The sequence below is a fragment of the Streptomyces sp. NPDC007164 genome, assembly GCF_040634135.1.
Taxonomy (GTDB): Bacteria; Actinomycetota; Actinomycetes; order Streptomycetales; family Streptomycetaceae; genus Streptomyces; species Streptomyces sanglieri.
The window spans coordinates 1-57,671 of record NZ_JBEYFB010000035.1 but is presented as its reverse complement, the minus strand read 5'-3'; the positions used below and the strand labels follow the sequence as shown (position 1 = coordinate 57,671).

Below are 57,671 nucleotides of genomic sequence, written 5' to 3'. Positions count from 1 at the left end.
TGCACAGGAAGGATCTTGGCCGCCTTGGCCTTGGCCATCCATCGCTCCAGCTCCGCGATGGTCGATGGTGCGCCGGAGAGCCCCAGCTGCTTGGCGTACTTCTGGTTCACGTAGATACCCGTGACGCTGTAGCCCAGGCCCATCTGGTACAGGGAGCCCTCGCCCCTGACTCCCTCGGCGCTCATCCGGGACGCGGCCAGCTGGCCGGCTGAGAACTTGTCCCACCCGTAGCCCTTGAAATACGGGTCGAGGTTGGTCAGGAGCCCGTCCTTGACGGTGTCCCCCATGGTGGGAAGCCGGATGAGGTCGGGCGCGTCGGCGCTGGCCAGGAGGCGTGGCGCGTTCGCGGTGAGGTTGGCGAAGCTGTCCCGGACGACCTTGAAGGTGACGTTCGGGTGCTGCTTGGTGAATTCGTCGGCCAGGTTGTCGGTGACGGGGAAGCCCGCTTCGTCCTGGATCTTGATCGTGATCTTGTCGGACGGGAGCTTCAGGCTCACCCTGCCCGATGCGGTCGGGCTCGCTTCCGGGGATCCCGGCGCACACCCGGCCAGGACGAGCCCGCTCACAGCGATCGCGGCCGTGACGGCCGGCCTCCAGCTCCTGAGCGATGCGGCTCTGCGTCCCTCACCGGGGCGGTTCGACTTGTGTGCCATGTAAAAGACTCCGTTGTCTGAGCGTGCTCCGTGGAAGATGCTCCTGCGCACCACAAGCGGGTGCCGCCGATGGCGGGGTTCGAGACCCCCGACAAACGGGCTAAACTGTCTGCTAAAAGCATTTAGCGCTGCTTATATTGGGACGCCGGATGTCCCCTGTCAAGGAGTCAGGGGTCAGGGCGTTGTGATTGTCTTGGGGGCGGCACGCACGCCGCCCCGTCGCGCCGCACGAGAGGAAGTCATGCCGCCCAAGCGCGTCACGCTCGCCGATGTCGCCCGCCGTGCCGGGCTGTCCCCGACCGCCGCGTCGATGATCCTCAACGGCAGGCCCGACTCCCGGCTCTCCGCCGACGCGCATGCCCGGGTCCACGAGGCGGCCACCGAACTCGGATACCGGCCGAACGTCGCGGCGCGCAGCCTGCGAACCGACAAGACCCTCACCATCGGGTTCATCTCCGACGTCGTCGCCACCACCCGCTTCGCGAGCGGCCTGATCCGAGGAGCACTGGACGCCGCGCAGCGGGCAGGGCATGTCATGCTCGTACTGGAGACCGGTGGCGACCCAGCACGTGAGTCGGAGGCGATTGGCGCTGTACTTGACCGTCAGGTGGACGGAATCATCTTCGCCGTCATGCGCGCCCGGGAACTGTTCGTGCCCGAGATCCCGTCGACCACGCGCGTCGTCATGCTCAACGCCACGAACAAGAAGCACCCCGTTTCCGTACTTCCCGACGAACTCGCCGGAGGTGCCTCAGCAGTCAGACTTCTCGCTGCCGCCGGCCACCGTGAAGGTATTGCCCTCATAGGGCACAACGCGGAAGCCGAGACGGGACTCTTCCGGTCCACCACCGTCGAACAGCGGATTTCCGGCATCCGAGCGGAGATGGCCAGACAAGGCCTGCAGTTCGCCACCGAGGAGTCGTGCTGGGACTGGGAGCCGCACCACGGCTACGACGTCACCCACGCCCTCCTCGAACGCCGGCGCGACATCCGAGCCCTGCTGTGCATGAACGACCGCCTCGCGTTCGGCGCGTACCAGGCCCTGGCCGATCACGGTCTGACCGTCCCGAAAGACATCTCCGTGGTCTCATTCGACAACGACGAACTCGCCTCCTACCTCCGGCCCGGCCTCACGACCGTCGGACTGCCACACGAGGCCATGGGCCGTGTCTCCGTCGAAATCCTCCTCTCCCCCAGCGCACCGTCCGGCAGCCGCCTGATTCCCATGCCGGTGATCGAGCGGACATCGGTCCGGCCCCATCCGCTCGATCATGCAACTGCCTGAGAGCCAGCTCGTTTTCGGAAGTCTGGGTGGCGGACGATCGGTGCGTCGATGGGGGTCTCGTCCAGTCCGGGCAGTTCGGCGGTGAACCGTAAGGGTGCTGGACGTCGACCGTGGGCAGCCGCACTCCGGTCGCCGGCGCGCGGGCAGGCGTCAGTCGGTGACGAGGTCGTCCGGGGCGGACCGAGCGAGTTCGGCCAGTGTGACCAGCGCCTGGGAGAGAACGTCGGTCTCCGGAGCGGCAAGCCCCAGCCGGATCGCGTTGGGAGCGTGGCTGTTGCCGACGGTGAACGCGGCGGCCGGCACCACTCCGATGCCGTGCCGGGCGGCGGCGGCGACGAAGGTGTCCGCGCGCCACGGGCGGGGCAGTTGCCACCAGCAGTGGTACGAGCGCGGGTCGCTCCGTACAGCGAAGCCGCCGAGGTACCGGGCCGCGATCTCCTGTCGTACGACGGCTTCCCGCTGCTTGGCCTGTACCAGCGCCTTCACGATGCCGTCCTGCTGCCAGTGGTAGGCCGCCTCCAGTGCGAAGCGCATGGGGGTCCAACCCCCCGAGCGCAGCGACGTGGCGATCTCGCCCACCAGGAAGCCGGGCGCCACCACGAACCCGAGGGTCAGGCCAGGGGCTACGCGCTTGGACAGGCTGTCGACGAGGACGGTCTGCTCGGGGGCCAGAGAGGCGAGCGGCGGCACTTCGTCGTGGAGGAAGGCCCAGATGGCGTCCTCGATCGCGGGGATCCCCAACCTCAACAGGACATCGGACAGATGCTCCACCCGTTCCCGCGGCATGGTGATCGACAGCGGGTTGTGCAGAGTCGGCTGCACGTACACGGCGTGCAGCGGGCCGCTGCGGTGGGCTTCCTCGACGGCCTCCGGGATCAGCCCTGCTGCATCCATGGCCAGGGGCACAAGGGTGATGCCGAGCCGCGTGGCGATGGCCTTGATCACGGGGTAGGTCAGTTCCTCGACGCCGAGCCGAGCGCCCGGCGGCACCAGAGCGGTGACAACGGCCGAGATCGCCTGCCTCCCGTTCCCCGCGAAGAGCACCTGCGCCGGGTCGGGGCGCCAGCCGCCACGCGCGAGCAGATCGGCGGCGGACTCGCGGACGGCCGGAACGCCGACCGCTCCGACAGGCCGCAGCGCATACCCGAGGACATCGGGACGCAACAGCCCGCCGAGCCCGTTGGCCAGAAGCGCGGCCTGCTCGGACACCACCGGATAGTTGAGCTCCAGGTCAATCCGGCTGCCTGCGGGTTCGGTGAGCGCGGGCGCGGATGCACGGGGGACCGCGCGGACGAAGGTGCCGCGGCCCACTTCGCCCAGAGTGAGACCCCGTCGGGCGAGCTCCTGGTAGACACGGGTGGCGGTGGAGCTGGCGATGCCGTGCTGCTGGGCGAACTTGCGCTGCGGGGGAAGTCTGTCGCCCGGCCGGAGGATGCCGGCTCTGATCTCCTCGGCCACCGTGTCGGCGACGCTCTGATAGTCCTTCACGGCGCTCTCCTCTCACCCACGGGCTTCCGCCATCCAACCACAACATTGCACCGAGTGCAATGGCGCATATTGCATCGAGCCATTGAAGGGCAATATGCTCGCAGCATTGCTCCGGGCCTAGCCCGTGCGCTGGCCGGGGAAACCCCCTGTTGGATGCACCACGAGAGCGCGCGACTGCCGGAAAGGAGTCCTGCCAGCAGTGAACACAACCGCACGGCCTCGGTCTCCGCTCGGCCGGACTCCCCTGCTGCTGCCCGACTGTGACCGGTGCGGATTCACCTCCAGCCGGGTAAGGCACGACACGGTCGTCGGCCTGCTGCGGAAGTACGCGGCGGAATGGCAGTGGGTCCTGACGAGGCCAGGGCTCGATGGCCGGCGCGTGGGAGTGCCTCACTGGTCACCACTGGAACACGGCTGCCACGTCCGTGACATGTGTCTCCTGTTCCACAAGAGGCTCGATGCAATTTTCGGAACCACACCGATTGCGCCGGATCACCGCACCACGCCGGATGTCGGACCGGTCACAGAAAGCCCGGACAGCGTCCGGCGCTACCGCGACGAGGCACCACGTCAGGTGGCGGAGGAACTGGGGTGGGCCGCCGAGGCGCTGGCCCGCCGCCTGGCCACGCTCGCCGACGACGACGACTGGGACCGCGACGGCACGTGCCTGGCCGACTCGCGACTCACCGTCGATTTCTTCACCCGTCATCTCCTCCACGACATCGCTCACGACCTCGCCGAGGTACGGCGCGGTGATCGTTCCGACAGGGCGCGTCCGGAGACGGCGGCAAGTCATAACAGCGAATGAGGGAGTTTCATGGTTGAACTGAGCGGGGTCCTCGGTGTGATGCTGGTGGCTCTAGGAATGGTGCTCACCCCGGGCCCGAACATGGTCTATCTCGTCTCACGCAGCATCACCCAGGGCAGGCGCGCCGGGATCATCTCCCTCGGCGGTGTGGCCCTGGGCTTCATCGTGTATCTACTTGCCGCAAACCTCGGACTGTCGGTCGTCTTCATCGCCGTGCCCGAGCTGTACTTCGCAGTGAAGCTGGCCGGCGCGGCATACCTTGCCTACCTCGCCTGGAACGCGCTGAAGCCGGGCGGCATCTCCGTCTTCACCCCGCAGGATGTCCCGTACGACTCGCCGCGCAAGCTATTCATGATGGGACTGATGACGAACCTGCTCAACCCGAAGATCGCCGTCATGTACCTCTCGCTCATCCCGCAGTTCATAGACCTGGAGAAAAGCCACGTACTCCTCCAGGGCATCGCGCTCGGCTCGATCCAGATCGTGGTCAGCGTCGCAGTCAACCTCACCATCGTCCTGGCAGCCGGAACCATCGCCGTCTTCCTCTCACGCCGCCCCTCCTGGCTCAAGGTGCAGCGCTACGCCATGGGCACGGCGCTCGGCGCGCTCGCCATCTCGCTGGCCCTCGACACCTCAGGTCCGGCCAAGTCGAGCTGACGGCACGGCACATGAGGGCGGTCCGGTGGCCGACCTGGGCTTTACTGCCCCAGGGACAGGAATTCCGCGTGTTCCCCGAGAGGGATGTTTCGCGGTTTCATCCGGTTCGTGATGTGGCTCGGGCGAGGCTGTGTTGTCAGGCCCTTCGGGTCACGTTACGGGCGGGCCTGGGCGAACAGGCCGGTCTCGGTCGCGGTCTCGGTCTCGGTCTCGGTCTCGGTCTCGGTCTCGGTCTCGGTCAGGATGCGTCCGAGTTCCGGGGCAGGATCAACGGTGCGTAGGTCACATCGTCGAGCCGGCAGTGCTCGCCCTATCTCGGCCTCGGCACGGACTTTCCAGTTGTCACCGGAAGCCGGCAGAACCCCGGGGTCGGAGTGGAGCAGCAGGACGACGTCTTCTCCAGCGCGGCGGCAGTCCGGTCCCGGGCCACTCGGTCGGTGCTGAGCCTCATCGGGTGTGTGCCTTCGGCGCCGTTGTCTCTGGAACGACCAGCCGGAAGGTGCAACCTTCGCCCGCTCCGGTGTCGAGTTCGAGTCGCCCGCCGTGCGCTTCGGCGATGGTGGAGGCGATCGCCAGATTCCAGCGAGCGGCGAGATCGGTGATTCAGTACGGGGTGCGCTCGTCGACCTTGATCTCCATCACCGACATGTGCGGCGGGATGGTGAACCGGTTCTGCGGGGTGGGCCTGCTCGACCGGGACGAGATACTTCAGCTCGAACCGGTTGAACGCGTGCAGCCTGCTGGCAACCTGCAGCGGCTGCTTGCCCTCCTGAGCCGAATCCCCTTGGACCGGTTGGACCGGGGCCTTCCACGATGCGGCCACCTCGGTTTCGCACCATGCGCCTCCTTCGTCGTACGAGCCGGACCGGCTGACATCGATACGCAACCAACGACGCTTGAGTAGCGCCTGAGAATGCCGGGTCAATTGAAGGAGGATGTGAAGTGACAACGAAATGAACACTGACCACACCGGCTTCTTGTCGACCGGTCATCGAGGGTCGTCACGGACTCCATCTCCAGATGATGGAACGCAACGAGCCGCAGTCCCTGTACTTCACGGCCGCACCAGATGCGGCGCGGCCTCGCGGGGCAGTTCTTCCGAGGATCGGTGGTGTCGGGGACTCTGACCGAAGAGGTCGGCAGACTCACCGGGCTCAGCGTCAATCTGCTGGGATGAAACCGTTCTGTACGTGTGGGTCTGAGCCCGCTTCGGGCACGTGTACCCGACGCTGAGAACCTGGCCTTACAGCTGACCCAGAGTCCTGGCTGTGCGGACTGGCAAGACCGACGCGCCGCTCGGCGCTGCCGGCGGACGCCACGGCCTGATCATCTGCTTCGTGACCGTCAAGGGTGTCATCGGCGTCTGAGGCATTTATGGCCGGGAGCACCCGCCGGCAAGACGTTGGGACATGTAGCCGAGACGGAAGGCTATTCTGCGGCTCATTCGATCTCTCTAGGGTTGAGGGCATCAAGCAGGATGCCGAGCCGGACATCAACCGGTCGAACCAGGGAGAGTTACCGTGCGCGCAGTGTTCCAGAAGTCTTTCGGTGGCCCCGAGGTCCTTGAGGTCGTGGAGACCGAGCGGCCGAAGCCGCTGCCCGGCGAGGTTCTCGTCAGGGTTCACGCCAGTGGGGTCAACCCTGTGGACGTGTTCGTCAGGTCCGGCGCCTTCCCACTGATCGGTGAGCCGCCGTTCGGCGTGGGCTGGGACATTTCCGGGGTGGTCGCGGAGGCCGGCCCCGGCGCCAGGTTCGAGGTGGGTGACGAGGTGTACGGGATGCCCTTCTTCCCCCGCGCCGCCACCGGGTACGCCGAGTACGTCGCCGCACCGTCCCGCCAGGTGGCTCGCAAGCCCGCCTCGCTCGACCATGTGCACGCCGCCGCCGTCCCCCTCGCGGCACTCACGGCCTGGCAGGGCCTGGTACAGGCGGCAGGCGTCAAGGAGGGCGACCGGGTACTGATCCACCGGGCAGCCGGTGGTGTCGGCCACTTCGCGGTGCAGATCGCGAAGGCACACGGCGCCCATGTGATCGCCATGGCCAGTCCGGCCCGGCACGACTTCGTCCGCGGTCTCGGCGCGAACGAGGTCATCGACTACCGGACCACCGACTTCACCGAGGCCGTCAAGGACGCCGACGTGGTCTTTGACTCCACGGCCCAGGGCGATCTCTCGCTCGGTGTGCTGCGCCCCGGCGGCGTACTCATCAGTATCGTGGAACACGCCGACCCGGACCTCGCCGTACGCGTCGAGGCCGCTGGGCGGCGCTTCGCCGGCATTTCGGTCGAGCCGGACTACGCCGCGCTCGAAGCGATCGCCGACCTGGTCGACGCGGGCCTGATCCGCCCGCACGTTGAGGAGACTTTCCCGCTGGAGGAGGCTGGTAAGGCACATGAGCTGGTCGCCTCGGGACACGTACAGGGCAAGATTGTCCTGACGGTCTGACGCCGACGGGCCGAACCAGGGAGAGCAAGGCGGAATGGATATCCTCACCGAGGCGCTGGCCTCGATGCGCACCGGGCACCCGGCATCCGTACGGACAAACGGCCGCGCCCCCTGGGGCGTACGGCTGCCGCCAGTCGCAGGCGCCGGGTTCCATGTGGTGCTGTACGGGACCTGCTGGCTGGTCCCCCTCAATGACACACCACCGCATCTGAAGCCGATCCCGCTGAGCCCCGGTGATGTGATCTTCCTGCGCAGCGGGCGGGGCCATATCCTCGCCGATCACCCCTCCACCCCGGCCGTGGAGGCCACGGCGGAGCAGATCCAACAGGGATCACCGATCGGCTCGCTCACGCTCGGTGGCAGGGGCCCCGAGACCAGCCTCCTGTGCGGCGACTACCGCCTGGACCAAAGCCGCCCGCACCCCCTCGTGCGCCACCTGCCCGAAGTGATCCATCTACCGACGCGGCACGGCCGCCATCCGGAGTTGAGCGCCGCCGTCCAACTCCTCGGATCCGAGCTGGAAAACCCACGCATCGGCTCGGACGGCATCGTGCCCAGCCTGATCGACTCGCTGCTCCTCTACATCCTGCGGGCCTGGCTGGACGATCAGCCCACGACCGCCGCCCGGGGGTGGGCCGCGGCCCTGGGCGACTCGGCGGTGGCGCCTGCCCTGTCGGCCATTCACGACGACCCCTCGCTCCAGTGGACGGTCGAATCACTGGCCGAGCGGGCAGGGCTGTCCCGCGCCGCCTTCGCCCGGCGGTTCGCCTCACTGGTGGGCGAACCGCCGATGGCCTATCTGACCCGCTGGCGCATGACGACCGCCGCCCGTCTGCTGCGCGAGTCCAACGCCTCACTGACGACGGTCGCCGCCCGCACCGGATACGGCTCGGAGTTCTCCTTCGCCAAAGCATTCAAGCGGGAGTACGGCCTGGCCCCGGGCGGCTACCGGCGCCAGACCAAGGCTGCCTAGCGTCCTGCGCGAGTAGTTGAGCGTCGATTGTCACGTGGCTTCTTGAACCGCCCCGGGTTCGGTAGAGACCTCAGATTGTGGTTCAACTCGGTTTCGTAGAGGCCGATCGCGCTCTCCATCAGGGCATTGTCGTAGGCATCGCCGACCGAGCCGATGGAGGCGGCGATGCCGGCGGCGTCCAGATGCTCGGCGAGCCTGAAACTCGTGTACTGCGACCCGGCGTCCGTGTGATGGATCAACTCGCCCGGCTGTATGGGGTTTTGGTCGCGGTCGCGTTGCCTTTCCGCCAGGTCCATCTGGAGGACATGGGCCGGGTCCACACCCGCAAGGTCTGCTCGATCGACGACGAGTTCGTGCCGCAGGAGGAGATCGGCAAGGGCTACGAGCTCACGAAGGACGATCTCGTCGCGGTCACCGATGAAGAACTCGACGAGATGCCCCTGCCCGCCGCGAAGGCCATCGAGATCGTAGCGTTCGTCGACGCCGACAGCATTGACCCGATCCGGATCAGCGACAGCGTACGGCTGGGGCTGCTCCGGGTACGCGACGACGCGATCGTGCTGCACGCGATGCGGAGGCCCGGCGGGATCCGCAGCCCCGAATCCCTCAAACCGAAGGACGTCGACCTGGACGAAGAGGAGATCGAGCGGGCCGCGGCCGGCTCACCGGCCTGTCCGGCGCTGATGCCCAACGCGGTTCGGCGATGTCCGCCGTCGGAGGCCTGCGTGGCTCCGAGGGTTCCGGCTCGTTGAGCAGCTGGAAGCGACCACAACGTCGTCCAAGCCGCTGGCCGCGCCTTGGGCCCGGTGGCGGGCGCTGACTGTCGAAGCAACGCGGATGAGGACCGATACCGAAGAGGGAAACCATCTACGCCACCAAACCGGAGCTGATGCGCCCCGCATCGGTACGGGCCGTCGCCGTACGTCCTACAGCCGCCGCAGGCCCGCGTACTGGAGCACGCCCATCGCCGCCACCACCAGGGCCTGGAACACGATCCAGACATTTCCCGCGCCCGTGGCGGTCAGCGCGTCCACGGCCACCACACCGGCCACCGCCCACGCCGCGTTCAGAGCGATGACGACGCCGACCGCCCTGCGGCTGATGTCCTCCCGGCGGGAGACGGCCAGCACCCACAGGGCGTACACCGTGAGGAACACCCCGACCGGGTAGAGCACCGAGCGAGGCACGCCGAGGAACGGGTCCAGCACCGTGGCGAGCACGAGGTAGCCGATGCCGTTCGCCCCGGTGAGGATCACGTCCGCGACGAGGGCAAACCGGAGCAGACGGTCGGAGCGGGCGGTGTCCGCTGGCCGGACCGCACTCGCGTTCTGGGACGACATCATAAGGTCTTCCTTCCGTTGTCATGCGGTCGCGAAGGAGAACGCATGCCTGTCCGGGAACGGTAGGGGCGGTCACGGTGCCCGCTCAATTACCTCTGGGGTAATCGTCGGCCACGGAAAGGAGGGAGGGGGAGCCGCGACCGGCTCCCCCTCCGGCCCCTTCTGCCGGCCCGTCAGCGCGCAGTGTCCGCCACCTTCAACGTGATCTAACGAGCTGGTGCACGCTGATGATCCTGGGACGCCACCAGCAGCCCACCGCACGGCCTCACTGATCGTCACCGGGCCGGCAGCAGCCGGGAAGACCACCGCGCTGCTCCACGTGGGGCGCGCCTGTCACCTCGCCCACACCCAGCAGCACCCGCCGGCCGCCACCACGCATGCACCGGTGCCGGTCGCCTACGTCCTGGTCCCGCCCGCGGCGAGCGCGAAAACACTCGCGACGGAGTTCGCCCGCTACCTGGGCGTCCCTGTCACCACCCGCATGACGCAGGCCCAGATCACCGACGCCGTCTGCCACACCTACAACCGTGCCGGCGTGCGCCTGGTCCTCATCGACGAGATCCACCGGCTCAACCCCCGCACCACGACCTGCACGGAAACCACCGACCTGCTCAAAGACCTCACCCAACGCATCAGGGCGACGTTCGTGTACGCGGGCATCGACGTCACCAGCACAGCGTTGTTCGGCGGGTACGCGGGGCACAACTCGCCGGGCGGGCCTCCCTCGTGGCATGCGGGGCGTTCCCGGCACAGCTCGGGACACGCGAACCGTTCCGCGAACTGATCGCGGGGGTCGAGGCAGCACTCGATCTCCGCGCGCACCGGGCAGGGACACTTGCCCGCCACGCCTCATACCTCCATCAGCGGACCGCAGGCCGGATCGGGAGCCCCACCCGGCTGATCCGTCAAGCCGCGATCACCAGCGTCCTCGACGTCACTGAACGCATCACCAAAACATCTCTGGAAGCCATCCGTCTGGACCACCTCGCCGAAACTCATCACCACACCGCACGAGGCCGTTCACCCAACCCCCCTTGACCAGGCAAAACGCCCCTGACCAGCAAAAACACAGACACTGCCATTACGAGTTGGGGCGTGATAGTAGGCGGGGCGTGTCTCGCCTGGCCGTGGCCTGTTCTCAGGCGTTGTTGGTGCGGTCGGATCCACGGCTGCGGCGACTTCTGGTCCGTCCGCACGGCCGCTGAGGTGCTACTCGGTATCGGGGCATGGCCGGGCCCGGCCGGCTCTCCGGGGCGAGTTCGGTGGGTGCTGTGGTGGGATTGACGGCGTGGCTCCCTCACGCACCATTGCTGGTGGTGCGTGGGGGCCACGTGGCGGTGGAGGCGCCTCACGGTGGGAGCTGAAGGTCCGGTGTTGCTGCCGGGCACGATGCGTCCGGCCTACTGAACAGACTGGGAGGTCGTGGCCGATCGGCTGCAGTACTACGGGCTCAGCCGGGTCTCCGCCCTGACCGGTCTCGACGTGATCGAGTTGCCGTTGTGGACGGCGATGCTGGCCGCCTCGGGGACGCTGTGCACGGCCCAGGTCACCGGAGAGCATCACCGCGCTGGGCCACAACGGCCCTCATGGGCGGCTGCGTCGGCCGTATGACCCGTTCCAGGTCTTGTTCCAGGCGCTGAGCGACCCCCCGAACGTTGGAAGGAACATCGCCCCTTTCTTGGACAAGTCGGTCGTAGATCGGGGTCTCGCGAGACATTGAATTTCTGCCTTCTCGTTCTGGTCTGCGGGAGGGGGAGGTTGTCGTTGTACTCCCCGCACCCGCAGCATCGCCTTGACTCAAGCTATGGATGCAGGCTCCAGCCGGTCCAGGGGCGCCCCCCGTCGCTTCCCGGCCGCGAGGGCCGCACTCACTTGCGGGCGACGAAGCCCCACTGATCGACAGGTTCAATGCCTTCGTCGCCTCGGGTCGGACGCCACAGGGAAATGGACCCGAATCCCGGGGCGACCAGTTCCATCCCGTCCGCGCTCGCGAGGATCTCCTCGGGCTGGCGCACCAGGTAGGGCGGGGTGTCCCCCTCTGCGTATGCCTTCTGGGCGGCCAGCGTCTGTGGTGTGGCGATCGTGTCGCAGAGCACCAGATAGCTGCCTGCTGCGGTACCGGCCATGTATCGGCGCATGAGGTCGATGCCGGCCTGGGGATCGACGTGCCCCAGGGTGGAAAGGACCATGACGGCTACCGGTTGAGTCATGTCCAGGGTCTGTGCGGCTTCGTGGAGTACCTGTTCGGCGTCGAGCATGTCGGCGTGGATGTAGTTCGTCATGCCGTCCGGGGCGCTCTTCAGGAGGGCTCGGGCGTGGGCCAGGACCAGAGGGTCGTTGTCGACGTAGACGATGCGTGCCTTGGGCTGGACGGTCTGCGCGACCTCGTGGGTGCTGTTCTGGACAGGGAGCCCGGTCCCGATGTCGAGGAACTGGGTGATTCCCGCTTCGCCTGCCAGGTATCGGACTGCTCGGGTCTGGAAGGCGCGTGAGGCCAGGGCGAGATCCCGTGTCTGGGGGTAGCTCGCGATGACCTGGTCCCCCAGTGCCTGGTCCACCGGATAGTGGTCCTTGCCGCCGATCCAGTAGTTCCAGACTCGGGCCGAGTGGGGTACGCCGCTTTGGAACTGGCCTTCGAGTTCAGGGTTGTTCACGTGCGTGCTCATTTCTTGTCACAGGTGTGGCGGTGGGACTGGCTTCAGCTTGCAGACCAGAGGGTTCGCGAGTCGCTCCGTTGCAGAGTGCCGATGCGAAAGCTGAGTTCCTGCGTGGCCCGAGAGTCGTCTCGGTCGGCGCGGCGGATGAACGAGCCCAAGGTGTGAAGGTCGCGCATCCTGATCAGCACGGGGAGCCCGGGCCAGTCCGTGAGATCGTAGCCGTACTGGTCGGTGAAGTCGTGTCTCCGTTCGGGGGTTGCGGCCGTACCCGACGCCCTGGAGCGTTTTTGCGAGGCCGAGTTCGCGGGGCCCGGTCGCGGCTTCGTCCCAGTCGCCGGATGCGCGAGCGGTTCAACGGCCGGGAATCCCCGAGAGTTGAGTCATTGCAGAAGCACCGAGCGGAGAGCGCGTCTCCGAGACATGCCCTCACCTGGGGTAACAACGGGTCGTGCCCGGCAGGGGAGCAGCCAACAAGTCAGCGGGTGGGACGGGTCATCACAGTGAGCACCGGCGACGCCGGCGACGGCTGGCTCTGCCCGAGGTCGCGGTATCCCCACGACTCGTACAGTCGGTGGACCGCCCCGTCGCCGGCCGCCTTGTTGACCATGAGGGTGACAAACGATTTGTCGTCGCGGATGGTGAGCAGGTCGTCGTGCCGACCGCCTGGCAGCTGCAGCAGACCTCCACCCCGGCCGAGGCGTTGGGAGTGCTGGACCAACGGCTCACGGCCAGCACCTTGTACGTGCTGGTGGCCCAACACGCGGTCGCCGAGGCAGGCGTCATCCGCCACCAGCCGGAGCACTGCCCGACGCTGGAGCGAGCCGACCTCCACGAAGCGATCCCGCTGGCCAAGCACCTCGTCCCGAATCTGTCGGACTGCAAACTCGACACGCTGCCGGCGCAGTTCGGTATCCGACAACCGCCGGACCGGCACCGCGCATATGCCAACGTCGATGTCACCGCTCAGGAATTTCACCGGCTCATCAGCGCCGCCGTCAAGAACCCGCAGCTCGGTGGTTGCGGCTCTGGTGAAGACCGCGGGGCGTACCACCGTGACCAGCAGGCCCGTCCAGGAGGGCTGTTCAATGCCTGACTGCCCGGCACACGAGGTATCCGTTCGACTGGGCCGAGACAGGACGGTGCGCATCGTTGATGAAGAAAGGCAGGAGTTCGCCAAGTCACCCTTCTGGTTGGACCCGTTGTGTCCGTGTGCGTGGATCACTTCGCGCTGGCTTCTGGAAGTCGAGAAGGTTCAGCTGGTGTGCGTCCCGGGCACGCGGCCCTGAAACGACCGCTGGTCGGGTCAGCAGGCCTGAGCCGGTGTGCTGATCGCTTGCGCGATGCGGTGTCCGACAAGCCCCTCGGCCAGATCCAGCGGGTACCAGTCGGCGCCGCGGCCCGGGAGGCGATCCTGATGATGCCGCTCCCATCGAGTACCGCTCGGGTTCCGTCCTCCCTCTCACCGACAGCCGCTTCGTCAAGATCGTCACCATGTTCGCGCCCGAACCGACCCAGGACCCGATCCATTTCGACGGCGGGCCCCTGCCCGCCCTCGAATCGGCGCCTTGGGAACCCCTCCTCACCGTCAAGGGGGTCAGGACTGCGGCTGGGTGGAGGGGATGGGTGGAAGCCACGCGGAGGTGTTATGGCGGAAGCTGTACCCGGCAGGGACGATCTCGGAGCCGCCGTCCAGCGCCGAAACGCAGATCCCGAGGTACTCCTCACCGTCGGCCGCCGCGCCGAGCGGCGTGCTGCACACGGGGCAGGACCAGCGCTCCATCGTGGGCCAGGACCGGTACGAGCGAGGTGTCCCGGGCCCGGTCCAGCTGAAGTCGGTCCGGCGGAACCCGACCCAGGCCATGAACGGGCCGCCGGACAGGCGGGAGCAGTGGGGACAGGCACACAGATGAGGGTCGTAGGGCTCTCCGGTCGCTTCGAAGCAGATATGGCCGCAAAGGCAGCCACCAGTGGAAAGCCCTTGGGCGGGTGTGAGGTTCGGCATGGGGTTCCTCGCTTTCGGGTCAGGGGAGACGGGGGTGCCGGCCCTCCGCTACGGGCCGGGCCGGCGGTCGGGGCTTCGGGGCGGCTGAAGCGCCACGGGGTGGGCAGCCTGGCACGCCTGTCCGGTGGCTGTGGTGCGACCGCGCGGAATCGGGCCATTGCCGTCCCCGTGCTCCTCCCAGGCGCCCGCAGTTGTCGAGCAGTTGCTGCCGGGATCGGCCAGGTCTTCAGGTTGGCCGGAACCCTTCGGGGCACGCGGCCGAACGGGCGACCATCCATCGAACGAGGGCGTTTCAAATGCCCCGCGCCGCACGCCCGGCGCGAACAGCGGTATTCGCACAGACATCCAGGATTCCCCTCGCCGTCACCCGTTACGGCGAGCCGGGAGCCCCGTTTCTAGAGCACACGTGCCACATCGATGCCCAGACGGAGGACGCCATGTACCCCAGCCCCGCCCCCACGAATCAGCCTCCCGGAATCGAACGTCGCGGCGCGATCACGCTCGACGTGGACAGCGTCCGAACTTCAGCAGGCCCGTATGCGGGGTGGGAAGCATGAGCGAGCCCACAGATGCGTCAGCCCGCAAGGTGCCAGGACCGCGCACCACCGATCACGGGAACGCCGCAGCCACGACAACCGGTCGGCCAGAAGGTGATAGGGGCTTCGCGTCCCCCGGGACCGGGCCCGCATCCGACGACGGCTCCGCCCCACAGATGCGGTACGTCGACCTGACCGGCAGCCGTGAAGCGGCCGGGCGTTCCATCCGGATGCGCGACATGGCCCGACGTCTGCCCCAACTGGTGCGCCGCTCCCTGGCCCTGGCTTGGCAGGTCGACCGGCGGGCCACCATCGGCCTCCTGCTGTGCCAGGCCGTCGCCGGTGCGATGCAGGCCCTGGGCCTGGTCGCCATCGCCGGCGCCCTGACCGCGCTGCTGAGCAGCGGAGACGTCTACCACCGGCTTCTTCAGGCGTGGCCGTCGGTGGCCCTGCTGGCGGGTGCCTCCGGTGTGCGTGCGCTCCTGGGTATCACTGTCAGCTGGCTGTCCTCCCGGCTGGGCCCGCTGATGTCGCGCGAGGCCGAGCAGATGCTGCTCACCGGCTGCGCCGGAGTGGAACTGTGTGCCTACGACGAGCCCGACTTCAACCGCGACCGCGAGGCCGCCGACCGGGGGGCTCAGGTCACCGGGGATCTGATCGACGAGGGCCAGGACCTGATCGCGTCGAGTGCCGGTTTCCTCGCCGGGGCCGTCGTGCTGGCCGGTGTGCACTGGGTCCTCCTCCCGCTCCTGGTGGCGGCCAGTCTTCCGCAGGCCCTGGCTCAGGTCAGTGCCGCCCGGGTGCGGTACCTGGCGAACCTGCGCAGCAACGGTGACAACCGGATGCTGTCGGTGCTGCGGTGGCACATCTTCACGAGGGAGGCGGCCGACCAGATCCGTGCCGGCACCATGGCCGGTTTCCTGTCCGGCCGGTACCGGCAGACGGTCGCCCGGATCAACCGCGAGGACCGGGCCGCGGCCGACACCGGTGCCCGTATGTCCCTGGTCGGTGCGCTGTGCGGAGGCGTGGGCTCGGCGGTGGTGTGGTCGGCGGTCGTGTGGCTGCTGGCCAACGGCCGCATCAGTGTCGGGCACGCGGGGACGGCCGTCTTCGCTCTTCAGACGGTCGGACAGTCGGTCCGGGGGCTGGTGGCCGTCGGGGCGCGCGCCGTGCGTACGGGCCTGTACATGGATGACTGGAGCGGTTTCCTGGACAAGGCCGGCGGGTTCCGCCTGCGCCGGGGTTCGCACCGTCCGGAGGCGCCGCAGGAGATCGTGATCAGGTCGGCAACCCACCGTTACTCGGGCAAGGACGGCAACGCGCTGTCCGACGTGTCGCTGACCTTGCGCCGCGGTGAGGTCACCGCCCTGGTCGGATTCAACGGGTCGGGGAAGTCCACACTGTCGAAACTGGTCAGCGGTCTGTACCTGCCCAGCGACGGGCAGGTGCTGTGGGACGGCGTACCTACCGGCGACGCCGACCCCCAGGCGCTGTGGGAACAGGTGGCCCTGGTGCCGCAGGACTACGCCCACTGGCCACTGACCGTGCGCGAGAACGTGACCCTGGGGCAGCCCGCGGCTCGCGGTGACGTGGCAGTGCGTGAGGCGTGCGAGGCTTCCGGCGCCGATGAGGTCGTCGACAAGCTGGGCGCCGGCCTGGACACGCTCCTGGCCCGTGAATGGCTCAATGGGGAGGAGCTCAGCGGAGGTCAGTGGCAGCGCATCGCCCTGGCAAGGGCGTTCTTCCGGGAGGCCGGGCTGCTGGTCCTTGACGAGCCGACCGCGAATCTCGATCCCCGCGCGGAGTACCGGATCTTCCAGCGGCTGCGGGACCTGGCCCGGGACCGGGTGGTGCTGCTGGTGACCCATCGCATCACCAACGTCGCCGTGGCCGACCGGATCGTCGTGCTCGATGAAGGCAGGGTCGTTCAGGAGGGCACATACCAGCAGCTCGCCCAGCAGCCCGGACTGTTCCAGCAGTTGCTGTCCTACCAGGTCTCGTCCGAGCCGGACGGCGAGAAGGATCTAGGATCCGCGAGCTCGTGAGCATTTCCGTGTGACCATGAGCAGGGTCCGAGCAGATTCGGGCGATGGTGAGCACTGGTGACGTTCAGAAGCGATCACTTGTCGGCCTTCTGTGGTCTTTCGGCTGAGGTGGGGTGGCTTCCTTCATACGGTCCAGTGCATGGCGGTAAGGAGTTCGGGCAAGGAACGGAGTCGGGACCGGGTTCCCATGGTGTCGGTCCGGTACGTGGACGGGTCGACGTGCGACATCCCGTTCGCGCGGCTGCGGGCGGCGGACTTCGCGGAGTCTCAGCCGTGGCGTCGGGTACGGTCCGTTCACGGCATGCTGCACCACTCGGGAGATTACGCGTCGGCGACGACCGGTCAGCAGGTCGTCCATGAGAGCCGGTTGGAGCTGGCCCGGCTGCTGCTGGCGGACTTTGACCCGGACGTGGCGGATATCTTCGCGCAGCCGTGCCGCGTGGTGGCCCCTGTTGACGGTCGTGTGCGCAGCCATGTGGCGGACTTCTTGCTGATCACGCGGTCGGGGACGGTGCGCGTGGTCAACGTCAAACCGGCGGAGCGCGCTCAGGATCCGAAGATCGCAGAGGCGCTGGCGTGGCCGGGGCGGCTGGTCGAGCGGCACGGCTGGAAATACGAGGTCTGGACCGGCGCGGATTCGGTGCTGCTGGAGAACGTGCGGTTCCTGGCAGGCTATCGGCATCCCGGCATCGTGCCCGCCGAGGAGATCGAGCGGGCCTGGCGTGAGGTCTTTGACGGCGAGGAGTTGGCCGTCGCTGAGCGGCACCTGGCGGGCGGCGGCCCGAGGGAAGCGGCGCGGCCGCCATTGATGGCCCTTTGTGGTCTGGGCGGCTGACTACGGACCTGACCAGGCCGCTGTCCGGCGAGTCCGTCCTGCGGAGGTGTGGATGAACGAGTGGACTACGTCGCTGCGGACGGGGCTACCGATCGCCTACGACGGCGAGCAGTTCACCGTGGCGGAGATCGAGGGCCGTCGGATCCTGTTGCAGCAGACCGGGGTGGTCGGGGCGCCGAAGCTGCGGCAGGTGGATATCTCGGCGCTGCTGGCACACCCCAGCACGGAGATCCTTGTGCCGGCCCCGGCAGCGGAAGCAGCAACGGCGGCGGCTGTCCTGGGTGGCCTGACCGACGACGAGGACGAGGAGCTGACGCAGAAGGTCCGGCACGTGCAGGAGGTGCTGACCGGATACCGCCTTGGCGACGCCGTCCTCGCCCTGGACGGGGAACCGCGGGAGGACTACGCGCCGGGGACCCCGATGCTGCATCGCTATGCCGCCAAAGCCGCGGAGCTCGGGGTCGGGGAGAGCACGATTCGCCGCTGGATTGCCGCGTTTCGCACGGCTGGTCCGGCTGGGCTGGTGTACGACCGCCCTGCGCGCAGTGTCGTGGAGCGGGCCGATGCACGCTGGGTGGAGATGGTCCGGTCGGTGCTGGACAAACGCGTCAAGGCTAGCCGGCCGGTACGCGACCTGATCCTGGCCGAGATCGCGGAACGCCTGGTGAAGGAGTACGGGAAAGGCACGGTCCCGCTGCCGGGCCGCACCACTGGCTATGAGTTACTGAAGCAGCTTTCCAAGGGGACGAACGCGTTCGAGGGCAGCACGAAGGGCAAACGGTCGATCGCCAACGCTCCGCAGGGCCCCTACGGGCGGCTGCGGGCGACCCGTCCGGGCGAGTACGTGGTGCTGGACACCACCCCGCTGGATGTGTTCGCGATGGAGCCGGTCACCTGCCGCTGGGTGCGCTGTGAACTCACCGTCGCCATGGATCTGTGCAGCCGCTGCATCGTTGGCCTGCGGCTGACCCCGGTGTCCACGAAATCGGTGGATGTCGCCGGGGTGCTGTTCGAGACGGTGCGGCCGCGCGAGGGCTCCAAGGCCGGTCCGTTGCCGTACTGCGGAGTGCCGTCATCGAGGGCGTGCGCTACAACGGCGACGCCCTCAACGACTACCGCAACCAGCCCAGCCCGTATCGCCGGGTCGACGCCGGGAAGTGGCCCATCGCCGTCGACCCCGGCGACATCACCAAGGTGTACTTCCAGGACCCGCAGAGCCGAAAGTGGCATGCGCTCGCCTGGGAGCACGCCCCGGCCGTGAACGGACCGGTCAGCCGCGAGGCATTGGCCTACGCGCGCAAGCTCGCCAAGCGCACCCATCGGTTCCCGGACACCCAGCGGGCGCTGATCGAGCTGCTGGACCGGTGGGGCGTGGGGCTGACGAGCGACAACACCGAGCGCCGTATGGCGCTGCGGCTCTCCCAGCAGCGGCTGCGCCTGATCGGCGAAGACGACGCACCCGCCGACGAGGACGTGGTCGCCGCGCTCCCGTCCCTGCGGCGGCTGGCGGAAGCCGGGGGCCGGGAGCCCCTCCCGCGGAAGCAGGTCCGTCCTTGCACGTCGTCGACGACGACGCCGTGCCGCCCGGCGGAGATGACGACGAAAGCGACGAGATCGACGCCGCTTTCCCCGGGGAGGAAATCGAGGTCGTACCGGGCGAGGACGACTATTACGCCGATGTGTGGGAGACCCGTTGACCGCGCCGGGGGAGGACGCCGACGGCGAGCCGTTCGAGGGCGATGACCGCCAGTACAGCCCGACCCGGCTGTCCGGCTGGCTGGTGGAGGTCTTCGCCCCGGACCGCGTCCAGCCCGATCAGCTGACCCGGGCCCAGCTCGGCGAGCTGTCGTCGCGGGCGCTGTTGGAGCACAACGACCGGCGCGAGGTGTGGCACGCCAACATCGGCCCGATCGACACGCCGCAGCTGCTGGCACTGCTTGCGGACCTTGCCGAGATCGTGGAAGCCAATCGCCAGGACGGCGACAAGACCAAGCCAGCCGCCCTCGTGGACGCCTATCCAGGGCTCGGCAAGAGCACGGCGGTACGCGCCTACGGCCGCGCTCTGTACCGCAAGCAGGTCGCGCTGCGCGGCGAGACCACAGCGGCCGGGGACCGCCGCGTTCCGGTCATCTACATCGCCCTGACCGGGAACACCTCCGTCCGCGGCCTGAACGCCTCCATCTGCCGCTTCTACGGGTTGCCGACGTCCGGGAACGCGGACATGCTCGCCGAGCGGGCCGTGGACGCGGTGCTCAGCATGAACACCATCGCGATCGTCATCGACGACGTGCACTTCATGTCCGGCTCGAACAGTAACGCGGTCCGGATGGCCAACCAGCTGAAATACCTGGCTAACGTCTTCCCCGTCACCCTGCTCTACATCGGCGTCGGGGTGCGGCAGCGCGGTCTGCCGCGTGAGGGACTGTCCCCGCAGCAGGCGCTGCTGGCGCAGTTCGGACGCCGTACCACCCCGCTGACGCTGCTGCCGTTCCAGGTGGAGGACACCGCCGGTCGCCGCCAGTGGCGCACGTTGTTGAAGACGATCGAGAAGCAGCTGGTGCTGGCGGACAAGTACCCGGGCATGCTCGCGAGGGACCTCTCCGACTATCTCTACTCACGCTCCACAGGGCACTTCGCCTCCCTGATGACGTTGATCAACCGCGGCTGCCTACGCGCCATCCGCTCCGGGCACGAGCGGCTGGACTTGAACCTGATGGACCAGGTCAAGAACGACGCCGCCGCCGAAGACGCCCGGCAAGAACTCCAGGCGGCGATCGAGGCCGGACTGCTGACCACCCGCCCGGACGACGGCGAGCAGCCCCGGAAGTCGGCATGAGCATTTGGACCCCGGGCAGGATCCCGATCGCCCTGATGCCGATGCCCGGCGAGGCCCTGGACAGCTGGATCAGCAGCTACGCGCGCCGACTGCGCACGACGGACCGGGGCCTTTTGCACCACATCGGGCTGTCCGCCGCCCGCGTCGACCACATGCTGCTACGGCTGACCGAGCCAGAGACCCACGCGCTGCACAAGAGCACAGGCATTCCCGCCGAGGTGCTGCGGGCCATGACGCTCGACTCCTACAACAGGTTCGCGGTCAACATTCCGCCGGGCCGCCGCCAGCTCGAGCGGCCGCCGGCCTGGGCCTTCCGCAGCAGCCGCACCCGCTACTGCCCCGCCTGCCTGCGCGAGAACGACGGCCGCGGGCCGCTGCTGTGGCGACTGCCGTGGGCCTTCGCCTGCACCCAGCACCAGCTACTCCTGGCCGACTTCTGCCCCGACTGCGGCCGCCCGCCCCACCCGTGGAAGATCAGCTTCACGGGACCCCGCGACATCGGCGCCTGCACACGCGACCGACTCGACCACGCAGTCAAGGGCCGCAGGCGCCCTTGTGCCACCGACCTGTTCCACGCCCCGGCGAACGCCCTTCCCCCCGACGGTCTGGTACTCCGCGCACAGCACCGTGTGGCCGGACTGCTGGCGGCCGCGCCGGACCAGAGGCCACAAGCCCTGATCGAACTCAAACAGCTCTACGCCCTGGCCTGGCGGGTGCTGCGCGGCCTGCGGACCAACCTCGACCAGGCGCCCCACCTCGTCCACACCGTCATTGACGAATGCGGCGGCACGTTCCCATCTTCCTTCCCGGACGGCAGCGGACAGTCGGCCTACCACCTGTCCGGCAACAGCAGCAGCCGCCGAAGTGAGGATGCTGCCAGCCTTCAGACCCACCACGTCGCCGCAGGTACGGCCCTGGCCCAGGTGGCGCTCCGTGGCGGACACCCCGAGCATCAGCGGCTCTTCGAATGGATCGTGCAATCGGACCACCCGTCGGCCGCGCGCGACCTCAACCTCGGTGAACTGGCCCTCCGTTGGCGCGACAGTGGCCCGGACCTGTTCGCCCGCGTGATGTCCTACCAGGATCCGCACACGCTCCTGCATAATCGGCTGCGCTACGCCAGCGCCACCCCCATCCCCCGACGGCCCGACCGCAGCAGAGCGGACATCCACCGCCGCGCCAGCATGATCCCCGCGATGCTCTGGCCTGGATGGGCCCTGCGCCTGCTGCCTGTCGACCTTCTGCGATCACAAGGCCGCGTCTTCCGTGTCGACGCGTTCCGCCATGGCTGCTCCAGCCTCCTCCTCGTCCCGGGCGGGCCGTCCGACCTGCCATACGTACGCGCCGCGCCGCTGCTGGGCAACGTACGCGCCGCCCGCGACCGCGAAAGCGTCGAGCAGCGCGTTTACCGCGACCAGGACCTCGCCCCGCTGGCCTCCACGCTCGCCCAGCTCGCCCGCGCGCTCGACGAACACGGCTCACCCATCGACTACGCCCGCCGCCGCACCACTTTCACCGAGACCACCGTTGAGCTGAACCCCGACGCCTACCGGCGCCTGATCCTCCAGCACGGCTGGCTGGCTGGCGGCGAGCACCGCCAACAGGTGATGCGCTGGTACCTGCTGCTGTTGCTGACCGGGCACAGCCCGCCCGCGCCGCAGGGAGCCGCCACCCGCTTCGCCTGGAGCCGCACCAAATTCCGCTTCCGCGCCCCGCTGCCGCTGCGCGCCTTCCTGCATGAGCAGGCGGAACAGAACCTGGCGGCACACGGCATCGACGAACCGGTGACCTGGGAGCCTCCCGCCCACTGGGTCCGCGACGTCGACTGGCCGGGCATCGCACCCGAGCGGGTCAATTCCGCCAGGCTCAGTGCCGCCCTCGACGGCAACGACACGATCGCCCCGGTCACCGAGGCCACCGGGATGACCGCAGAGCACCTCCGCCTCTACTTCGAAATCGACGACACCGTCACCGGCCCGCCGGACCAGCTCCTGGGCAAGATCCGCGCACCAGACCCCGCCACCCGAGCCGCGGTACTCGCGCCCCGCCGGCTGCGTGAGCTGTACGTCACCGAACGGAAGACCACTGTGGAGATTGCCAGCATGGCCAAGTGCGCGGCCACCACCGTCCGCGACCTCCTCGCCCTCGACAACATCCCGCTGCGTACGGCCGCCCCGCCCGAGTCCTTTCGCGCCTGGTTTCGGCGTGAGCACGTCGAAAAGCGGCGGCCCATGAGGGAACTGGCACGCGAAGCTGGCATGAGCACCGGGAGCCTGTCGCGGAAGGCACGCCGGTGCCGCATCGCCATCCACCCCCGGGCGGCTACAACGGTCTCGGCCACCTCGGCCTTCCTCCGCAGCTCTCACCGGCGATGCAAGCCGTCATCGACGGCCGCGAAGCCCTGGACCGGCTGCGCACCATCGCCCGGGTCGCAGGCCACAACAGCATTCCTGCGGCCGCCGACAGCTTCTACGGCGGCAGGCACACCACCCTCGCCGCCCGCATCCGCGCAATCGAGCACAGGGCCGGCTTCCGCATCATCGACCGGGACACCCGCCCCCTCGCACCCACACCCCGCGGACGCGACTTCCTGCGAGAAGCACAACAGATCCTGCGTATCGCAGACGACGCCGAACTACCCCGGCACGATCCGCCGTGACGCAGAGCCGGGTGCCGCAGTTGGTGTCGCGAAGGAACTGGACCTGACCATCCAACAGCTGCGCCTGCTGCTGGAAGCCGCGCTCTGAGCGCTCCGGCGCCGAAACCGAAAGGAGGCTGCGTCCAAGCCCGGTGATGGCACACTCGGTATGCGTACTCTCAGAGGTTGATCATGTGGCCGGTAAGGCCGTGGAACGCTTCCTGCAGTGCTTCACCGAGGGTGGGGTGGGTGTGGACGTTGCGGGCGAGTTCGGCGGCGGTCAGGTCCCACTTCTGCGCGAGGGTGAGCTCGGGCAGCAGCTCGGCAACGTCCGCACCGATCATGTGTCCGCCGAGGAGTTCGCCGTGCTCGGCATCGGCGACGAGCTTGACGAAGCCGGTCGGTTCGCCGAGGCCGTGGGCCTTGCCGTTGGCGGTGAAGGGGAACTTGGCGACGAGTACGTCGTGGCCTTCGTCGCGGGCCTGCTGCTCGGTGAGCCCGAACGAGGCGACCTGGGGCTGGCTGAAGGTCGCGCGCGGCATCATCCGGTAGTCGCCGAGCGGCATCGTCTCGGCTCCGGCGAGGGTTTCGGCGGCGACGACGCCCTGCGCCTCGGCGACGTGGGCGAGTTGGAGCTTGGCGGTGACGTCGCCGATCGCGTACAGGTGCGGAACCGAGGTCCGCATGTGCTCGTCGATCGCGATGGCGCCCCGGTCGGTGAGGGTGACGCCGGTGTTCTCCAGGCCGTATCCGGTGGTGCGCGGTGCGAAGCCGACGGACATGAGGACCTTGTCGGTACGAATCTCCGACCGTTTGCCGACGGCCGTGGTGTAGGTGACGGTAACGGAGGTTCCCTCGTCCTTGACGGTCTCGACCTTGGTGGAGGTCAGGAGGGTGACGCCGAGCTTCTTGTACTGGCGGGTGATCTCCTTGGACACCTCGGCGTCCTCGTTGGGCAGCGCGCGGTCGAGGAATTCGAGGATCGTGACCTCGACGCCGTAGTTGCGCAGGACGTAGGCGAACTCCATGCCGATCGCCCCGGCGCCGACGATGACGATCGAGGCGGGCAGCTCGCGCGAGAGGATCTGGGTCTCGTAGGTGACGACGTTCTCGCTGAGCTCGACGCCGGGCAGCAGCTTCACGGTGGAGCCGGTGGCGATGATGGCGTCGTCGAAGGTGACGCTCTGCGTGCCGCCGGCGGTGAGGGCGACGTCGATGGTGCGGGCGTCGGTGAAGGTGCCGTGGCCGTCGATCTCGGTTATGGCGTTCTTCTTCATCAGGAAGTGCACGCCTTTGACCCGGCCGTCGGCGACCTGACGGCTGCGGTCGTAGGCGGCGCCGTAGTCGAAGATCACGTCGCCCGAGATGCCGAACTGCTTGGCCTGGTGGTGGAAGGTGTGGGCGAGTTCGGCGTTGCGCAACAGCGCCTTGGAGGGAATGCAGCCGACGTTCAGGCAGACGCCTCCCCAGTACTGCTTCTCGATGACGGCGACACTCTTGCCCAGCTGGGCGGCGCGGATCGCGGCAACGTACCCGCCGGGTCCCGCGCCGAGGACGACGACGTCGAAGTGCGTGCTACTCACGGAGAATCCTTCCTGCTCTCGCTGTCCGACTTGTCCATCGTCCTGCCGGGCGCGCCTGGGCGCCCGGCAGGACGGTTCACGGGTAGGGGTCAGGCATGCGTCCCGGCGAGGGTCGGGTAGTCGGTGTATCCGGCCTCGCCGCCGCCGTACAGGGTGGCCAGGTCGATCTCGTTGAGCGGGGCATCGGTGCGCAGGCGCTCGACGATGTCGGGGTTGGCCAGCGCGAAGCGGCCCAGCGGGGCGATGTCGGCCAGGCCCGCGTCGATGTCGTCGGCGATCTGCTCGCGGGTGCGGCCGTAGCGGACCACGAGCAGGGCGGTCGGCCACACCTCGCGGAAGGAGCGCAGCAGTTCGGCGTCGCCGACGTGGTGGACGTGCAGGTAGGCGAGGTTCAGGGGCGCCAGCTCGCCGACCAGGTGGCGGTACTGGGCGCGGACGGCCTCGGTGTCGCCCTCGTCGATTCCGCCCAGCGGCATGGAGGGGGACAGGCGGATGCCGACCCGGTCGGAGCCGATCTCCTCGGCCACCGCGCGGGCGACCTCGACGACGAGGCGGGCGCGGTCTTCTACCGTGCCGCCGTAGGTGTCGGTGCGGTGGTTGGCGTTCGGGGAGAGGAACTGGTGCAGCAGGTAGCCGTTGGCGCCGTGAATCTCCACCCCGTCCGCGCCGGCGGCGATCGCGGAGGCGGCGGCGTGCCGGAAGTCCGCGATGGTGGTCTGGATGTCCTGAATGCTCAGCTCGCGCGGGACCGGGGTCTTCTTCGGGCCGGTCGCGGTGAAGATGTCCTGGTCGGCGGAGATCGCGGAGGGGGCGACCGGCTGGCGGTGGTGCGGGGTGTTGTCCGGGTGGGACATGCGTCCGACGTGCATCAGCTGGATGAACAGTGCCCCGCCGCCCGCGTGCACGGCGTCGGCGACCTCGCGCCAGCCCGCGATCTGCTCGGGAGTATGGATGCCTGGCGTGTTCGCGTAGCCCTGTCCGTCGGCCGAGGGCTGCGTGCCCTCGGTGATGATCAGGCCGAGGGCGGCGCGCTGACCGTAGTAGGTGGCTGCAAGCGGGCCGGGCGTGCCGTCGGCGTTCGCCCGGCTGCGGGTCAGCGGCGCCATGGCGAGGCGGTGCGGGAGCTCGACACGGCCGAGCTTGAAGGGCTGCCAGAGGGCGGAAGACATGCTCATGAGATGCGTGGTCCTTAAGGTCGAGCGTTGGATCGGTCGCCGGTGTCCGCTGTAGATCAAGAGGGACCGGGCGCGCGTCGTCGTGGGACGATGACGGAAAGCCGCATCTGATTCCCATCAGTAACGACTATACTCATAACTGAGTGCAGTCAGAATAAATTCCCCGAAAGGTGTCCCGCATGCCAGGCGCTTCCCAGTCGGTTGGTCGGCGCGAGCGGAACAAACAGCTCAAGCTCGACCGCATCACCGCTGCGGCCCACGAGCTGTTCGCCGAACGCGGTATCGATGAGGTCACCACCCAGCAGATCGCCGACAAGGCCGACATCGGCACCGGCACGCTCTTCCTCTACGCCAAGACCAAGGGCGAGCTCCTCCTGCTAGTCCAGAACTCCCTCTATGCCGAAGCCCTCGAACGAGGCCGGACGGACGCCGAGAGCATCCCGGACACACTGGACGCTGTGATGGCGATCGTCCGGCCGGTCGTCGAATGCAACCGGACCCAGGTCGACAACGGGCGCGTCTACCTGCGCGAGATGGTCTTCGGCGACCCCGCCGAACCCCACCACCGCGAGGCCCTCACCATCACCGGGCGGACCGAGCAGGCCGTGGCCGCCGTGCTGTGCCGGGACGCCCAGGTCGGCGAGACACACGCGGCGACAACGGCGCGCGTCGTGTCCGCCGTGATGTTCCTCGCGATGGCGGCCGGCGTGAACGTCGCCGCGAGCGTCGACGAGATCCTGCGCGACATCCGTGAGCAGATCGCAGTCCTGCTGACACGTTGACGTCGGCTGCGCAACCGACACTTCACGGGCCGACCCGAGAGCTGGCCGCTGTCCGGCGCACAGTGAGGCCGATGCGCCAGGCGCCGGCGGCCTTCCTCCAACACCTCCGCCAGCCACGGACGCCTCGGCGCTTACGCGTGCGGTCGACGCATACCCGCACCACACCCTTGATCAGCCTGCTTCGGTCAGGGCTGCGTGCGCGGCGGCGAGGATCTCTTCGGAGAGCGGGGAGCCGTTGGTGGCCCGGGACAGGGCCAGCGCCCCGAACAGGGTGCAGAGGCGGACGATGCCGTCCTGGTCGTCGGTGGCGAGGAAATCGGCGAAGTCGGACACCCCCTCGGCGTAGACGCGACGGGCCTCACGTCCTCCGCCTTCGCGCGCGATGTCGGAGGCGAGGGCTGCGACCGGACAGCCGTCCGCCGGGCCGTCGCGGTGCTCGACGGAGAGGTAGGTGTCGATCAGCACCTGCTGGGCGGCGTCGCGCCGCCCTTCATACCGCTCAAGTCCCTCGGTGTAGCGCCGAGCGAGCTCGGCGAAGGCATGGGCGGTTGCCTCGTCGACGAGCGCCTCCTTGGAGGCGAACTGCTTGTAGAACGCGCCGTGGGTCAGACCAGCAGCCTTCATCAGTTCGGCGACGCTGACCTGCATGCCCTGCTCCCGGAACAGCCGGGAGGCGGTGCCCACCACCCGCCTGCGATTTTCCTCCGCCTGTGCCTGCGATACGCGGCCCATGGCCACCTCCCGTTTGGATGTCGACTGGCATCTATCGTAGACCCGTGTTTAGATTGTATGCATAATCTAATTTGCTGCGGGTGCCGACGATGCCCGCCAGGACCAGGAGTGAGCATGGAACTGAAGAACGCGGTCGCGGTCGTCACCGGCGCCAACCGGGGGCTCGGGCGGCACCTGGCAGCGCAGCTCGTCGAGCGTGGCGCGAAGGTGTATGCGGCGGCTCGGCACCCCGAGACGGTCGATGTGCCGGGCGTCATCGCGCTGCGGCTGGACGTCACGGACGAGGCGCCGATACGGAAGGCCGCCCGCCTGGCGTCCGACGCGACGCTGCTGATCAACAACGCGGGTATCTCCACCGGCGCGACGCTGGTCGGAGGCGACATCGCTGATGTGCGCCGGGAGATGGAGACCAACTTCTTCGGCCCGCTCGCCGCGACCCGCGCCTTCGCCCCCGTCATCGAGGGCAACGGTGGCGGCGCCGTACTCAACGTCCTGTCCGCTCTGTCCTGGTTCCACCCGGCCGGCCTCGGCTCCTACGCCGCGTCTAAGGCCGCAGCCTGGGCGCTGAGCGACGCGACGCGTGAGGAATTGGCACCGCGCGGGATCACCGTCTCGGCGCTGCACGTCGGCTACATGGACACCGACATGGCCGCCGGCGTGCCCGCCGATCAGAAGGCCGCCGCCGCCGACGTCGCGGCCCAGGCCCTGTACGGCATCGAGACCGGCCTGCCCGAGATCCTCGCCGACGAGACCAGCCGGTACGTCAAGCAGAGCCTGTCCGCGGCACCCCAGCCGAACGCGGGCTGACGCTCACCCCTCCACCCCAACGCGACTGCCTTCCCACCCCTCATGCAAGGACATCTCATGCGTTACACGACCTTCGGACACCGGACCGGACTGCGCGTCTCCGAGTACGCGCTCGGCACCGCGAACTTCGGCACCGGCTGGGGCGCAGGCGCCGAACCGGACGAGGCCCGGCGGATCTTCGACCGGTTCGCCGAGGCCGGCGGCACCTTCCTCGACAGCGCGGACGGCTACCAGTTCGGCGAGTCGGAGGAACTGACCGGAAAGCTGATCTCCGCCGACCGCGACCACTTCGTCCTGGCCACGAAGTTCGCCCTCGGCGCCGCCCCGCAGCCGGACATCTCCAGGACCGGCAACAGCCGCAAGAATATGGTCGCCTCGGTGGAGGCCAGCCTGAAGCGCCTGGGCACCGACTACATCGACCTGCTGTGGGTGCACTTCCCTGACGAGCTCACGCCGATGGAGGAACTCCTGCGCGGGCTCGACGACCTGGTGAGCGCCGGCAAGATCCACCACGCCGCGCTGTCCAACTTCCCCGCCTGGCGCGTCTCGCGCGCGGTCACCCTCGCGGACCTGAAGGACTGGGCCCCGATCGTGGGCATCCAGCACGAGTACAGCCTCGTCGAGCGCACCGCCGACCGTGAGCTGCTGCCCATGGCCGAGAGCCTCGGGCTCGGGGCCGCCCTGTGGTCCCCGCTCGGCGGCGGGCTGCTCACCGGCAAATACCGCAGCTCCGCCAAGGGGCGTCTGAGCGACCTGGGCATGGTCATCCACACCGAGAGCACCGGCCAGAAGACCGCCGTCGTCGACACCGTCCTGGCCATCGCCGAGGAGACCGGCGTGACACCCGCCCAGGTGGCGGTGGCCTGGGTGCGCGAGCGCGCCGCCCGTTCCGTGGCCACGCTCGTCCCGATCATCGGCCCGCGCAACCTCTCCCAGCTCGACAGCTACCTCGGCGCCCTCGATGTCCAGCTGACCGACGCGCAGTACACCCGCCTGACCGAGGTCAGCGCGGTGCCGCTCGGCGTGCCCCACGAGGGGATCGCCGCCTCCCTGGACCGCCTGCAGGGAGGCGCCGCCGACCGCGTCGTCGCCCCGGTCGTGCCGGTGGCCTGATGGTGAACGCGGCTCAGGAAACAGTGCGCCCGCGCCGCAGCGAGCAAAATCACACAAACTATCTCGTCCTGCGTGAATTCTGGGACGGGAAACGGAACGGAGACGACGATGAGGGCCTTCCTGGTCGAGAAGTACGGCGAAACCGGGATGCGCGGCGGAGAGGTACCGGACCCGCAGGTGGGTGCCGACGACGTCCTGGTCAAGGTCCACGCGGCCAGTGTCAACCCGCTGGATCTCAGGATCCGCAACGGGGACTTCAAGGCGTTCATGCCCTACCGACTCCCGCTTGTCCTGGGCAACGACCTCGCCGGAGAGGTCCTGCAGGTCGGGTCGTCCGTCACCCGCTTCGCTGTGGGCGACGAGGTTTACGCCCGACCCGACAAGGACCGCATCGGCACCTTCGCCGAACTCATCGCCGTCCACCAGGACGAACTGGCACCCAAACCGGCCACCCTCACCATGACCGAGGCCGCCTCCCTTCCCCTGGTCGCCCTGACCGCATGGCAGGCACTGGTAGGGCGCGCCCAGGTACAACCAGGTCAGAAGGTCCTCATCCACGCGGGAGCGGGCGGCCTCGGCTCCATCGCCGTCCAACTGGCCAAGGCCCTGGGCGCGCACGTGGCCACCACTGCGAGCACCGCCACCATCGACCTGGTCAAGGAACTCGGCGCGGACGTCGCCGTCGACTATCGCACCCAGGACTTCACCGAACTCCTCGACGGCTACGACGTCGTCCTCGACTCCCTCGGCGGCGACAACCTGGCCAGGTCCTTGCGTGTCCTCAAGCCCGGCGGCATCGCCATCAGCGTCGCGGGCCCGCCCGACACGGCCTTCGCCCGCGAACTCGGCGCGAACCCGGTTCTCCGCCTGGCGATGACCGCGCTCAGTGCCAAGACCCGCCGCCGGGCCAAGCGCCTCGGCGTGACGTACTCGTTCCTGTTCATGAAGGCGAGCGGCGACCAACTGCGCGAACTCACCCCCCTCATCGACACGGAGAAGATCCGCCCGATCGTCGACCGTGTCTTCCCGTTCGACGAAACCCTCCAGGCCATGGAGTACGTCGAGAAGGGCCGGGCGAAGGCCGGCAAGGTCGTCGTCTCCATGACATAGGGCGGGCACACCCACCCGGGCACCAGCCGCCTCCCACCACGAGCAGGCGCGTCCTCCGGCAGCGGCCGAAGGGCATCCCGGCCCCGACTGACCCGACGCCACCACGAGCGACGAGAAACACACCAGGAGAAATCGTCATGAGCAGCACCGGCACCCCGAACAGGGGCGTTATCACCTCGTACGCCCAGGTCCCGGCCCGCACCGTCACCGCCGGCGGCGTCACCTACGCGTATCGCGAGCTAGGGCCCAAGGGCGGCATCCCCGTCGTGTTCTTCGTGCACCTCGCCGCGACCCTGGACAACTGGGACCCGCGCATCATCGACCCCATCGCTAAGGGCCGTCACGTCATCGCTTTCGATCAGCGCGGTGTCGGGGCCTCCGCGGGCCAGGTGCCGGACAGTATCGAGGCGATGGCTGATGACGCCTACACCTTCATCACGGCGCTCGGCTTCGACAAGATCGACGTCTTGTCCTTCTCCCTCGGTGGCATGATCGCCCAGGCTCTGGTGGTGAAGCACCCCGCGCTCGTCCGCAGACTGGTCCTCACCGGCACCGGGCCCAAGGGCGGAAGGGACATCGACAAGGTCGCCGGCACCACGTACTGGGACATGCTGCGCGCCGCCCTGACCCGGTCGGACCCCAAGGAATTCCTGTTCTTCAACCGGAACGCCACCGGCAAGCCCGCCGCGCGCGCGTTCGTCAACCGGCTCGAGGAGCGCACTGTCGACCGCGATGCGAAGATCAAGGTCAAGGCATTCCAGACACAGCTGAAGGCGATCAAGAAATGGGGGCGCTCCACCCCCGACGACCTGTCGCAGCTCACCCAGCCCACCCTGATCGCCAACGGCGACAACGACCGCATGGTGCCCTCGGTCCTCTCCGAGGACCTGCACCGACGCATCAAGAACAGCGAGCTGATCATCTACCCCGACTCCGGTCACGGCGGCATCTTCCAGTACCACCAGCAGTTCGCCCCTCTCGCGGTGGAGTTCCTCGCCCGTTGACCACTGGCGAACACCGCAACTACGCGTTCGGCAGCCAGGAAGAGAGGAGCAGCACCATGAGCACCTCATCGTGCGCCGCTCAGCTGGGCGTGGAGAAGAAGCGCCTCACTTCCTCGATCCTGCTGTGGGTGCGCACCGACCAGCCCCGCCGGAGCGGCATGGACCACTGGAAGGGACCGCACTCAGGGATCATCTCCGCCACCCCTGGCCTGGAGGAGTACCGGCAGATCCACCTCGCCGAGCACAACCTGGGCCGGTGGCCGGCGACGGACGGGGTGCAGACCTCGATCACCGACCGTCTCGCCGGGGCCGGCGACGTCGTACCAGCGGGAGGAGTTCGGCGGGCCGCGGCGTAGAGGAGGGTGCGGCGGAACACGTTGATCTCGTCGGCGTGGGCGCCCACGACAACCCCCACGACCAGCGATTCCGCGCCTCCCTCGTCATAGGGTTCAGCGACAGCACAACACGGGACGCATTCTTCACCGGCAACGCGATCGAGGGCCTGCAGCGTTGAAGGAACTGCGCACGCAGACATTCCTGCGCCCGCTCCCTGATCTACCTGCGTCGCAGAGGCGGGGTCGGCTCAGGCGAGTTCCGGAAGTTCGTCAACCAGCGGCTCGTTCACGCACTTGCCGACCCTGGAGCGAAAAGCTCTGGGACACCCCGAACGTCGACGGACCTGCTGAGCAATCCATCCATCCGCCCCGGGCAGGCCGCCACCAGTCAGATACTTACAGTGACCACCGAGAAGGTCCCGGTGGCGCGCCCTGCTCATGATCACCCGACTCAAACAGTGCTCATCACCCGCGGAATCCGACGTTCCCGCAGCGCCCGCTGCTCATCGGCAGGCGGATCCTAGAAAGGACGGGACGCGCACCTGAGCCGCCCCCGTGCCCTTGCAGATGCCCGAGCCAGCGGGAACTCGCCCTCCACCCCACCCTCTTTCGAGGTGATGACGTGCCGCCCACCTGTTCCCACATTCGTACGACCGCCGAGGCGTATCTGGACCGGCATCCGGATGAGCGGGAGGCCTTGGCCGGGTTGCTGTCTGTCCTGGACAGTGCCGACGACCCGTGCAGCCGTGCCACAGTGCCCGGCCACATCACCTGCAGCGCGGTCGTCATCGACCGTGATCGGCGCGTGCTGCACATCGGCCACAGGGGCACTGGGCTGCTCTTCGTCCCCGGTGGTCATGTCGAGGACGACCGGACGCTTCTGGCCGGCGGCGCTGCGGGAAGGGTGCGAAGAGACCGCGATCCGTCCCGGGGATCTGTGCCTGACCCCGCAGTTCCTCGGAGCGCCGGTCGATATCGACGTCCACGACATCGCCGCCGACCCGGACAAAGGTGAACCCGCGCACCGGCACTTCGACTTCCGGTTCGTCTTCCACCTCATGGCCGAGCAGCCGCCGCTCATGCTCCAGGAGAAGGAAGTCTCCGGCGCCCAGTGGCTCGCGTTCGCCGACGTCAGCTCCCCGACACTGCGCGCCAAGCTTCTGAACGCCGAGGCTGCCCTTGGGCTCGACGGGCAGCCGGAACCCGTCAACGTATCCGTTCTGATCCATGACAGGAGCGGTCGGTGTCTGCTGCATCTGAGGGACCTGTTGGACGGCATCTGGGAGCCGGGGGTGTTCGCCCTCCTGGGCGGTGGGCGCGAGCCGGGCGCCGCTGCCTGGACCACACGGCATGGCGGGAACTCACCGAGGAAGCCCCGGGGCTGAAGGTCGCGGACCTGACCCCGTATGCAGTGGAGGAGGCGATGAGCATCGACGGTCTCGCCGTCCCCGTCCAGGTCTGCACGGCCGTCCGGAGTGGTGATCCCGACGCCGTGGGCCTGCAGGAAGGGCGTGCTGCTGAGGTGGTTCACCCCGGCATGCTGAACCGGTTGCGTCTGAGCCCCGGCCTCGGCGACCTGATCCGCCGGCACGCGGCCGGACATCCCCCGGTCGGCGACCCGCCGGCCCGTGTGCATCTGCTGCGCGACGAGGCACCGGAGGGAACCGAACTCCACATCGTGCCCTTCCAGTACTTCTTTCGACGCCTCGGACTCAACCTTTATCCACCGTGTGACCGTCGGTCGTGAGCGGGCTCCGTCATGAAGAAGTGCCTTCGCCCTCGGCGAGGCCACCGCCACCCCGGCCAGGCCCGGCGGTGAGCCTGTCCCGGACCAACCGGTAGCCGACCTCTGGGAACAGGTACATCGCAAGCAGGAAGTACACCCGACTCGGGACCGAAGATCGCGCAGCCGCTGCCGCACCGCCCGCGCCTCCGCCAGGACCGCGTCGACGAGCTCAAACGGCACCACGGCGGTCAGCTCCCCCCAGGTGCCCCGGAGTGAATCGGCCCGCAGGCACAGTGACCGTACGGGTGATGGCCACCACCGAGGCGGACAGGACATGATGTGGCTATCCCGGCATGTAGAAACAGCATGGTGTTGCCTGGTGCAGTCCGTCTCACGCGTGGAGCGCTGCCATAAGGTTCTCGACCAGTTGGGTTTCCGCCCGCTTCATCGACTCCGTGGTCCGTGCCGCGTAGAGATCATGTACGTCGATGCCCGGGACCTTCCGCACCGCGTCGCCCGCGGCGTGGGCCGCGCACGAGTCCAGGGCCACGCGGCCCGCGCGGCCCGACTGCCAGGTGTGCAGGTCGCTCTCGGCCATGGGCAGGCCCAGCGTCGTCACGACGACGAAGGCGTCGCCGGGGATCAGGCGCAGGTCCTGGAGCGTGACGACGTGCCGGTAGGCCGGTGAGTGGAAGGACAGGCAGTCGGCGGAGCCGAGCACCTCGGCCAGCGGGGCCCAGCGCGCCTCGCCCTCCGCCGTGGTCCGGGGCGTCGGCGTATGGAAGAGGACCCGCATGCCAAGCGCGGCGGCGACGGTGCTGACGCGCCGGGCCACGGGTCCGTAGCCGATGAGCCCCAGGCGCCGCCCCGCCAACTCCCCCGGCGTCTCCCCGCCGTGCCGCGCATGGGCGAGGAGCCGCTCAATCACGAACTCGACCGTGCCGATGTCACCGTAGCCGTAGATGGGCGACACGGCGATGCCCTGCCGCCGCGCGTGGTCCAGGTCGACGCGGTCGGTCGACGTGGCGCGCAGACCCACGTACCGCAGGGCGGGCAGTTGGCTCAGGTGCCCGGCGTCGAGGTGGTCCTTCCAGCCCGCCAGCAGGGCATCCGTGCGCACGAAGGACTCCCCCGTCTCCGAGTCCGGTGACGGCCACTGCGTCAGGTGCAGCGGCGGGCTCTCGCTCAGCGGGCGCAGGGCGTCGAGGAGGCCGGGGGAGGGCCAGACGCCGGGCAGGAGGGAGACCTGTCGGAACACGGGAGTGGGCACCGTTCTTGCTTCCTTTCGGGGGATGGCGATGGGCGGGGCGGTTCAGGGAGGTCAGGCACCGCCCGTCACGGGCGGCACCACCGCCTCGATGAGGTGCGGGCCCGGTTCCGCGACGGCCGCGCGCAGTTGACGGGTGAACTCCTCGGCCGTGCGGGCCCGTGTCGCCGGTACGCCCATGCCGTTCGCCATCGCCACGAAGCCGAGCCCCGGAATGTCGATGAACGACCGGCTGCGCCGCACGTCCTCGCCCTCGAACGCCCCGACCCGCCGCAGCTCGGAGTCGAGGATCGCGTACGAGGCGTTGTTGAAGACGACCGTGGTCACGTCGAGCCCCTCGCGCGCCTGCGTCCACAGCGCCTGGAGGGTGTACATCGCACTGCCGTCCGCCTCCAGGTTGAGGACGGGACGGTCCGGGCAGGCGACTGCCGCGCCCGTGGCGACCGGCATTCCCATGCCGATCGAACCGCCGGTGATGTTGAGCCAGTCGTGCGCGGGCGCCCCGGCGGTGGCGCCCGGCAGCCACTGGTCGGATGTCATGGCCTCGTCGATGACGACGGCCCCTTCCGGCAGCAGCGCGCCGATGACGGCCGCGGCCTTCTGCGCCGTCAGCTCCCCACTCGGCAGCCCCGGCCTGTCCGCGTCGGTGACGAGAGGCGCGGTGCCAGGTGCCACCAGGTCGGCCAGGTATTCAAGGGCGCCGGGTGCGGCGCCGAGGTCGTGCACCTCGCACCCGGCCGGTATCAGGGTGCTCGGCTTGCCCGGGTAGGCGAAGAACGAGACGGGTTCGCGTGTGCCCGCGAGGACGAGATGTTGCGCCCCGGCGAGCCGTCGAACCGCAAGGTCCCTGGGGTAGGGCAGCCGGTCGAAACGCGGGAGGCCCGCCCCCCGCTCGTGCCGCGCCGGGGACTTCTCGGCCAGGACGTCGGCCCCGGTGGCCGCGGCGATGCGGCTCGCCGCCGCCAGGCCCGCGCGCCGCATGGCGGCGCCACCGACGAGCAGGAGGCACCCTTCCTTCTCGCGCAGGGTCTTGGCGATCCGCTCCACCGCCACCTCGTCGAACGACGGGGCCTGCGCGGCGGGTACGGGCACGGCGGACCCGCCGTCGGACCAGCAGACGTCCGACGGCAGGACGAGCGTGGCGACACCGCCGGGGAGATGACCGACCGGATTCCGCGCGGCCCGGATGGCATCGGCGGCGTCCTGCCCCGCGTCGGCGGACCGCTCGGTCCTGCGCACCCACGCCGACACCGTCCCGGCCATTGTCTCGATGTCGGAGTCCAGGGGCGCGTCGAACGGTTTGTGGTAAGTAGCGTGGTCGCCCACCATATTGATCAGCGGCGTACCCGCACGGCGGGCGTTGTGCAGGTTCGCGAGACCGTTGCCGAGGCCGGGCCCCAGGTGCAGCAGCGTCGAGGCGGGCCTGCCCGCCATCCGGCCGTACCCGTCGGCGGCACCCGTCGCCACCCCCTCGAACAGACAGAGGATGCCACGGATCTCCGGCGTCGCGACCATGCCTGCGACGAGGTGCATCTCGGAGGTGCCCGGATTGGTGAAACAGACGTCGATGCCGCCGTGCACAAGGGTGTTGAGCACTGCTCGGGCGCCGTTCATGGTGGTGCCTGCCTTTCGGGGTCAGGTCAGCTTGCGATCTGGACGCGCTTGAGGTGCCGCCGCGGGTCCTCGAAGGCGTTGCGGGAGTGCAGCATCCGCCAGTTGTCCCAGACCACGAGGTCCCTCTTCGCGTAGCGGATGGCGATGTGGTTCTCCTCGTAGAGAGCGCCTCCGCGGTCGATGAGACGGCGTGCCAGCTCGTCGTCCTCGGGTATCTCCAGGTAGCTGGTCGAGTACCGGAAGATCAGCTCGCCGTCGCGCTCCTCGAGGACTGGGTGCTCCGCCGTGGGCACCACACCGCGGCGGGCGAGACCCTCCGTGGACTTCCACCGGTACACGGTGTCGAGGAAGTGCTGCCGCTCGCTCTCGTCGAACTCCGCGAGCACACGGTTGCCGTCGAGCATCGTGGTCTCGCCGCCGCGCCCCTCGGCCGGCTTGACGCACCACAGCGCGAGATACCGGGGCGGCGTGCCGCGGAACTCGTACCCCTCCGTGTGGGGCTGCAACCCCCCGCGGTTCTGGCCGTGGTTGACGTCGTCCATGCCGCGCTCGGGCTTCACGTCCCCGACGAGGGTGCCGGTGGGCGTGGGCTGGAACTCCCCCAGCTCCTTGAGGAAGGCGACGTGGTCGAAGGACTCGGGGACATCGACGACGTGTACGTAGCCGTTGTTGCCGAGCAGTTGGCGGAACGCGTACCTCAGTACGCTGTCGGCCAGCTCGTCGCCGTTCATGTCGACGCATGAGACAACACTGTCGGGCCACTTCGCCATGGTCACTCCAATCGGTTCGTGGATATTCGTGGATATTCGTGGAAACAGATCGGTTCGGTCCGGTAACTGGCCAGCTCAGTAACTGACCAGGACTTTCAAGGCCGTTCGCTCGTCCATCGCCTTGTAGCCGCCCGGCACTCCGTCAAGACCGACCGTCAGGTCGAACACCGGCGACGGGTCGATCACCCCGCCGAGCACGTCGGGCAGCAGCTGCGGAATGTAGGTCCGCACGGGCGCGACGCCGCCGCGCAGCGCGATGTTCCGCTCGAAGACGTCGCTCAGGTCCAGGCCCGTGTCGCTGCCGTGCGGCACGCCGACGCAGCCGATCGAGCCACCGTCCCTGGTGATCTTCACCGCCGTCCACAAAGACTGTGCGGTCCCCACCGCCTCGATGACCGCGGGCACGCCCCGGCCGCCGGTCAGTTCGCGCACGACCTCGACCGCCTCCTCCCCGCGCTGGGGAACCACATCGGTCGCGCCGAAGGACCGGGCGATGTCCGTGCGGGAGGGGTGCCGGCCGAGCGCGATGATCCGTTCGGCGCCCAGGCGCTTCGCGGCCAGCACACCGCAGAGTCCGACGGCGCCGTCGCCCACGACGGCCACGGTCGTGCCGGGACCCGCGCCCGCGCCGACCGCGCCGTGGTGGCCGGTCCCCAGCACATCGGACAACGTCAGGAGCGCGGTGAGCAGCCGCCGGTCGGACGCGGCCTCGTTCGGGAGGCGTACGAGGGTGCCGTCGGCGTACGGCACACGCACCGCCTCGCCCTGGCCTCCGTCCGATCCCCGCGTGCCCCAGAAGCCGCCCCGTTCGCACGACGTGGTCAGCCCCTCGGCGCAGTAGCCGCAGTCGCCGTCCGACCAGACGAACGGCACGACGACCAGGTCGCCGACGGCGCAGCCCACGACTTCGGCGCCGACGCCCTCGACAACGCCGATGAACTCGTGGCCGATGCGCTGCCCCGGATCGAAGTCGGCCACGCCCCGGTACGCCCACAGGTCGGTTCCGCAGACGCAGGAGAGCACGACCCTCACCACGGCGTCGGTGGGCCGGCGGATCACCGGGTCCGGTACCACCTCTACCCGGACGTCGTGGGAGGCGTGGATGACTGTGGCGCGCATGCGTGGGGTCCTTCCTGCTGGGCGAACTGTGCCTGGGCGAGCGAATCCGGGGCGGACGGTTCCGGGGCGAACGGATCGAGCACCTCGGCCGCGGCGGCGAGCACTTCGCCCATCGTCGTCGGGGACTCCCGCTCGGACGGTTTGGTACGTATCTCGATCGACTCGGCGACCTGCCGGGCCCTGCGCGCGGCGGCCGCGCTGTTCTCCGCGCGCACCACGACCACCCCTGACCGGTCCTCCGACCAGTGCAGCGGGCGGACGTCCTGGCCCGGCTCGGCCTTGACCTCGACGCGCACCACGCCCTCGGCCGCGCGGGCCTCGTCGACGCCCTCGACGGACACCACGCGCCCGGCGGGCGGCGTGAGGAAGCGCACCGCGGCGGCGCCGTCGGCGGCCGGTTCGGGGACGGTGACCGGCTCGGGGAGCGCAAGCCGGTACGTGAGCCGTTCGAGGTCCACGCCGTACACCATGTCCACGAGTTCGTTGATGTGGCCCCCGGCGCAGCGGTTGTGGGACTCCACCACGCGCGGCCCGTCGGCGGTGAGGATGACCTCCGTGTGCGCGGGGCCCTCGACCAGGCCGACGGCGTCCAGCATCCGGCAGGTGAGTGCGGCGACCGCGGCGGCCTCGTCCTGGCTCAGCTCCGCCGGGACCACGTGGGCCAGCGCGACCACGCCGTCGCCGTTGTCCTTGCCGGTGATCGCGAGGACGGAGTGCCGACCCTCCACGGAAAAGCTCTCCACGCTGAGTTCGGGGCCGACCAGGAGTTCCTCGACCATGAAGTTGCGTACGCCGAAGGAGACCAGCCAGTCCCAGGCCTCGGCCACCTCGCCGGGCGAGCGGACCTTGCGCACCGCGAGGCTGCCCGACCCCATCGTCGGCTTCGCCACCGCCCCGCCGTGGTGGGCGACGAAGTCCCGCAGCGCTTCGAAGGTGGTCCCGCGCCGCACGGCGACCCTGCCCAGGCCCCGGGTGTTCAGGAGGCCGCGCAGGGCGAGTTTGTCGTGGAGCAGGCGGGTCACGTCGACGCCGTTGCCCGCGAGGCCCAGGGCCGTGGTGAGGTGACCCGCGACCAGAGGACCCGCCTCGGTCTGGCTCAGGACCCGGGTGAACGGGGCGTGTTGGTGCAGCGCCCTGGCCAGCGTGGTGACCAGACCGATGTCCTGGTAGTCGATCAAATGGGTCTGCGCGCAGTGCTCCTTGGCGGCGGGTTCGAACAGGGCGGGCTTGTCGACGTTCACCACATAGAGGCCGCATTCCGCCGCCTTCTGCGTGCCCTCCGCGGTCCCGCCGAGCAGCAGGATCCGCGGTGCGTCCGGGCCCGGTGCCGAAGCGCTCATCGCCGACTCCCCTCGTCGCGAGCAATCGGTAGAAATCCGGACCCGGCGAAGTACCGTACGTAGCCCGTGAAGACCTTCTCGTCGATGTCCGGGCAGGTGATGCCTGTGCCGCGCAGCAGCTGACGTGTGTCGGTCGCGTCGAAGCGGACGCTGCCCTCGGGGTCGTCGTCGCGGCCGTCGCCCATGACGCCGAGGAGAGGGAAGGCGGCGTTGTCGGGCAGGGCCTCGATGGCGCGCAGCCATTCCCGTAGGGGGACATCCGTGATGGAGAGGTCCAGCGCGCGGCGCACGCACGCGACGGCCCGGCCGAACGGCATGAGCCGCTCACCGGTGAGGTGGAAGTTCCTGCCCGCCGCCTCGGGGTTGCTCGCGAGGGCGACGACGGCGCGGCTGACGTGGTCCACCGGGACGAGGTCGAAGGCAACATCGTCGAGGCGCGGGGCGAGGCCCGCCTGCGCGCAGCCCTTGAGGAGCAGCCACAGGAAGTCCGCGCTCTGGCAGGCGCCGGTGGTGGAGTCCCCCGCGATGCGGGTCGGCCGGTACACGGACACCGGCAGGCCGCGCTCCCGCGCGGCCTCGACCAGCCGCTCGGCCACCCACTTGCTCTGGGTGTAGCCGTGCACGAGAGCCTCGACCGGGGTGAGGGGTTCGTCGGGCCTGAGCCGGCGGGCGGTGAGCGCCGGTCCCGCGAACACCCCGACCGTCGAGATGTGATGGACGGGGACCGTGCGGTGGGCCGCGGCGAGCCGCAGCACCTCGACGGTGCCGCAGACGTTCGCGGGCCGCGACTGGGCGTACGCCTGGGCGAGGTTGACGCTGGCTCCCGCGTGGTGGACGACGTCCACGGTGCGCGCGAGCCGGTCAAAGACCTCCTCGGAGAGGCCGAGCCGGGGCAGCGCGAGATCGCCGTCGTGGACGACGATCCGCCCCTGTGCCTCCTCGTTCACGATGCCGTACGCCTCCTGGACCGCACGCAGCCGCGCGGCCGCGTGCGCCTGGTCGGTGCCTCGCACGAGACAGTGCACCCTGGCGGACGTACGTATGAGGAGTTCACGCAGGAGGAAGGCGCCGAGGAAGCCGGTGGCGCCGGTGAGCAGCACCTCCTTGGGGTTGGTGACGACGGTGAGCACCTGCGGCGCGGGCACGATGTCCGGCGGCAGGACCAGGTCGGCCTTCGGGTCCGGGGCGTCCGGCCGCTGCCCGAGCCGGTCCACGAGCCGGGTCAGCGCCACGGGCGTGGGCGCGGTGAACACGCAGTTCATCGGGAACGCAACGCCGAACTCCTCGCGCAGGGCGAGGGCGAGCCGCACGGCGCGCAAGGAGTCCCCTCCCCCTGCGAAGAAGTCGTCCTCGATACCGAGGGCGCCGACTCCAAGGACCTCGGCGCACAACTCGGTGACCCGCTTCTCGGTGGGCGTGCGCGCGGGCTCGCCCGGCGGGCGTGTCGTCTGCGTACCGGCGCCGTCGAGGGCCAGTGCCGCCCTGTCCACCTTGCCGCTGGGCGTCAACGGGAAAGAAGTCAGCGGCACACAGGTGGTCGGCACCATGAAGGAGGGCAGGCGGTCGCGGAGCTCGGACCGCAGGACCTCAGGCGTGATGCCATCCTCAGTGGCGGGGACGTAGCCCGCGACGAGGCGCTTGCCGTCCCCCGGTGCCCCGTCGGTGGTGACCACCACGGCGTCGGCCACTCCGGGGACGGCCTTGACGGCGGACTCGACCTCACCCGTCTCCACCCGGTAGCCACGGATCTTGACCTGGTCGTCGGTTCGGCCGAGGAGCTCGATGCGGCCGTCGGCCAGCAGTCTTGCCAGGTCGCCGGTGCGGTAGACGCGGCCCGGCGCCGGAGCATGGGGGTCGCGGAGGAACCGCTCGGCGGTGAGTTCCGGAAGACCGAGGTACCCCTGTGCGGGGGCCCGGCCGCCGACGTGGAGTTCGCCGGTGGCGCCGACCGGGCAAGGCCGCAGGGCGCCGTCCAGCACGTAGACGCGGGCGCCCGGGACGGGACGACCGATGGAGGGGCGCTCGGGCCAGGACGCGGGCGATCCCGCGAGGCGCTCGGCGGTGACCACGTGCGTCTCCGTCGGGCCGTACTGGTTCTCCAGCGACGCGTGGGTGAGGTCGGTGAAGAACCTTCGGATCGCGGGCGTGACGAAGAGCTGTTCCCCGGCGGTCACCACTTCCCTGAGCGAGGGGCACCGGCGCCGTGCGGTGCACATGTAGAAGGCGAGTTGCTGCAGGGCGACGTACGGCAGGAAGAGCCGCCCGACGCGGTGCTCGGTCAGCACGTCGCACAACCGCTCGGGGTCGGCGCGCACGGCGTCGTCGATCAGGATGACGGCACCTCCCGAGGCCCAGGTGGAGAAGAGTTCCTGGAAGGCGACGTCGAAGCTGAGCGGGGCGAACTGCAGGGTGCGGGCGCCCGGACGGGAGTCGGAGCGACGGTGCTGCCAGTCGACGAGGCCCGCCAGCGAACGGTGCGGCATGGCCACGCCCTTGGGGCGGCCGGTGGATCCCGAGGTGTAGAGCACGTACGCGATGTCGTCATCACCGGCGGCGGGAAGCCCGGACGCCGCCTTCGCCTCTCCGCCCGCGGCCGTCCGGTGCGGCGGGACGTCATCCAGGAAGATCACAGGGAGGTCGTCGGGCAGCGTCAGCCCAGCGGCCACGGAGCGCCGCGTCACCAGCGTCGTGGCGCCGCTGTCCCGGAGCATGTACGCGATGCGCTCGGCCGGGTATCCGGCGTCCAGCGGCACGCAGGCGCCCGCCGCCTTGAGCACCGCGAGGACCGCGATCGGCAGGTCGAAGGTTCGCTCCACGCAGACGGCCACCCGGCAGCCCGCGTGCCCCCGCTCGACGAGCAGCGCCGCAACGGCGTCGGCCGCCCCGTCGAGGTCCCGATAGGACAGGGTGTCCTCGCCGCGTACCACGGCGGGGGCGTGCGGGGTCCTCCGCGCGCGGTCGGCAAAGACCGTGTGCGCGTGGGGTATCGGGGCATCCTGACCCAGCTGGTCCGTTCCCGAGGTCCAGCAGTCGCGGATGAGTCGCTCCTCGGCGTCGGACAGGATCCGCAGGTCCGCGAGGGCGGTCTCGGGGCGGGCCACCGCGTCCGCGACCACCATCCGGTAACGCTCCGCGAGGAGTTCGGCGGTGCGCCGGTCGAACAGTTCGGCCGAGTACTCCAGGAAGCCGCGGAACCCGTCACCCTCGGGCACCACGCTCAGGAAGACGTCGTACTTCGCCGTGCCGTTGTGGAGCGGCAGCCGCTCGGTGCTCACGCCGGGCAGGTTCAGCCCCGCGGCCTCCTGGGAGTCGGCGGTGAAGACGATCTGGAAGAGTGGGAACCTGCTGAGCGTGCGCTCCACTCCCAGCTCGCCGACGAGCCGGCTGAAGGAGATCTCCCGGTGCTCGACTGTGTCCAGGACGACGTCCTGGACCGCGGACACCAAGGAAGCGAACGACTGGGCGGGCACCACTCTCTGACGTACCGGCAGGACTTCGGCCAGGCAGGCGATCATCGAGTCGACCGCGGGCTCGTCCCGCAGCGAGACCGGCGTCCCGATGACCAGGTCGCGCTGCCCGCTCAACCGGTGCGTGAGCGCCGTCAGGGCGGCGAGCAGCACCACGTACGGCGAACTGTGGCGCTGCTCCGCGAGAGCGCCCACAGCACGGGCCACCGCGCCATCGAGGGTGAACTCGACCTGTTCGCCGCGGTGGCTCATCACCGCGGCCCGCGGATGGTCGGTGGGGAAGGCCGTCTCCTCGGGGGCGTCGCGCAGCGCGGTCCGCCAGTACGCCAGGTGCGCGGCGTCCGTCAGGCGCGCCGAGCGGCGGCGGCGCTCGGCGTACCCGCTGATCTGCTGCGGCAGTTCGGGCAGTCCGTGCCCGGTGCCCGCGAGGGCGGCCCGATAGCAGGCGCTGAACTCGGCGTCGAGCAGGTGCAGGCTGGTGCCGTCCATCGCGGCATGGTGCAGGGCGACGAGAAGCACCGCCTCGCCGTCCACATCGCAGGCCGGTTCGAAGAGGTACGCCCTGAGCAGCGGTGGGGCGTCGAGCGAGAGCGGCGCGGCGAGCGCCTCGCGCAGGGCTTCGTCCAGCTGGTCGGCGGGCACCGACCGCCGGGTGACCGTGATCGGCCCCGCAGGGAGCACCGTCTGCACGGGCCGGTCCGCGACCAGGTGGAGGCGGGTGCGCAGGGCCTCGTGGCGCCGGACGATCTCGGAGAGCGCGGCCTCGACGGCGGGCACGTCGAGGCGGCCGCTGATGCGGTGGGCCCACGACTCCACGTACCGCGAACGAGCGTTCTGGAATTGGTCGTTGAGCCAGATCGACTCCTGCTCGAACGACATCGGGTGGCTGGCGTGCGGCATCTCCGCCGCCCGCTGCTCGAGTTGCTGGATGATCAACGTGGTCCGATCTGTTCAGGCCTGCCGGTCGGAGGCGAGCTTGACCTGCTGGAGGTAGTCGTCGAAGCGCGGATGGGCGAAGATGGTCCTGAGCTTGACGGTGACGCCGGTCTCCCTGAGCAGGGCGCTGGAGAGCCGGGCCGCCGACAGGGAACCGCCGCCGAGCGCGAAGAAGTCGGAGTCGGCGCCGACTGCGGGCGCTCCGAGCACGTCCTGCCACAACCGCCGCAGGACGGTCCGCACATCCGCGGCGCCGACGGGCGCGGTGCCGCCGTCCAGGCGGGCCGTGGCCGCCGCCCGCAGGGCCCGCACGTCGACCTTGCCGCCCGCGGTGAGGGGGAAGGCGTCCCAGCCGAGGATCTCGGCGGGGACCATGGCCGGTGGGAGCACGGCCCGCAGCCGTCCGGTCGTCGACTCCCGATACGCCCGGTCGACGGGGTGCGGGGTGCACACGCAGCCCACGAGGGTCTCCCCGATCCGGAACACCTTGGCGTCCGTCACCGCGGGCTGCGCGGCCAACACAGCGGCGATCTCGCCGGGTTCGACGCGTACGCCGTTGACCTTGAGCTGGTCGTCGACGCGTCCCAGGAAGTGGAGCAGGCCGCGCTCCTCACGCACCCGGTCCCCGGTCCGGTACCAGGGGCCCTGCCCGGCTCCGGGGACAGTCCCCTGGAGGAAGCGGCCCTCGGGGAGCGGGTCCGTGCCGAGGTAACCGAGGGTGACGCCGGGTCCGCCGATGAGCAACTGCCCCTCGGTGCCGGCGAGTACGGGGGTGTCCCGCTCGTCGACAACTGCCGTGCGTACGCCGGGCAGCGGCGCGCCGATGGGGACCCGCTCCCCCGCCGTCAGGTCCGGGGTCACCTCGCAGGCCACCGAGGTGATCGTGGCCTCGGAGACCCCGTAGGCGTGCACGAGGCGGGGGCGCCCGGCGGAGCACCAGCCGCAGGCCGCCTCGACCGGCAGTTCCTCGCTGCCGGTGACGACCAGGCGCAGCGTGGGCAGGGCCGTGCCGCTCTCGCCGAGGTGGGCGGCCCAGCCGCTGAAGTACGAGGCGGGCAGGTTGCACACCGTGATGCCGCGCCCGTGGACGACGCGGGTGAGCCGGTCGTAGCTCACGTCGCCGAGGCCGGTGGGGAGGATGTCGACCAGGGCTCCGGCGGCGAGGGTCGGCCAGATCTCCTCGGCGGCCACGTCGAACGCGAGCGAGGAGACCTGCAGGACCCGGTCTTCCGGGGCCAGTTCGAAGAGCTCATGCACGGCTCGGCGGTGCGCCGCCAGGGAGCGTCTGGCGATGACGACTCCCTTCGGCACGCCGGTCGTTCCGGAGGTGTGCACGACGTAGGCGGGGAGGTCGCCGCGCTCGGCGGGGACCGTGTGCCGCTCCGGGGCGGGTTCGCGGCCGCGCGCCTCGTCGTGCGTCACCACGGCCGGGGCGCCAGGTCCGCCGTGCCGGAACAGCTCCTGGTCCGCGCTCTCCTCGGCGAGCACCACACGGGGCGCAGCCTCGGCAAGCATGTGGCGCAGGCGGGCTGCAGGCACGTTCTCGCCGAGCGCGAGGTACGCGGCGTCGGACAGGAGGACGCCCAGCAGCGCCGCCACGCCCCGGGGGCTTCTGCGGCCCTGGACGGCCACCACGTCACCGGCCCGGACACCGCGGTCCCGCAGGCATCGCTCGACCCGCCGTGCGTAAAGGGCCAGTTCGGCGTACGTCCACGACTCGCTCCCCGCGGCCAGCGCGGGCCGCTCGGGGTGACGGTGCGCTGCGGCGAGCACGGCGTCCGCCACGTCGAGAGCCTCGGATTCGTCGGCTTCCATTACGACTTGGCCTCCTTCGTCTTGACTTCTCTCGCCTCGGAGTCTTGCGACTCGGCCTCATCCACCGGGCCAGTGGTCCTCGTCCGCATCGCCCACGCCATCACCGGCACGACCGCCGCGGCCACCAGGAGGAACCCCGCGGCAAGCACCGCCCAGCCCGTCGCCTCGTACCGCCCGACGACGAGCGTGACCACGGCGGGGCCGAGGACGAGGTTGACCGAGCTGCCGAGCGCGAAGACTCCGCCCCAGGTGCCCTGGGCCCGGGCCGGCGCGAGCTCGTAGCGCAGCTTCCAGCCCGCCGCGGAGCTCCACACCTCGCTCAGCGAAAGGAGCGCCACAGAGACCACCAGGGCGCCCGCACCGACCAGGGCAGGCACTCCGGCGCTCACGGCGATGGCCAGGCACGACGCCGTGGAGGCGAAGCTCGCGAGGAGCAGCAGCCTGCGCACCCCGCCGAAGGTCTCCGCACCCCGGCTGAGCGGCACCTGCAGGGCCACGACCAAGACGGCGTTGAGGCCGTAGAGCCAGGCTCCGAGGCCCCGGGGCAGACCCGAGAGCGTCACGATCCACAGCGGGATCCCGATGCGTAGCACGATGTCCCCGATGGCGAGCAGGCCGTAGAGGACCGACAGCGTCAGGTACGGCACATCGCGCAGGGCGTGGCGGATCGGCACGGCGTCGGCCCGCCGCTCCGGCCCGGCCGCCCGCTTCGGCAGCCCCAGGCACAGGACGGTCGCCGCCCCCTCGGCCAGGGCGCTGCCCAGGATGAGCCCGAGGTAGGCGGGTGCGTCGTCCAGGGTCAGGGCTAGCCCCGCGGCAAGCGCGCCGAGGATGATCCCCACGTTGAACGCGCTGCGCAGGTACGCGGAGACGCTCACGCGGGCCTCGCTGTCCACCATCTCCGCGACCAGCGCCTCGCGGCAGATCCAGCCGCCCTGGACGAAGACGCCGAGCAGGGAGACCACAACGACGAACTCCGCGAGTCCGTGGACCGCGGTCGCGGCGACGAGCAGCAGGACCTGCGCCACGCCCATGACGACGGTCGCCCGGCGCGCCCCGACCTTGTCGGCGAACCGCCCCAGGTGGATGGAGAGGGGCAGCCAGACGAGGCCGGCGACGGTCAGACCGACCCCGACCTGGGACACCGGGAGCCCGACGTAGCGGGTGAAGTAGATCGCGTTGCCGGAGGCGTACATCCCGAAGCCGATGCTGGCCAGGAAGTTCACCACCGCGAGCCTGAGCAGCACTCCGGACAGGGGTATAGGGCGGCGCACGGCTACGAGACCGGCTTGGCGGGAGTGGCCGCGGCCTCACCGACCTCGTGCAGGATGTGCCCGATGCGGTTCTCGCAGTGGGCCACCTCGGCACTGCGCAGCTCCTTCGGCCGTTCGTCGCCGCCGTGCCCCAGTGGGTAGAGGCCCTGGGCCGCGACGTCCGATGCCACCGCGTCCAGTCTGCGCAGGAGTTGGCTGGTGATGCCGTCGCCGTCCACGGGCGCGCGCAGGGTCATGAAGAAGTTGTCATACAGGATCGCCGTGCGCTCCGAGGGGCGAACGACGGTCTCCTTCATGGTCTGCTGCAGCAGGGACTGGCCCTCGGGTACGAGGCGTGCGGCGATGCCGTCGTGGATGGCCTTGTGGACGTCCACGGCGCGGGCGAGCCCGGCGGCCTCCGGGGCGTCGCCCCTGGCCACGCCCCGGCCCCGGAACAGGCCGCGCACGGGGACGAAGTCCGAGGCCCAGGTCCCGCTGAAGCTGCGGTGCTGGAGGTACATCCGGGGTCTGATCAGGCTCTGGTAGACGTCGATCGGACAGGACCCGGTGTAGAGCAGCATGGCACAGTAGCCGTACGCGTACGTCTCGAGGCGGGCCAGTGAGGCGCGGTCCGGTGTCTCCCGGTCCGTGTTCCGCTCCAGGATCTCGCCCATCAAGTGCCAGATCAAGAAGGTGATCTGATGCCCCGTGATCCAGCGGAACCAGAACAGCTGGTCGTTGGTGGGGTCCGCGCGGGTATCGGGCAGGTCCGGCGTCCCGCCGTCGGCGAGGAGGCGCAGACGGAACAGGACGGGGTCGGGGTTGCAGGGGGGCAGGGCGCTCGGGACCACGGCGGGGTAGACGGTCGCGTGGCCGGCCGGCGGCATCGTAAGGGGTTCGAGGCCGTAGGCGAAGTCCCCGAACTCCCATGCATCGGTGCGTGGTTCGGCGACCAGGGTGCCGTCGCTCGGGCTTGTCATCGGGGACCGTCCGGTATGTAGCTGAGTTCGTACTCGAGGCCGTTCACGTCGAAAAGGTAGAGGCTGCGCACGCCGTCGTCGTCGACGACGATCTCGGTCGGCAGTTCCGGTCGGGCGAAGGTGTAGCGCCCCGATTCGTAGAGCTCGATCCACCGGCGGCGGCGCTCGACGAGCTCCTGTGGCGTGGCCACCTGAACGCACACGTGCTGGAAGAGGAAGCCGTCCTCGTCGGGCGTCCTGCCGTTGTGGCCCGCGCGGTCGAAGAGGTGCAGCCGGACGTCTCCGAATGAGATCTCGATCAGCTTGCGGATGCCCGGCAGCCTGCTGAGGGTGAGTTCGGAGAAGCGGTCGAGTTCCCACTTCTTCTCGGCGTCGAAGAACTCCCGGTACCAATCGAGGCAGTTGTCCAGATCTGCGGTCTGCACGCCCACATGGTGAATTCTGGGATGGTTCGGACGATCCACTGCGGCATATTCCTTTCGGGGCACAACCGGTCGTTGCGAAGGTGTCTTTCCGTTGCGGAGCGGTCGCGGTGACCGGGCCGGTGGGCCCGGTCACCGCCGGGGGGGCTCCCGTCAGGCCTTGCTGTAGAGCACCCCGTCGGCCCAGACGTGCCGGGTGCGGCCCCACTTCATCGCGGACGCCGCGTCCGGGAAGAAGCCGTGGCCGTTGAGGTTGGCGCTGGTGTTGCACAGCACCGGGATGCCGCTCAACTCGTGGTACGTGCACAGGATTTCGGCGAGCACGGGGTCGTCGTCCTCGCCGACGGTCTGCAGGCGCGCGGTGCCGTCGAGGTGAGTGATGGCGGGCACGCGGTCCAGCCACTCGGGGCGCACGTCGTGGTCGAAGAGCATGTACGGGTCCGGGGTGCCCGGGTCGAAGATCTGGGCGGCGTGCTCGGTGAGGCAGATGGGGGCCACCGGGCGGTAGTGCTCGCGGTCCTTGAGGTCGTTGAGCAGGTCCTTCATCGCCGGGTCGTTCGCCGGGGCGATGATGCTGCGGGCGCCGAGCGCACGCGGGCCCAGTTCCGCGCGGCCGCGCAGGAAGACCAGCGGCTCGCCGCTCTCGTGCAGGATGCGGGCGACCTCCGCGGGGGCGCAGTCCCTGGCCGTCCAGCCGTCCGGGGTGCGGAGAGTCGGGACCAGGGCAGGGCCCTGGCGCTGGTGCCACTGGACGGCCGAGACGCCCCTGCCGCGCGCGTACTCGGCGCATGCGGTGCCGATGGCGGAGCCGGAGTCGTCCGGATAGGGCGGCACCCAGACGTCGTTGAAGAGCGGGTGGGCACGCAGGGCGCTGTTCCACTTGATGTTGAGGGCACAGCCGCCGGCGAAGCTGAGGTTCCAGGGGCCCTCGCCCTTCCAGCGCGTGATCTTCTCGACGACCCGCTCGACGAGGAGCTCCTCCATGAACTGGTGCATGCTCGCGAGGACGTCCTCGTCCGAGACGCCGAGCGCGGCGATGCGCTCGGCCGCGTCGCCGAGGTAGGCGTGCGTGTAGCGGTGCGAGGGCTCGCCGTTGCTGCCGCAGCCGATGACGGCGCGGCGGTACTCGGCGACTGCGTCAGTCGGCGCCTCGAAGTTCCGGTGGAAGGCGTCGCGCATGGCTTCCTGCACGGCGTCCTGCGGCTTACCGAGGGCGATGTACGCCATGAGCTTGCCGGCGACGGAGAGGTCGTCGACGACCTGGGACCGGCCACCGGTCTTCCGCGCCCAGGGGCCGAAGTACTGCGCGGCCATGGCGTACGAGTGGCCGATCAGCGGGAAGACCTCGCCGCCGTTCTCGACGGCGCCCCGCGCGGCGTCCACAAAGTACAGCCGCGGGAAGCAGCCGCCGTCCCAGACGAGGACGAAGGAGTCCTCGCCGCGTGCGGCGAAGGGGCTGGAACAGTAGGCCGCCCCGAAGTGGCTCGACATGTGGACGTAACTGTTGTACGTCACCGTGGTGCCGCCGATGGGGAGTTCACCGGTGACGCCGGGCCGGACCAGGCTGTTGATGGTGTCGTTCTCGCGGTAGGGCGCGACCTTCAGTTCCAGGGGCGTGCCGTGGTCGAGGACAGAGAGGTGGCCGTAGTCCGCGCCGTCCCAGCCGTCGAGGGCCCAGTGGTCGACGTCGGACACCTTGAAGCCGTGCTCGGCGAGGATCTCGGGGATCAGCCGGAGATCGGCTACCGGGCTGTAGCGGGCGTTGTTCGCCAGCTTCTGCACCTCGATGTGGAAGAGGAGCTTGTCGTCCTCCAGGAGGGCCAGTCCGCCACTGTGGGTGAGTTTCAGGCCAGCTGTGATCATGGTCGCTTCTCCCTAACAGGCGTTCATGCGAAGAAGATTGGCGTCGCGGACGTTGGCGCGGGTCCGCTCCGTGCACCGGTCGAGACCGGCTTCGTTGCCGGAGAGCAAGGTGAATCCGGTCGGGCGGAGCCGGAGTTCGACGCAGTCGAGCTGCGCCCGGGGGTTCATGCCGGCGAAGACCTCGCGCAGGCGGGCGCTCTTGAACAGATCGCTGCTCGCGAGCGTGCCGAACTCGCCCTCGGCCCAGTGGTCCGAGTCGATGAGGCTGGAGCCGCCGTCCCAGTTGATGCCGTGCACGACGGTCCATTCCGTGCCGTCGCGGAAGAAGTCCGCGGCTTCCTGGAACCGGTAGGCGTTGACGATCGGGTGGAGGTAGGCGTCGGCGTCGGCGGCGAGCTGGGTCTGCGCCGAGACCTCCGCGAAGGAGGTGCGCGTTCCGTACTGCTCGACCGAGAGGGCGAGTCCGAGGTCCGCGAGGACCGTCTTCGAGATGTCCTCGGCGGAGTGGTCCATGAGCACATGGACGAGCCGACGGCTCAGCAGACGGTCGAATTCACCGTACGGATGATAGTACCAAGTGTAGGATATTCCATCGTCTTTCAGGTGCTGTTGCAACCATTTCGCGCCGCCCGTGGGATCGGCCAGATGATGAATGACCCCCGTGCTCGTGATCAGGTCGAAATCGCGCCCAAGATGGTTGCCGCCGATCTCGGCGTGCCGGAAGCTCACGTTGTCGCAGTCGTGATTCTTCGCCAACTCCCGGGCCACCGAAAGCGAATGCTCGCTGAAGTCGACACCGAGGAATTCAGTGTCCGGGTACTGCAGGGCTAGGCCGACGAGACGGTGCCCCGTACCGCATCCCGCGTCCATCACCTGGCAGTCTTCCAGGGAGGGGAGCACCAGGTCGAGGCCCATGGCCACGTCGTAGATGGGCTCGGTGTCGGAATTCGGCAGCGGGTAAGGGAATTCCTCGTACAGCGCGCGTACATCGCCCGAGGAAGGGGGGTGGGACGACATGAATCAACTCCTGTCCGTGCGGAGATACCTAAGCCCCTGCGGAGAGACCTAAGTCATTGCGGTGAGGCCTACGTCATTGCGGGGAAGCCCGCGGAATGAACCGCTACTGAATGCCGCTTTACGTGCGCTGCCCGATCGCCTTGGCGATTTCGTCGGCCATCACGCCCACATGGGATGCGCGCAGGAACGTGAGGTGGTCTCCCGGTGTGAGCCGCGCATCGAGTTCGGTGACGAACGGCGACCAGCTGTCGGCGATCGACAGCGACCAGGGGGAGCTCTCCGCCTGGTAGAGCAGCACCGGGCAGGAGACCGCCGTCGGCCGGTAGCGCAGAAGCGCCCTGGTGTGCGCCTCCATCGTCCGCAGATGGTCGATGAGTTCGTCGCGGCGCAGGGCGAGCATGTCGGCGGGCAGATTGAGCTCCGGCATCAGCGCGGCGACGGCCTCGGACCGCTCCGGATCGCCCTCCGCCGCGTCGGTCAGGCGAGCGAGCAGATCGGTGGTGGCGGTGAGGTCGCGCTCGACCAGCTCCATCGATTCGCTGACGGGCAGGCAGGAGTCGAGGCCGACGAGCAGGGCGACGCTGCCGCCCGACTCCTCGATCAGCCGGGTCACCTCGATGGCCAGGGCGCCGCCGAAGGAGTAGCCCGCCAGCAGGTAGGGGCCTTCGGGCTGCAGGGTGCGGATGGCCTCCCAGTAGCCGCGGGCCATCGCGGCCACGTCGGTCTGTGGCGGGGCGTCGAACGCCACGCTGCGGGCCTCGATACCGACCACGCGGACCGTCGGTGCCAGCGCCTCGGCGAGGTGGACGTAGCCGCTGACGTTGCCGCCGCCCTCGTGGAAGGCGAACAGCGTCCGCGGCGCGGTGCCGCGGTTGAGCTCCACGGTGGACACGCGGGTGTCACCGTCCGCCGTGAGTGCGCCGACGGCCGCGAACTGCCGCTGCCCCGCGGCCGGTTCGCCGGGCGTGCCGGTCGTGCCGGGTGCGGTCTTCGACGCCGTGGCGTGCTTGGTCGTCGCGTGTGCCGCCAGGTCCGTGATCGTCGGGTTCTGGAAGAGCAGCCTCGGCGTGATCCTGACGCCGCCTCGCCGTGCCTGGGCGATGACCTGCATGCCGAGGAAGGAGTCGCCGCCGAGTTCGAAGAAGTTGTCGTCGGCGCCGACCCGGTCGACCTTCAGGACCTCGCGCCAGATGCCGGCCAGGAGTTCCTCGGTCGGCGTCGCGGGTGCCACGTACCGCGTGGCGACCTCGGCCCGGTCCTCGCCGGGGGCCGGGAGGGCCTTGCGGTCCACGCCCTTGCCGTTGGCCGTGACGGGCAGCGCGTCCAGGAACGTGAACACGGAGGGGATCATGAAGTCGGGCAGCCCGCGCGCGCACCACTCGCGCAGGTCAAAGACCGCTGGACGGTCGCCGTTCGCGGCGATGCAGTAGGCCACGAGGCGGCGTGCGCCCGGCTCGTCCTCACGGAGCAGCACCACGGCCGCCGTGAGCCCCGGGTGGGCGCCGAGCGTCGACTCGATCTCGCCCAACTCGATGCGGAAGCCGCGGAGTTTGACCTGGTCGTCGATGCGGCCGATGAAGTCGATCCGCCCATCGGGCAGCCAGCGCACCAGGTCCCCTGTGCGGTACATCCGCCCCGCCGCCCCTTCGGCCTTTGGGTCGCGGACGAACCGCTCGGCGGTCAGCTCGGGCCGGTTGAGGTAGCCGCGGGCGACTCCCTTGCCGCCGATCCAGAGCTCGCCCGGGGCGCCGATAGGGGCAGGGCGGCCCGTGCCGTCGACCACCAGGACATCGGTGTTGGCCACCGGCGTCCCGATCGGCACGACGGCCTCGCGCCCGGTGAGCAGGCACGTGGTCATGTTGACGGTGGTCTCGGTCGGTCCGTAGATGTTGAACAGCGGCACGGACGTGCGCCGGAACCAGCGCTCCACCGAGGTCGCGAGGACCCGCTCGCCGCCCATGCTCATCAGGCGCAGCCGCGGCCCGGGGCGGGCGCCCTCGTCCAGGTGCGGGATCAGCTCGTTCCAGACGAAGGGCGGCAGCTGGCAGACCGTGATGTCCTTGGTCCGCAGGGTCTCCATGACCTCGACCGGGGTCCAGTCGTCGCCCCTGGGGACGAGGCGCGCGCCGGCGATCAGCGTCGGGAAGATCTCGCCGACGGATCCGTCGAAGGTCACCGAGGAGAACTGCAGATACGCGTCGTCCGGGGTAAGCCCGTACTGGCGGCGCATCTCCTGGACCCGGTCGCTCATCGACCGGTGCTCGATCATGACGCCCTTCGGCCGGCCTGTGGAGCCGGACGTGTAGATCACGTACGCGAGGTCGTCGGGCCCGGCGAGCGGCTCGGGATCGGACACCGGGGCGGAGTCGAGCAGGGCCGTGTCGGCCTCGCGGTCCAGGCAGAGGATGTCCACGGAAGCGGGCAGCCGGGCGGACAGGTGCTGCTGGGTGACCACCACCGGCAGAGCCGTGTCCTCGATCATGAAGGCGAGACGCTCGGCCGGGTACTGCGTGTCCAGCGGCACATAGGCACCACCGGACTTCAGGATGCCGAGCAGCGCGACGATCATGTCGAGGCCGCGCTCCAGGCACAGGCCGACCATCGTCTCGGGCCGGATGCCCAAGGACCGCAGATGGTGGGCGAGTCGGTTGGCCCGTTCGTTGAGCGCGCGGTACGTGAGAGTCTCGTCGCCGAACTCGACGGCGACGGCGTCGGGCCTCTCCCGCGCCTGGCGCTCGATGAGCGCGTGGACCGGCACGTCGTCGGCATGGGGCAGTTCGGGCCCGTTCCAGGCGGCGAGCTGGGAGCGGTCCGCCGCGGTGAGCAGTTCGACGGAGCCCACCGTGCCCTCCGGGTCGCCGTCGACGATGCCGGCGAGCAGCTGCTCCAGGTGGCCCGCCATGCGCCGAGCCGTGGCGTCGTCGATCACGCTGCGGTCGTGGACGAGGTGCAGGTGGAGACGGCTGCCCTCGTGGGCGGCACCGAGGACGAGGGGGTAGCCGGTCCGCTCGACGTACTGCAGGCGACGCCGGCTGAGCCCCTGCGGGAGGTCGTCGCCGCTCAGCAGCTTCGGGTAGTTCTCGAAGATGAGGATCGACCGGAAGAGGGCGTCGGGGCCGGGTATCGCGCTCCACCGCTGGATGTCGGCGAGGGAGCTGTACTCGTACTGGCGGAGCTCGACGTGCCCTTCCTGCAGGGTCCGGAGCCAGTCGACGACCCGCGCCTCGCCGGGCACGGCGGCACGGACGGGCAGGGTGTTGATGAAGAGGCCCACCATCGACTCGACGCCGGGCAGGTCGGCGGGGCGGCCGGAGACCGTGGAGCCGTACAGGACGTCCTCGCCGCCGCTGTAGCGGGACAGCAGGAGCGTCCACATGCCTTGGACGATCGTGTTGACGGTGATCCGGTGGGACTTGGCGAACTCAGCCATACGGGCCGAGAGTTCGCCGTCCACCGCGAACTCCACGTCACCGAAGCCGCTCTCGCCGGTCTCGCGGTCAACGCCCAGCGCCGTGGGCTCCGTGAGGCCGTCCAGGGTGCGATGCCAGAACGCCTCGGCCTCGGAGCGGGAGCGCTCCTCGATCCACTCGATGTAGCGGGAGTACGGGACGGGGTCGGGCAGCGCGGGGACGGTCCCGGAGAGTGCGGCCCGGTAGCGCGTGTAGAACTCCTGCTGGACGAGCTGGGCGCTCCAGCCGTCGAGCAGCAGGTGGTGGAAGGACCAGATCACGATGGTCCGGTCTGCGGCGGTCCGCGCGAGGGTGAACCGCATCAGCGGCGGCCGCGCGGGGGCGAAGCCTCGGCTCCGGTCGTCGGCGAGCAGCCGTTCCAGGCGCTCGCGTCGGGCGTCGGTGTCGGTGTCGCGCCAGTCGACCTCGTCGAAGGGGATCTCGGCCCGTGCGTGGACCGTCTGGCGTGCGCCGCTCTCGCCGTCCATGGTGAAGGAGCTGCGCAGGATGGTGTGCCGGTCCACGACCTCCTGCCAGCAACGGCGGAAGCACGCGACGTCGAGCGGCCCGGTGAACTCGTCGACGAACTGCACGACGTAGGGCCGGACTTCGGCCGCATCGGCGGTGCCGTCGGCCGTTTCGGCCAGCGTCTGGAAGAGCATGCCGGCCTGCATCGGGCTCAGCCCGCACTCCCTGGGCTCGGCGTCCCCGGTGCCCCCGGCGGCGGCCCGCTCCCGCTGGGCCCGCACCAGGGACCTGAGGGCGGCGGCCACGCCTTCGACAAGCTTCTCGGCGGTCTGCCGCTCGTGGATGTTCGTGCTGTACGAGACGCTCAGCGACATGCGGTCGCCCCGGACGCTCGCGGCGATGTCGATCAGATGGGCACGCCGCCCGTCCGGGTCCACGGAACGGCCGTGGGGCTCGGCGGCGTCGGCCGGACGGCCGAGGCCGGGGACGTCGCTGTCGAACTGGCCGAGGTAGTTGAAGCTGATCTCGGGCAGGGCCGCGTCGCACAGCCTCCGTCGGGTCTCTTCCGTCCCCAGGTGGCGCAGGATTCCGTACCCGACGCCGTGGTGCGGCACCGCGGCCAGCTGCTCGCCGACGCTCGCCAGGCACTCCGCCGGGCCGCTGCCCGCCGGGAGGCTCAGTTCGACGGGGAAGATGCTGGTGAACCAGCCCACGGTGTGGGACAGGTCGACGTCGTCGAACAGGTCCTCGCGGCCGTGCCCCTCCAGCGCGACGAGAGCGCTCGATCCGCCGGTCCACGCCTTGACGGCCTGGGCGACGGCGGTCAGCAGCACGTCGTTGATCCGGGCGCCGAAGGTGCGGGGCACGTCCCGCAGCAGAGCCGCGGTCTCCTCGCCGTCCAGAGCGACCGTCACCGCGTCGTACGAGGCGTTGGTGTTCTCTCCCGACCGGTCACGCGGGATCGGCGACGAGGTGCGGGGCCGCGTCCAGTGGCCGAGTTCGCCGGTCGCCGCGGGCGTGCTCGCGTAGTGCTGGAGCCGGGCGGACCACGCCTGGTACGAGGTGGTCTTCAGGGGCAGCACCGGGCGCTCGCCCGCCGCCAGCGAGCGGTAGGTGTCAGCGAGGTCCTGCAGCAGGATCCGCCAGGAGACGCCGTCGACCGCGAGGTGGTGGACGGCGAGCAGCAGCCGCTGGCCCCGCCCGGCACCGAGGTCGAACAGGGCCGCGCGCAGCAGCGGACCCGACGCGAGGTCCATGCCCTGCTGCACCTCGTCGGCGGCGGCTTCGACCCGCTCCCACGCGTCGGCCTCGGCCAGCGCGGACAGGTCGTGGTGCGCCGTGCACGGCGCCGGCTCATCGGCGGTGTGGGTCTGGCGCCAGCCGTCGGCGCCGTGCTCGAACCTGAGCCGCAGTGCGTCGTGGTGTTCCACGAGCAGAGCGAGGGCTTCGTCCAGGGTCGCGGCGTCGAGCCCCTCGGTCTCCAGGAGCCGGGACTGGTTGAACTGCGCCCTGTTCGGCAATTCCAGGCCGAAGAACCAGTGCTGGATGGGCGTCAGCGCCGCCTCTCCCTGCACGGGCCCCTGCTCGGCCCAGACCACGGCGCCCTCTTCGGCGTGCCGGGCGATCTCGGCGACGGTCTGGTGGCGGAAGACCATGCGCGGCGTGAGGTGCAGCCCGTACCGCTTGGCGCGGGAGATCACCTGGATCGTGAGGATCGAGTCGCCGCCGAGACCGAAGAAGTTGTCGTGGACGCCGACCCGGTCGAGACCGAGGACCTCGGCCCAGACACGGGTGATCGCCTCTTCCACGGGGGTGCGCGGGGCCACGTACTCCGCACCGAGGCGCGGGCGGGCGCCGTCGGGGGCGGGCAGGGCCTTGCGGTCCACCTTGCCGTTGCCTGTCAGCGGCAGCACATCGAGGAGCACGAAGGCGCTGGGCGCCATGTGGCCGGGGAGCGTGCGGCCGCACCACTCACGCAAGTCCGTGACGCTCGGCTCCGCGTCGCTCGCCGCCGGCACCGCGTAGGCCACGAGGCGGCGGTCGCCGGGGGTGTCCTCGCGCAGGACGACGGCCACGGACTCCAGGTCGGGGTGGCGGACGAGCGCCGACTCGACCTCGCCGAGTTCGATGCGGAAGCCGCGGATCTTGACCTGGTCATCGAGCCGTCCCAGGTACTCCAGCTCGTCGTCGGACGTCCTGCGCACCAGGTCACCCGAGCGGTACATCCGGCGGACCACCCCGCCGATCTCCCGCTCCACGAACCGCTCGGCCGTCAGCTCCGCACGATTCAGATAGCCACGGGCCACACCCGCGCCGGACACCCACAA

General features: G+C 69.6%; 43 protein-coding genes and 5 pseudogenes (1 of these 48 running past the window's edge). 25 read left to right on the top strand and 23 right to left on the bottom strand.

Features of this window, described 5'->3' with window-relative positions; genetic code table 11:
- Positions 1 to 497: the start of an extracellular solute-binding protein gene (locus ABZ622_RS31435; RefSeq protein WP_360548979.1), read on the bottom strand. 727 nt of this gene lie to the left of the window's left edge; only the first 497 of its 1,224 coding nucleotides appear in the window; the start codon lies at positions 495 to 497; its stop codon lies beyond the left edge, outside the window.
- Between the two features lie 397 nt (positions 498 to 894).
- Here ABZ622_RS31435 and ABZ622_RS31430 point away from each other — a divergent pair, with 397 nt between their 5' ends.
- A complete protein-coding gene (locus ABZ622_RS31430; protein ID WP_360548977.1) occupies positions 895 to 1,938 on the top strand; it encodes a LacI family DNA-binding transcriptional regulator in 1,044 nt (347 codons plus the stop codon).
- Between the two features lie 150 nt (positions 1,939 to 2,088).
- Here ABZ622_RS31430 and ABZ622_RS31425 read toward each other — a convergent pair whose 3' ends face one another.
- On the bottom strand, positions 2,089 to 3,426 hold the full coding sequence (locus ABZ622_RS31425) for a PLP-dependent aminotransferase family protein (protein ID WP_360548975.1): 1,338 nt from the start codon (positions 3,424 to 3,426) through the stop codon (positions 2,089 to 2,091).
- Between the two features lie 124 nt (positions 3,427 to 3,550).
- Here ABZ622_RS31425 and ABZ622_RS31420 point away from each other — a divergent pair, with 124 nt between their 5' ends.
- The 5 genes from ABZ622_RS31420 to ABZ622_RS31400 all read left to right on the top strand — a co-directional run bounded on the left by ABZ622_RS31420 (position 3,551) and on the right by ABZ622_RS31400 (position 8,308).
- Positions 3,551 to 4,234 carry a DinB family protein gene (locus ABZ622_RS31420; RefSeq protein WP_360548973.1) on the top strand — a complete coding sequence of 228 codons (684 nt, stop codon included), beginning with the start codon at positions 3,551 to 3,553 and terminating at the stop codon, positions 4,232 to 4,234.
- 9 nt (positions 4,235 to 4,243) lie between these two features.
- Positions 4,244 to 4,891, top strand: coding sequence for a LysE family translocator (locus tag ABZ622_RS31415; RefSeq protein ID WP_360548971.1), 648 nt, complete (start codon positions 4,244 to 4,246; stop codon positions 4,889 to 4,891).
- A 556-nt stretch (positions 4,892 to 5,447) separates the two neighbouring features.
- Positions 5,448 to 5,795 (top strand): hypothetical protein, encoded by a 348-nt coding sequence (locus ABZ622_RS31410; protein ID WP_360548969.1) that lies wholly within the window; start codon positions 5,448 to 5,450, stop codon positions 5,793 to 5,795.
- Positions 5,796 to 6,411: 616 nt separating this feature from the next.
- Entirely contained in the window at positions 6,412 to 7,335 is a 924-nt protein-coding gene (locus tag ABZ622_RS31405; protein ID WP_360548967.1) for an NADP-dependent oxidoreductase, read from the top strand.
- Between the two features lie 34 nt (positions 7,336 to 7,369).
- Positions 7,370 to 8,308 (top strand): AraC family transcriptional regulator, encoded by a 939-nt coding sequence (locus ABZ622_RS31400; RefSeq protein WP_360548965.1) that lies wholly within the window; start codon positions 7,370 to 7,372, stop codon positions 8,306 to 8,308.
- An 83-nt stretch (positions 8,309 to 8,391) separates the two neighbouring features.
- Here ABZ622_RS31400 and ABZ622_RS31395 read toward each other — a convergent pair.
- Positions 8,392 to 8,547, bottom strand: a pseudogene (locus tag ABZ622_RS31395) (IS3 family transposase); the annotation flags it as partial.
- Between the two features lie 33 nt (positions 8,548 to 8,580).
- On the opposite strand from ABZ622_RS31395, the pseudogene ABZ622_RS31390 reads away from it, so the two are divergent.
- Positions 8,581 to 8,961 (top strand): annotated as a pseudogene (locus ABZ622_RS31390) (Ku protein); the annotation flags it as partial.
- A 273-nt stretch (positions 8,962 to 9,234) separates the two neighbouring features.
- On the opposite strand, the gene ABZ622_RS31385 reads toward ABZ622_RS31390, so the two are convergent.
- The gene (locus ABZ622_RS31385) at positions 9,235 to 9,651 is read right to left on the bottom strand and encodes a hypothetical protein (protein ID WP_360548963.1); all 417 of its coding nucleotides are present in this window, start codon (positions 9,649 to 9,651) and stop codon (positions 9,235 to 9,237) included.
- A gap of 224 nt (positions 9,652 to 9,875) precedes the next feature.
- Here ABZ622_RS31385 and ABZ622_RS31380 point away from each other — a divergent pair.
- Together ABZ622_RS31380 and ABZ622_RS31375 are read left to right on the top strand one after the other, a co-directional pair.
- Positions 9,876 to 10,686 (top strand): annotated as a pseudogene (locus tag ABZ622_RS31380) (ATP-binding protein).
- Between the two features lie 384 nt (positions 10,687 to 11,070).
- On the top strand, positions 11,071 to 11,259 hold the full coding sequence (locus ABZ622_RS31375; protein ID WP_360548961.1) for a hypothetical protein: 189 nt from the start codon (positions 11,071 to 11,073) through the stop codon (positions 11,257 to 11,259).
- A 257-nt stretch (positions 11,260 to 11,516) separates the two neighbouring features.
- Here ABZ622_RS31375 and ABZ622_RS31370 read toward each other — a convergent pair whose 3' ends face one another.
- Both ABZ622_RS31370 and ABZ622_RS31365 read right to left on the bottom strand, forming a co-directional pair.
- Complete coding sequence (locus ABZ622_RS31370; protein ID WP_360548959.1) at positions 11,517 to 12,314, bottom strand: SAM-dependent methyltransferase; 798 nt, start codon at positions 12,312 to 12,314, stop codon at positions 11,517 to 11,519.
- Positions 12,315 to 12,780: 466 nt separating this feature from the next.
- Positions 12,781 to 12,973 (bottom strand): annotated as a pseudogene (locus ABZ622_RS31365) (GNAT family N-acetyltransferase); the annotation flags it as partial.
- A gap of 38 nt (positions 12,974 to 13,011) precedes the next feature.
- Between ABZ622_RS31365 and ABZ622_RS31360 the strand changes: the two are divergent.
- Complete coding sequence (locus ABZ622_RS31360) at positions 13,012 to 13,398, top strand: hypothetical protein (protein WP_360548957.1); 387 nt, start codon at positions 13,012 to 13,014, stop codon at positions 13,396 to 13,398.
- Between the two features lie 501 nt (positions 13,399 to 13,899).
- Here the strand turns inward: ABZ622_RS31360 and ABZ622_RS31355 are convergent.
- Complete coding sequence (locus ABZ622_RS31355) at positions 13,900 to 14,307, bottom strand: GFA family protein (RefSeq protein WP_360548955.1); 408 nt, start codon at positions 14,305 to 14,307, stop codon at positions 13,900 to 13,902.
- Positions 14,308 to 15,019: 712 nt separating this feature from the next.
- On the opposite strand from ABZ622_RS31355, the gene ABZ622_RS31350 reads away from it, so the two are divergent.
- The 7 genes and pseudogenes from ABZ622_RS31350 to ABZ622_RS31320 all read left to right on the top strand — a co-directional run bounded on the left by ABZ622_RS31350 (position 15,020) and on the right by ABZ622_RS31320 (position 23,218).
- On the top strand, positions 15,020 to 16,888 hold the full coding sequence (locus ABZ622_RS31350; protein ID WP_360548953.1) for an ABC transporter ATP-binding protein: 1,869 nt from the start codon (positions 15,020 to 15,022) through the stop codon (positions 16,886 to 16,888).
- Between the two features lie 139 nt (positions 16,889 to 17,027).
- Positions 17,028 to 17,723, top strand: coding sequence for a TnsA-like heteromeric transposase endonuclease subunit (locus ABZ622_RS31345; protein WP_360548951.1), 696 nt, complete (start codon positions 17,028 to 17,030; stop codon positions 17,721 to 17,723).
- 52 nt (positions 17,724 to 17,775) lie between these two features.
- Positions 17,776 to 18,984, top strand: coding sequence for a helix-turn-helix domain-containing protein (locus tag ABZ622_RS31340; RefSeq protein WP_360548949.1), 1,209 nt, complete (start codon positions 17,776 to 17,778; stop codon positions 18,982 to 18,984).
- Between the two features lie 292 nt (positions 18,985 to 19,276).
- Complete coding sequence (locus ABZ622_RS31335; RefSeq protein ID WP_360548947.1) at positions 19,277 to 19,420, top strand: hypothetical protein; 144 nt, start codon at positions 19,277 to 19,279, stop codon at positions 19,418 to 19,420.
- Complete coding sequence (locus tag ABZ622_RS31330; RefSeq protein ID WP_360548945.1) at positions 19,417 to 20,559, top strand: ATP-binding protein; 1,143 nt, start codon at positions 19,417 to 19,419, stop codon at positions 20,557 to 20,559. The genes ABZ622_RS31335 and ABZ622_RS31330 overlap by 4 nt, the downstream gene beginning before the upstream one ends.
- Positions 20,556 to 20,975: pseudogene (locus ABZ622_RS31325) on the top strand (TniQ family protein); the annotation flags it as partial. The gene ABZ622_RS31330 and the pseudogene ABZ622_RS31325, both read left to right, overlap by 4 nt.
- 1,955 nt (positions 20,976 to 22,930) lie before the next feature.
- Positions 22,931 to 23,218: a LysR family transcriptional regulator gene (locus tag ABZ622_RS31320; protein WP_360549007.1), complete on the top strand. Its 288-nt coding sequence runs from the start codon at positions 22,931 to 22,933 to the stop codon at positions 23,216 to 23,218.
- A 158-nt stretch (positions 23,219 to 23,376) separates the two neighbouring features.
- Here ABZ622_RS31320 and lpdA read toward each other — a convergent pair whose 3' ends face one another.
- Positions 23,377 to 24,780, bottom strand: a complete 1,404-nt coding sequence (gene lpdA / locus ABZ622_RS31315; protein WP_360548943.1) for a dihydrolipoyl dehydrogenase — start codon at positions 24,778 to 24,780, stop codon at positions 23,377 to 23,379.
- Positions 24,781 to 24,869: 89 nt separating this feature from the next.
- Positions 24,870 to 25,949 (bottom strand): alkene reductase, encoded by a 1,080-nt coding sequence (locus ABZ622_RS31310; RefSeq protein ID WP_360549005.1) that lies wholly within the window; start codon positions 25,947 to 25,949, stop codon positions 24,870 to 24,872.
- Positions 25,950 to 26,134: 185 nt separating this feature from the next.
- Here ABZ622_RS31310 and ABZ622_RS31305 point away from each other — a divergent pair, with 185 nt between their 5' ends.
- Entirely contained in the window at positions 26,135 to 26,737 is a 603-nt protein-coding gene (locus ABZ622_RS31305) for a helix-turn-helix domain-containing protein (protein WP_360548941.1), read from the top strand.
- Between the two features lie 171 nt (positions 26,738 to 26,908).
- Here the strand turns inward: ABZ622_RS31305 and ABZ622_RS31300 are convergent, their stop codons facing one another.
- Positions 26,909 to 27,469 (bottom strand): TetR/AcrR family transcriptional regulator, encoded by a 561-nt coding sequence (locus ABZ622_RS31300; RefSeq protein ID WP_360548939.1) that lies wholly within the window; start codon positions 27,467 to 27,469, stop codon positions 26,909 to 26,911.
- A gap of 114 nt (positions 27,470 to 27,583) precedes the next feature.
- Here ABZ622_RS31300 and ABZ622_RS31295 point away from each other — a divergent pair, with 114 nt between their 5' ends.
- From ABZ622_RS31295 to ABZ622_RS31265, 7 genes are all read left to right on the top strand, one after another.
- Positions 27,584 to 28,276 (top strand): SDR family oxidoreductase, encoded by a 693-nt coding sequence (locus tag ABZ622_RS31295; protein WP_360548937.1) that lies wholly within the window; start codon positions 27,584 to 27,586, stop codon positions 28,274 to 28,276.
- A 57-nt stretch (positions 28,277 to 28,333) separates the two neighbouring features.
- Positions 28,334 to 29,389 carry an aldo/keto reductase gene (locus ABZ622_RS31290; protein WP_360548935.1) on the top strand — a complete coding sequence of 352 codons (1,056 nt, stop codon included), beginning with the start codon at positions 28,334 to 28,336 and terminating at the stop codon, positions 29,387 to 29,389.
- 108 nt (positions 29,390 to 29,497) lie between these two features.
- Positions 29,498 to 30,499: an NADP-dependent oxidoreductase gene (locus ABZ622_RS31285; RefSeq protein WP_360548933.1), complete on the top strand. Its 1,002-nt coding sequence runs from the start codon at positions 29,498 to 29,500 to the stop codon at positions 30,497 to 30,499.
- A gap of 137 nt (positions 30,500 to 30,636) precedes the next feature.
- Entirely contained in the window at positions 30,637 to 31,503 is an 867-nt protein-coding gene (locus tag ABZ622_RS31280; protein WP_360548931.1) for an alpha/beta hydrolase, read from the top strand.
- A gap of 56 nt (positions 31,504 to 31,559) precedes the next feature.
- Positions 31,560 to 31,859 (top strand): hypothetical protein, encoded by a 300-nt coding sequence (locus tag ABZ622_RS31275; protein WP_360548929.1) that lies wholly within the window; start codon positions 31,560 to 31,562, stop codon positions 31,857 to 31,859.
- A gap of 836 nt (positions 31,860 to 32,695) precedes the next feature.
- Positions 32,696 to 33,223 (top strand): NUDIX domain-containing protein, encoded by a 528-nt coding sequence (locus ABZ622_RS31270; RefSeq protein ID WP_360548927.1) that lies wholly within the window; start codon positions 32,696 to 32,698, stop codon positions 33,221 to 33,223.
- 38 nt (positions 33,224 to 33,261) lie between these two features.
- The gene (locus ABZ622_RS31265) at positions 33,262 to 33,585 is read left to right on the top strand and encodes a hypothetical protein (protein ID WP_360548925.1); all 324 of its coding nucleotides are present in this window, start codon (positions 33,262 to 33,264) and stop codon (positions 33,583 to 33,585) included.
- A gap of 370 nt (positions 33,586 to 33,955) precedes the next feature.
- On the opposite strand, the gene ABZ622_RS31260 is transcribed toward ABZ622_RS31265, so the two are convergent.
- The 13 genes from ABZ622_RS31260 to ABZ622_RS31200 form a co-directional block, all read right to left on the bottom strand.
- A complete protein-coding gene (locus tag ABZ622_RS31260; RefSeq protein ID WP_360548923.1) occupies positions 33,956 to 34,834 on the bottom strand; it encodes an NAD(P)-dependent oxidoreductase in 879 nt (292 codons plus the stop codon).
- A 51-nt stretch (positions 34,835 to 34,885) separates the two neighbouring features.
- Positions 34,886 to 36,445, bottom strand: coding sequence for an acetolactate synthase large subunit (locus ABZ622_RS31255; protein WP_360548921.1), 1,560 nt, complete (start codon positions 36,443 to 36,445; stop codon positions 34,886 to 34,888).
- A gap of 26 nt (positions 36,446 to 36,471) precedes the next feature.
- A complete protein-coding gene (locus ABZ622_RS31250) occupies positions 36,472 to 37,215 on the bottom strand; it encodes a TauD/TfdA family dioxygenase (protein WP_360548919.1) in 744 nt (247 codons plus the stop codon).
- A 75-nt stretch (positions 37,216 to 37,290) separates the two neighbouring features.
- Positions 37,291 to 38,334: a zinc-binding dehydrogenase gene (locus tag ABZ622_RS31245; protein WP_360548917.1), complete on the bottom strand. Its 1,044-nt coding sequence runs from the start codon at positions 38,332 to 38,334 to the stop codon at positions 37,291 to 37,293.
- Positions 38,292 to 39,674 (bottom strand): ATP-grasp domain-containing protein, encoded by a 1,383-nt coding sequence (locus ABZ622_RS31240; protein WP_360548915.1) that lies wholly within the window; start codon positions 39,672 to 39,674, stop codon positions 38,292 to 38,294. The genes ABZ622_RS31245 and ABZ622_RS31240 overlap by 43 nt, the downstream gene beginning before the upstream one ends.
- Positions 39,671 to 44,041 carry an amino acid adenylation domain-containing protein gene (locus tag ABZ622_RS31235; RefSeq protein ID WP_360548913.1) on the bottom strand — a complete coding sequence of 1,457 codons (4,371 nt, stop codon included), beginning with the start codon at positions 44,039 to 44,041 and terminating at the stop codon, positions 39,671 to 39,673. Before ABZ622_RS31235 ends, ABZ622_RS31240 begins: the two co-directional genes overlap by 4 nt.
- A 51-nt stretch (positions 44,042 to 44,092) precedes the next feature.
- Entirely contained in the window at positions 44,093 to 45,892 is a 1,800-nt protein-coding gene (locus ABZ622_RS31230; RefSeq protein WP_360548911.1) for a non-ribosomal peptide synthetase, read from the bottom strand.
- Complete coding sequence (locus ABZ622_RS31225; protein ID WP_360548909.1) at positions 45,892 to 47,139, bottom strand: MFS transporter; 1,248 nt, start codon at positions 47,137 to 47,139, stop codon at positions 45,892 to 45,894. The genes ABZ622_RS31230 and ABZ622_RS31225 overlap by 1 nt, the downstream gene beginning before the upstream one ends.
- Positions 47,140 to 47,168: 29 nt before the next feature.
- Positions 47,169 to 48,125, bottom strand: a complete 957-nt coding sequence (locus ABZ622_RS31220; protein ID WP_360548907.1) for a hypothetical protein — start codon at positions 48,123 to 48,125, stop codon at positions 47,169 to 47,171.
- Positions 48,122 to 48,589 carry a VOC family protein gene (locus ABZ622_RS31215; RefSeq protein WP_360548905.1) on the bottom strand — a complete coding sequence of 156 codons (468 nt, stop codon included), beginning with the start codon at positions 48,587 to 48,589 and terminating at the stop codon, positions 48,122 to 48,124. The genes ABZ622_RS31220 and ABZ622_RS31215 overlap by 4 nt, the downstream gene beginning before the upstream one ends.
- Positions 48,590 to 48,700: 111 nt before the next feature.
- Positions 48,701 to 50,410: a carbamoyltransferase N-terminal domain-containing protein gene (locus ABZ622_RS31210; RefSeq protein ID WP_360548903.1), complete on the bottom strand. Its 1,710-nt coding sequence runs from the start codon at positions 50,408 to 50,410 to the stop codon at positions 48,701 to 48,703.
- A gap of 12 nt (positions 50,411 to 50,422) precedes the next feature.
- Positions 50,423 to 51,427: a methyltransferase domain-containing protein gene (locus ABZ622_RS31205; protein ID WP_360548901.1), complete on the bottom strand. Its 1,005-nt coding sequence runs from the start codon at positions 51,425 to 51,427 to the stop codon at positions 50,423 to 50,425.
- A 118-nt stretch (positions 51,428 to 51,545) separates the two neighbouring features.
- Entirely contained in the window at positions 51,546 to 57,650 is a 6,105-nt protein-coding gene (locus tag ABZ622_RS31200) for an amino acid adenylation domain-containing protein (RefSeq protein WP_360548899.1), read from the bottom strand.
- Positions 57,651 to 57,671: the final 21 nt, after the last annotated feature.

Bases quoted from the DNA above. Each gene is read 5' to 3' on its own strand.
- ABZ622_RS31300 (WP_360548939.1), bottom strand. From the start codon at position 27,469: ATGGGCCGCGTATCGCAGGCACAGGCGGAGGAAAATCGCAGGCGGGTG.
- ABZ622_RS31275 (WP_360548929.1), top strand. From the start codon at position 31,560: ATGAGCACCTCATCGTGCGCCGCTCAGCTGGGCGTGGAGAAGAAGCGC.
- ABZ622_RS31230 (WP_360548911.1), bottom strand. From the start codon at position 45,892: ATGGAAGCCGACGAATCCGAGGCTCTCGACGTGGCGGACGCCGTGCTC.
- ABZ622_RS31370 (WP_360548959.1), bottom strand. From the start codon at position 12,314: ATGAGCACGCACGTGAACAACCCTGAACTCGAAGGCCAGTTCCAAAGC.
- ABZ622_RS31235 (WP_360548913.1), bottom strand. From the start codon at position 44,041: ATGCCGCACGCCAGCCACCCGATGTCGTTCGAGCAGGAGTCGATCTGG.
- ABZ622_RS31250 (WP_360548919.1), bottom strand. From the start codon at position 37,215: ATGGCGAAGTGGCCCGACAGTGTTGTCTCATGCGTCGACATGAACGGC.
- ABZ622_RS31320 (WP_360549007.1), top strand. From the start codon at position 22,931: ATGCAAGCCGTCATCGACGGCCGCGAAGCCCTGGACCGGCTGCGCACC.
- ABZ622_RS31385 (WP_360548963.1), bottom strand. From the start codon at position 9,651: ATGATGTCGTCCCAGAACGCGAGTGCGGTCCGGCCAGCGGACACCGCC.
- ABZ622_RS31205 (WP_360548901.1), bottom strand. From the start codon at position 51,427: ATGTCGTCCCACCCCCCTTCCTCGGGCGATGTACGCGCGCTGTACGAG.
- ABZ622_RS31305 (WP_360548941.1), top strand. From the start codon at position 26,135: ATGCCAGGCGCTTCCCAGTCGGTTGGTCGGCGCGAGCGGAACAAACAG.
- ABZ622_RS31290 (WP_360548935.1), top strand. From the start codon at position 28,334: ATGCGTTACACGACCTTCGGACACCGGACCGGACTGCGCGTCTCCGAG.
- ABZ622_RS31355 (WP_360548955.1), bottom strand. From the start codon at position 14,307: ATGCCGAACCTCACACCCGCCCAAGGGCTTTCCACTGGTGGCTGCCTT.
- ABZ622_RS31345 (WP_360548951.1), top strand. From the start codon at position 17,028: ATGGCGGTAAGGAGTTCGGGCAAGGAACGGAGTCGGGACCGGGTTCCC.
- ABZ622_RS31220 (WP_360548907.1), bottom strand. From the start codon at position 48,125: ATGACAAGCCCGAGCGACGGCACCCTGGTCGCCGAACCACGCACCGAT.
- ABZ622_RS31430 (WP_360548977.1), top strand. From the start codon at position 895: ATGCCGCCCAAGCGCGTCACGCTCGCCGATGTCGCCCGCCGTGCCGGG.
- ABZ622_RS31245 (WP_360548917.1), bottom strand. From the start codon at position 38,334: ATGCGCGCCACAGTCATCCACGCCTCCCACGACGTCCGGGTAGAGGTG.
- ABZ622_RS31285 (WP_360548933.1), top strand. From the start codon at position 29,498: ATGAGGGCCTTCCTGGTCGAGAAGTACGGCGAAACCGGGATGCGCGGC.
- ABZ622_RS31255 (WP_360548921.1), bottom strand. From the start codon at position 36,445: ATGAACGGCGCCCGAGCAGTGCTCAACACCCTTGTGCACGGCGGCATC.
- ABZ622_RS31410 (WP_360548969.1), top strand. From the start codon at position 5,448: ATGGTGGAGGCGATCGCCAGATTCCAGCGAGCGGCGAGATCGGTGATT.
- ABZ622_RS31340 (WP_360548949.1), top strand. From the start codon at position 17,776: ATGAACGAGTGGACTACGTCGCTGCGGACGGGGCTACCGATCGCCTAC.
- ABZ622_RS31415 (WP_360548971.1), top strand. From the start codon at position 4,244: ATGGTTGAACTGAGCGGGGTCCTCGGTGTGATGCTGGTGGCTCTAGGA.
- ABZ622_RS31210 (WP_360548903.1), bottom strand. From the start codon at position 50,410: ATGATCACAGCTGGCCTGAAACTCACCCACAGTGGCGGACTGGCCCTC.
- ABZ622_RS31295 (WP_360548937.1), top strand. From the start codon at position 27,584: ATGGAACTGAAGAACGCGGTCGCGGTCGTCACCGGCGCCAACCGGGGG.
- ABZ622_RS31280 (WP_360548931.1), top strand. From the start codon at position 30,637: ATGAGCAGCACCGGCACCCCGAACAGGGGCGTTATCACCTCGTACGCC.
- ABZ622_RS31310 (WP_360549005.1), bottom strand. From the start codon at position 25,949: ATGTCTTCCGCCCTCTGGCAGCCCTTCAAGCTCGGCCGTGTCGAGCTC.
- ABZ622_RS31400 (WP_360548965.1), top strand. From the start codon at position 7,370: ATGGATATCCTCACCGAGGCGCTGGCCTCGATGCGCACCGGGCACCCG.
- ABZ622_RS31350 (WP_360548953.1), top strand. From the start codon at position 15,020: ATGCGGTACGTCGACCTGACCGGCAGCCGTGAAGCGGCCGGGCGTTCC.
- ABZ622_RS31270 (WP_360548927.1), top strand. From the start codon at position 32,696: ATGTCGAGGACGACCGGACGCTTCTGGCCGGCGGCGCTGCGGGAAGGG.
- ABZ622_RS31240 (WP_360548915.1), bottom strand. From the start codon at position 39,674: ATGAGCGCTTCGGCACCGGGCCCGGACGCACCGCGGATCCTGCTGCTC.
- ABZ622_RS31265 (WP_360548925.1), top strand. From the start codon at position 33,262: ATGAGCATCGACGGTCTCGCCGTCCCCGTCCAGGTCTGCACGGCCGTC.